This is a genomic window from Paenibacillus sp. FSL E2-0178, assembly GCF_038593005.1.
Lineage (GTDB): Bacteria > Bacillota > Bacilli > Paenibacillales > Paenibacillaceae > Paenibacillus_AQ > Paenibacillus_AQ phytohabitans.
This window is the reverse complement of the sequence record NZ_CP151953.1, coordinates 4,263,580-4,321,250: the sequence shown is the minus strand read 5'-3', so window position 1 is coordinate 4,321,250 and position 57,671 is coordinate 4,263,580. Positions and strand designations below refer to the sequence as shown.

Below are 57,671 nucleotides of genomic sequence, written 5' to 3'. Positions count from 1 at the left end.
GGAACAATATTTAAAAATGTTACTATAAATAAACTCAATATACCAATCAGGAGTGAAAGCTATGTACTTCGCGGGTGTAGACGGCGGCGGAAGCAAAACCATTGCCATTATAGCTGATCATTACGGCAACGTGCTGGGATCCGCAGTGACAGGCTGCGGCAACCATCAAATCATTGGAGTCCAGGCGGCTGTGCTCAATATTCGCGGAGCGCTGTTTGGCGCGCTTGCGCAGGCAGGAATTGCCATGGATCAGCTGGATTTTGTACAGTTCGGTCTTGCGGGTGCTGATCGCAGTATTGATATGGACAGGCTTTCTCCGGAAATCAGCAGGCAATTGGACTTGCGGAGCTGGAATATGGTCTGCGATACGCTGGAGGGACTCCGTGTCGGGAGCCGGGATAACACGGGAGTGGTGCTTGTCTGTGGAAGCAATACGAACGCGGCGGGCCGCAACCGGCTCGGGCAAACGGTGCAGGTAGGCGGATTTGATACTTTGTTCGGTGACCGGGCCGGCGGCTTTTATCTCGCTGCACAGGCACTCGGCAGGGCGGTGCGTTGCTGGGAAGGCAGGGAACCCTACAGTGATCTGGTCGAGCGGATACCTCTGAGGCTTGGGTTTACAAGCTTCGGGGAGATGCTGAACCGGTATCTCGATGACGAGATCACTGCGGCGCCGCTGGAGCTGTCGCTGATTGTTCACGAATCGGCAGACTCGGGCGACTGGCTCTCCCGCCAGCTGCTTGCAGATATGGGCAGAGAGCTGGGGATTTCTGCATCGGCTGTGATCCGCAAACTGGGCGGCTTTGAAGAGGAAGCGGTGCCGGTCATCCTTACCGGGAGTATCCTTCAATCCGGCAGAAACCCGTTGCTGCTGGATGCGCTGCTTCAAGAGGTGAAGGCGGAGCATCCCCTTTGCACACTTGTAATCCCGGAGCTGCCGCCTGTATTCGGTGCGGTGATGCTTGCCATGGACCGGCTTGGCCTGCCCGTAACCACAGCAATAATAGAGAATTTCAAGAGAGACGGAGGGAATCGCAAATGAAGAAGAACCACTTGAAAATCGCAGTAATCGGAGGAGGTTCCTCCTATACACCGGAGCTTGTAGAGGGCCTGATCCGGTATTATGATGAATTCCCGGTTGCTGAGCTGTATCTGGCAGATATCGAGGCCGGAGCGGACAAGCTGAGAATCATAGGCGAACTGGCACAGCGTATGATTGATGCAAGCGGCAAACCTATCAAGCTTCATACGACGCTGGACCGGCGCGAAGCGATTCGCGGTGCGGATTTTGTCGCTACGCAGATCCGTGTGGGCATGCTTGATGCCCGCTCAAGAGATGAGAAGATACCGCTGGCCCATCATTTAATCGGCCAGGAGACAACAGGAGCGGGCGGATTCGCCAAGGCACTTCGCACCATTCCGGTAATTCTGGACATTTGCCGGGATATTGAGGAACTGGCCCCGGGCGCGTTCATGATCAACTTCACCAACCCGGCCGGTATTATTACGGAAGCCGTCTCGAAGCATTCCCGTGTCAAATCTGTCGGGCTGTGCAATCTCCCGATAAGCACGAAGATGCAGATCGCTGAGCTCTACGGGGTTCCGCAATCGGATATGTTCATTGAGATTGTCGGAATCAATCACCTCAACTGGACGACCCGGGTGCTGATTGAAGGAGAGGACGTGACGGAGGATTTCCTGAACAAGCTGTCCGGAGCCAAAGGGCCTTCGATGGCCAATATACCCGATCTGGAGTGGGATTCCGAATTCATTCAGTCCGTGGGAGCACTTCCTTGCCCCTACCACCGTTATTATTATATGAAGGAAGAGATGTACCGGGAGATCTCCGGGCATTATCAAGAGACCGGAAAGACCCGTGCCGATGAGGTAAAAGAAGTAGAAGCCGAGCTGTTCGAGATCTATAAGCAGCCCGAAGTGAACAGTAAGCCGGCTCAGTTGGAGAAACGCGGCGGTGCCTACTATTCGGAAGCGGCTGTTCAATTGATGAAGTCCATCTATAATGATACCGGCGACATTCAGACGGTCAATGTGCGTAATCAGGGGATCATCCCTGATCTTCCGGGCGATGTCTCCATTGAGATCAACTGTGTTATCAAATCCGACGGGCCGCATGCGCTTGCCCCGAGCAAGCCGCTCCCTCCCCAGATCAGAGGTCTGCTGCAGGTGGTGAAGGCTTATGAAGAGCTGACGATTGAAGCGGCGGTGAAAGGGGATTATGCCTCTGCGCTGCAGGCGCTGACGATCCACCCGCTGGTAGGAGACGAGCGGATCGCCAAGGAGGTTCTGGCCGATATTCTTGAGCAGAATGCCGATTATCTGCCCCAATTCCAGGTGCGGGCAAGATAAACCCGGGAATAACAACATCAGCCCCATTCAGCGCCGGTTAGCTGCCGAATGGGGCTGATGGTTGTGTACAGGAGGCCGTGCGTCCGTTATACAGGGACTTCCCGGGTGCTCTTTTGCATGGCGGATTTGCAGAGCGGACAGGGCTTCGAGGCAAGGTGATCCTCAGCTCCGCCCGCCTTCATCCGGGTCCAGCCCGGGCAGGACTTGCCGGTACAGCTCCAGACGGGAACTGTATGCATTCTGGCTGCGGAGGACCCGGACGAATAGCTGCTGCGCACTATAGTGCTTCTGTTTCCGGCGGCCGGTGCAGTTGCCTGAGGCGGTGCAGCAGTGCGGAAGGCGGAGAGCATGAAGCGCGAGACCTCTGCCTTCTTGCCCCGGTGCCTTGCGGGCGAGCTGATGAACAGCTCCTCGCGGGCCCGGGTAACAGCTACATAGGCGAGTCTGCGTTCCTCTTCGAGTGCAGCTATTCCTGCCTCAGCTGCGGCTCTGGCGGCGGCACTGCTGACCACAGTAACGCTTGCCTTCGCCGGCTTGCGGTCCTTCAGCCGGCCCTCCTCCAATGCGGAGCTATGCGGCAGAATGCCCTCGGAAGCCCCGATAAGGAAGACAACGGGGAACTCCAGTCCTTTGGATTTATGGATAGTCATCAGGGCAATCCGGTTGCCTTGCTCTTTAAGCCCCGGCTGGCGGCTCTGCTCGTTGCGCTTGGTTACATTATCTATGAATTCGAGGAACAGCGGAATCGTGCCGAACCGCTCTGCGGATGCCTCCAGCTCATCAAGCATTTCCTTAAGTGTCTCCCGGTGCAGGGTAGCCTGATGCCGCTCATTGGCTTCGATGAAATAGTCATAGAAAACAGTGCGGATCTGGCGGATGGCCTGAACCGGTGTCAGCCCGCTCAGCCCGCGGATCAGATCCAGCCGCTCGCGCAGCTTGGTACCTTTGAAATCCTCCATGCCCGGCATGGACAGGAGGTGAATCAGCGGGCCCTGCTTCGCCTGCACGGCCTCCATGCGGCGGATATGCTCCATCCCTTTTTCCCGGCTCATGTAGAGGGTCGGCAGAATATTCTCCATCGCGGCGAAGTTCCGGCGGTTAACAGACAGGCGCAGATGATCCAGCACAGGGGAGATCAGCCAATGCTCGTAGAGCAGCTGGCCTTCGCCGTAGTCTACATAAGGGATATCGCGCATCAGCAGCAGCTCCAGGATTGCCCGGTTACTGCTGGTGGCGCGGTATAACAGCGCATAATCGCGGTATTCTCTTGCTCCGCTGCCGATCTCACGCTCGATATGCTCTACAATTTGCTCGGCTTCTTCATCCGCCGTCTGCGGACGCAGATAGCGGGGCGGATTGCCGCTGCTTTTGGCAGCTTGCAGCGTCTTGGCCCGGCGGCGTGAATTATGGCGGATAATCCCGTTGCCCAGCCCGATAATGGCCGGGCCTGAGCGGTAATTGATATCGAGGGTGATCACCTTGGCATTGGGATACAGCTTCTCGAACTCCAGGATGAACTCGCTGCGCGCCCCGTTGAAGGAATAGATGGTCTGATCATCGTCTCCGACCACCATCAGATTGTCCTGTGGATGGGCGATCATTTTGACCAGCTCATATTGCAGCGCATTCGTATCCTGGAATTCATCGACCATTACATATTGGTATTTCTGCTGCAGCTCCAGCAGCAGCGCCGGCTGCTCCCGGAGCATCCGGTAGGCGATCAGCAGCACGTCGTCGAAATCGATTTTGAAATTATCGGTCTTCCACTGCTCGTACAGGGCGAGAATGGCCTTCATTTCCTTCTCCGCTTCCGTCGTTTCCGGCATATCCTGAGGCAAGCCCATATTCATCTTGCAGGAGGAGAGCAGGGTGAGCAGATTCTCTGGGGGATAAGCATCCTTCGGCAGCCCGAGCTGACGCATGATCTGCTTCAGCAGAATGTGCTGGCGCCGGGTTTCATGGAATATATCCTGCCGCAGTCCCTGCCGGCGCAGGAAATAAAGGAAGAACGAGTGGAACGTGCGTGCCTGGAGGCGGGCGGCATCGCCCGCATCCACACCCGGCAGCAGTGCAATCCGCTCGCGCATCTCTGCCGCTGCCTTGCTGGAGAACGTGAGCAGCAGCAGCCGGCCCGGGGCGATGCCGCGCACAGACAGCAGATACCCGGTTCTGCAGATCAGCACCGAGGTTTTGCCGGAGCCTGCTCCCGCCAGCGTCAGCAGCGGCCCGAGATGATGCCGCACCGCTGAGATTTGCGGAGGATTGAGCAGAATGCCGCCTTCCTCCAGCCGGCGGAAGTAAGCCGCGTCGCTGTCTCCGGGCTTCACGGTCTCCCTGCTCGTCCGGGCGGAGGCAACCTTCGCCTGGGGGATTTTCTCGCCGGTAGCGCCCAGCGGTATATTATGAAATAAAAGCTTGTTCATTATATTCACCTTCGTTTGTTCTATATAAGCTTATCTGCAAGTTATGCTGCGGGTTTACCGGTGGGGGAACTTTCAGGCGTAGATTATCACTTCACCAGCTCTAAGTCCTGCACGAAATACAACATTCCCCTCCTAAAAATTCGCCTAATCCCAAAATTGTTGTAGGAAATGCAGGATTCCACCTCATTTAAGCGGATAATCCAGACAATTGCTGTATTTCATGCAACAATTCTTCGAATTTCCTGGTATCTATAAATCTAAGTTGCAATATGTACAACATTTTGACCAGTATACAATATACCATTTTGCCCGTTCCCCTGCATGGAAGTCTAGTGAATAAGAGGAGCGGGATAATAGGCAGAACGAGCCCATCAAGGGCTTAAGGGACTGGAACCAAGACATGTGATTCCGGATATTCTTCAGGAGGGTCCGGCAATAGCTTTGGGCATTCTGCTTAGCGGGGCTGCGAAGTATGGATAGATTAGTTACTTCAGTTTAGCGAGAATGTAATTAGCCTTGCGCTCAAACAGCCGGGGATCGTCTTCCTTAATTTCCTCCAGCAGAAAAGCCAGGCATCTCTTGACCTTCACCGGCATGAGAGCGGCGATCTCTGCGTAATCTTTGCGGTAATTATCGTCATTCAGGATTCTTGTATTCAGCACAATGGCCCAGTTGCGTGCATGCTCCATCATGTCCGGCAGTGACTCGAGCAGCTGGGTCAGGTACATCTCCATTTGAACGCTCTCCACGAAATGGACGAGGCTGAACATGACCTCCTCCTGTTCCGTATCATCATCGAATACCTTGAAGATCTGATGAATCACGGCATCCTCCGTATCACCAGCCAGGCCTTCCAGCGCAAGATCAAATTGCTCACATTCCAGCTCGGTACGCAGCAGCCGGTTCTCATATAGCCGGGCAATTCCCGGGTACAGGTTCATCTGAGATTCCTCCTAATTCACCTTGCAGCTGAAGCTGCCGGGTGTTCATGCCGGGCAGAGTGCAGCTTGAGGCGGGTTATGTAAGAATAGTTCACGCCATTTATCTTAAGGTCCAATTTTTGACAGCTGAGATTAATATATTGAACAAAGGAGGAAGTGTCATGCAGACCAATGATCGTACATTTTTGCTGCAGGTAGAGAAAGCCAGACAGAAGTTGTACCAGACGCAGCAGAGATACGGTATTTTGACACATCCCAAAGTAGTTGAACAATCGGTTGCCCTGGATCATTTGCTTAATCAGTATAGCTATCCGCAAAGGATTAGCTGATTGGATAGATTCACAAATAAAAGGTGAGAATTGGAGGGATGTCGTGTTTATTCCCGTTCTGTTGGCTTTGACTACCGCCCAGCGGTTAACTGTCATCATATTTCTCGCATTAAACCTGGGTGCAATATCTGTCTGCTGTCTTCATCGCTCTGGAGCCGGCCGCCGCTGAAGAAGAACAGCCTTCCTGTGAGGGCTGTTTTTTCTTTGCTATGAAGACGGAGTTACTGCTTATCCAAAAGATGCCGCAGACCCGCAGCAACACCATGCTCCGAGTTGCTTAGCGTAATGAAATCGGCGGTTTCTTTGAGGATGGGTGCGGCATTCTCCATTGCAATCCGGTAGCCGGCGATCTCGAACATCGGCAGATCATTATAGCTGTCACCCATAACTGCGATTTGCGCTGCCGGGATGCCGTAATGCTCCGCCATCAGCTTCACGCCGTTGCCTTTATTAGCATCTTTATGATTAATTTCAATATTGTTGACATGCGATGCCGTAATAATCAGCCCGGGAATCGCAGCGAACCGTGTAGAGGCTTCCTTCAGCAGTTCGCGGTTCAGCGAGAAGGCGAGTGTCTTGTAGATCAGATTCTCCTCTTTGCTCCAGATGTCCTCCATACTCTCCACATAGGTTACAGCCGCCTGCTGAAACTGCTGGTCGATCATCGCCTTAAGCAGCCAGCCCACCTCTTCGGGAACCTCATCTTCCTTCAGTGCCGACAGCTTCTCCAGACGTACCCGCTTATCAAGCTCTACATATACGTTATCCTCTGTGTATACCTCGTAGTACAATTCAGGAATCTCGTTCATCCAGCGCAGCGCGGGGATGATATCCTCCTTGTTCAGCGGTGTACTCGCGGCCAGCGTTCCGTCAGGCAATGTGACAACAGCGCCGTTCAGACTCACTACAGGACACTCCAGATCTGCCAGCCGCAGCTGACGCTCCGCATCCATGTAAGAACGTCCGGTGGCTATGATCACGGTATGCCCCAGGCGCTGTGCGTGCAGTATGGCTTCCTTGTTCTCCCTGCTAATCTCACCATCCTCGTTCAGCAGTGTTCCGTCCATATCCAGTGCAATTAGCATGTTGCAGTTCTCCTATTCCATCTATAGTTGTAAGTGCCCCTTCAAAGGCTCTGAATTTCACGCGATAACTTATCTTTCTGTATCTTATCATTATTTCTCTGAAATATAAAAATCACATTTTCATCCATATATAGTCCGGGGTACGTATATTTAAGCTGCGTTTCTTGCCGGATTTTCAGAAAAGAGTCTTCTCGTGGTACAATTGAATGTAGACCTGCAATCTTGTAACGGGAATGTCTGCTGTTGTCTGCAAAGCAATTTTCTCGGGCAAAAGATGGCTTGGGGTCGTTATGTAAGGGGGATAATAAACACATGAAATCCAGAAATTTAGCTACCATATCTCTTGCCATCATGGCATGCGGTTTCCTGTTCACCTTATTTCTGCCGGAGAACCTGGCTGTTATTCTGCTGAGAGGGGGCTTCGAGGCCGGTCTTGTCGGAGGGATTGCCGACTGGTTTGCAGTGACCGCGTTGTTCCGCCATCCTCTGGGGCTTAGAATTCCGCATACTTCGCTGCTGCTGAAGAACCGGGATAAGCTTATACAGTCTCTAATCTCCGCGATGGAGAATGAACTGCTGAACAAGGAGAGCATTGAGAACAAGCTGCGCAAAATCAACATCATCTCTCTGGGCGCCGGCATGCTGACACGGTTCTTCTCCAGAAAGAAAGCAAGAACGGAAATGCTGGAGCAGATTAAAGAATTCGTACTGCGGCTTCCGGTAGAGCAGGCGGTTCCGTATCTTCAATCTGCAGCAGCAGGCTATCTGCGTGAAGCTGAGCTTGGCGTTGCCGCCGATAAAATCGCTACAAGCCTGATGAATGACGGCAAGGATATTGCCGCTCTTGATTATGCGCTGGAAGGGATCTCCTCCTGGAGCGGGCGTCCGGAAACCCGTGCGATGCTGGGTAAGATCGCCAGCGAGAAGCTGGCTGAGGTGAAGCTAGGCGGGCTGAAGGGGATGGCTTTTCAGGCTTTTGTCGGATTCGTTGATGCCGATATGCTGGGTGAAATGCTGCAGGGCATGGTGCAGTCCACTATCCGTGATTTCAAGGAAGAGGACAGCCCGTACCGTGAGGAAGTCATCCGTGAGATCCGTGTCGCTCTGTTCCAGCTGTTGAGCAATGAGGAGCGGATCTCCTCGCTGAAGGATTGGGCGCTGAATGAGCTGCAAGGGGAGGCTGCTACGGCTTTCGTGCAGCAGCAGCTGGAAGGACTGCGCGTTAAGGCGGTTGCGCTGCTTGAGGAAGACCGGGTACGCGGCGGCCGCAAGCTGTTCTGGCTGTATGCTATGCTGGTCCGGCGGATCGGCAAGGAGCAGGAATGGATTCAGGCTTCCGAGGAGCGGATCCGCGGCACGCTGATCGCCTTCGTGGAATCTAATCATTACCGGATCGGCCAGCTGGTCAAGGAGAACCTTGATCAAATGGATGACGCCTCGCTCGTGAACATGCTGGAGGAGAAGGTGGGCAAGGATCTGCAGTGGATTCGCGTCAATGGAGCTGTGTGCGGTTTTGTTGTAGGGCTGGTGCTTACGGTTATCCAGATGATCTGACAGTAGCATGAGCAAGAACAGGCAGAGGCAGCAAGGCATTCCCCGGACGTCCGTGAAGACGGAGACCGGCGGAACGTTTTGCTGCCTCTTTCATATGCGCTACAGGAAGGCGGATCATAAGGAAGACCGGGAAGTTTACAGCTGGTTTTTACCGTTGCTGATGGTGAAGACCTCCTGTACGGGCAGGACAAAAATTTTGCCGTCGCCGAATGAGCCATGCTCACCGGTTCTTGCTGTGCGCATAATAATGCTGATGACGTCATCCTTCTCATCATCCTGGATTACGATCATCAGAAGCTTCTTAGAAATTTGATTGTAATGGTTGGTTCCGACCTGGATTCCCTTTTGCTTACCGCGTCCGAGCAGGTCCATTTTGCTGATGGAGGGGAAGCCGGCAAGCAGTAATTCAGCCATGACCTCATCCGCTTTCTCCGGCCGTACTATAGCTTTGATCATTAACATAACGATGCACCCTTTCTACAGCGAATATTGTGTTGTAGGGGGTTGCCAATGTCTTGTTGGCTTACTGTGCAGTGCATTTGCTTAATGGCAACGCTTACAATATGAGTATAATATTAACTGCAGCCGTATCCTGCGAGAAGGATCACAAAATTCGTATGACACAATGTCGCATTGCCGGGGAGCGTCAAAGGGGCTGCTGTATCGCATCCCGGAGGAGGTGCACGGACCCGTCTCCTCCGGTTATTGCGGTACCAGCTTCAGGTAGAAATTCTCCAGCAGCTCTACAGTGTGCTGCCATTCGAACATCTGCAGTGCATCGCTACGCCCCTGCATCCCGATCCTTGCCGCGAGCACAGGATTGCGGCCGATCATCAGCATTCGCTTGGCGAAAGGAGCAGGGTCCCGGTATCTCCCCACCAGATAGCCGTTATGGCCGGAATCAATAATCTCCCGGATTCCGCCGTTTCGCGAGGCGATCACCGGAAGTCCCGTGGCCATGGCCTCCACATTCACGAGGCCGAAGGATTCATGCCGCTGGGAAGGGCAGATGAAGCAGTCTGCGGCCTGATACAGGCTGTGAATATCCTCATGCGGGATATTCCCCAGGAAAGACACGCGCACACCCAGCCGGCGCGCGAGTACCTTAAGCTGCCGGAGATAAGCCGGCTTGCCGTCTCCGGCGATTACTAGCCGGGCGGGCATATGCCTGTTCAGCCGGTGCATGGCCCGGATCAGCACAGGCACTCCCTTGCGCGGGATTACCCGGCCGACGAACAAGACGGTGAAGCCGGGAGCCAGGCCGTACAGCGCGCGCAGGCGTGCCTTCTCCTGCGCCGGCACGGGGACGAAGCGGGACAGGTCCGCCCCCAGCGGAACAACGCGGAGCTTGCCCGGGATACCGGGGAACCGCCGCGCGAGCCGCTGCTGCAGGGAGCGGCTGTTAGCCGCGACAGCGTCCGCCAGGGCGAGGCTGCGGGCGATTCTGGATTCCGGCGGCACGAAGGTCAGGGAATGCAGGAACAGCAGCACCGTAGTGCCGGGGTGCCGCCGTTTGACAGCGGCCAGCAGCAGCGGCCGGTTATCGATCTGAATCAGTTCAAAGGGTTCCGCCGCTTCCAGATATCCGAGAACCGAGCTGCGGTACCGGGCAGGGGTGCCGGATGGAAGGCGGATGAACCTGACCTGCTCTATTTCGTCCGTGTCCGGGAGTCCCGGCGATCTCCGGCTCACTATAGTTACCTTGTGCCTTCGGGCAAGCCGCCGGGCAATATTCCAGATGCAGATCTCTACAGAGCCATCCCCTGGAACCGGGAACTGTTCGGGTGCAATGATGCAGATACGCATAGTGAATGCCTCCTCCCGCCGCATGATGATGGTCTTCTTTAACTACCATATGCGCCCTTACGGTTGGAAGATACAGGACAGATAGAGGTTCAAGTGCCGATTTGCTTATGGGTAGCGGTAATAATGGCTGCGATCTTCTGCTCCAGCTCAATAATCTTCAGCTTGCTGGCTGCAATTTGCCGGTAGCCGGAGACCATTGAGGATAGGGATTGGCCGGCCAGGACGGAGTTCTGCTTGCGGACCGCAGCTTTGAAATCGCTCCAGTCTGCGGTAAGCCGTTTGTTCAATGCGGAGGCTGCACTCTTCTGGGATTTCATTGAAATTTGCGCGTTGTCCATTCCGGCCAGAATCTTGCGGGCAGCGGCAACCCGCTTGGTGCGTGTATCCTTGGCAGCCTTGAGCAGGGCTTCCTTGTCGCGTATCTCCTGTCGGGCCAGCTGTACAAGGAGCTTCATGGCCTCGGACTGGGCTTTCAGTACGGAATTCAGCGTCTTGTCCTTCAGCCCTTTGAGCAGAGAAATCCGTTTGTTGAGCGCACTGTATTGATCGAACAGCGGCTGGTAGCGTTCCTTGGCGCTGCTGACAGCTGCGGTAAGCCGGGCTACGGAAGCCTGGTCTATATTCTTGATGGCCTCGCGGACAACAATCAGCGACTCTGCATTCTGATCATGAAGCGCTCTAATCTGTACCTCCCGGCTGTCATATTGGGCTGACAGGAGGGATAGTTCGCTGTACTGGCTCTTCAGCCGGACGCGGACAGTACTCTCTGCCGCTGCCGCAGTAAGATCAAAAGACGCCCGAACCGATGCGGTTATTACAGTCGGAGATGCAGAAGCAGACCCGGCCAGAGTGGCCAGGGCAATCAGCAGGGAGAGCAGCGTTATGGCAGCGCTCCTGCACAGATTCATCATTAATATTCCTCCTCTTGTTTCCGTTTCCCGGTAATACACGCAAAAAAAGCACCCGCAGTAAAGGCCAATAGGCCTCTATTACGGGTGCTTCCAGCGTAATGAGTCACGGTTATATAATTACCTTTTAATATAGGACGCATTTCTGGAATAGTCAATATTTACAATTTAAATTTTCCTGATCCAATGGGGGCTGCACGTTTCATTCGCTGCTGCTCTTATCGTATACTGTGAGATATAGAAGGACAAGCGAAGACAACAGAGAGTCTGCAGAAGCGCCGGCTCGAGATGAAGGAGGCCTTGTTTAATGGATAACTTGGCAGAGAATAGTACCATTCTGGATCAAGCATTCCTGATGTCTCCAGTGGGGATGGCTGTGCTGTCTTCTGAAGGAGACCGCTGGGTCATGGTTAACCCTGCTTTTTGCACGATGCTTGGCTGCGGTGAACCGGAGTTTCTCGCGGGCGCTTTATCCGGGACAGGCCGGGTCCGGCCGGAAGAGCAGCGGGGATTCTCTTTACCCGAAATCATGAAGGAGCTGTCGCAGACCAACGGGCAGCCCCTTGTGAAAGAGCTGCGTTTCCCGGGCAGCGGCGGGCGGCCGTTCTGGCTCTCCCTTACGTTTGTTCCGGCAGAAGCAGGCCGGATGGACCGGAATATTATTGTATATGCACAGGATGTTACGGACCGCAAGATTGCTGACCAGCTGACAGTAGACAGCCGCGATCTGTACAACTTATTTATAAAAGATGATCAGAGCATGATTTCCTTCTCGCTTCCGGACGGGACGTTAAGCTTTATTTCCCCCTCCTCCTTCCCGCAAATTGGATATCTGCCGGAGGAGATGGTTGGAAGAAACCGGGCAGAATTCTATCATCCGGATGATTTTGACGGGATCAGCAGCTCCAACGGCCTGTTGAAGAATGATACTTACAGCCGCCGGCTGCGTCACAAGGAAGGGCATTATTTATGGTTTGAGATGTCTTTTCATGAAATCCGGGACGAGAACGGCGAAATTACGCGAATTATGGGAATCGGGCGTAATGTGACCCGGCGTAAGCAGAGCGAGGAAGCGCTCGCCATCGCCCAGAGGGTAGCCAGAATTGGCTCGTGGGGCTGGGATTTGACCAAGGGGAAGCTGTCATTCTCGGAAGAGGTGCGGCGTATTCTGCAGAATGCTGTCGGGAATGACAATGTGGATTACGAAGCTTTCATGGCTCTGGTTCATCCGGAGGATTTCTCTCTCCTGCAGGCTGCTGTAGAGCGTGCTGTAATCAAGGGCGAGTCCGGGGACACGTCTTACCGGCTGATTCTGCCGAATGGAGATATCCTGGCTGTACACATCCAGTGGGATGTAACCTTCGGACCGGGCGGCCAGCCGGTTCAGCTGATCGGCATGATGCAGGATATTACCGAGCGGATGCAGATGGAGCGGCTGCTGCGGGAGAGCGAACGCAATTACCGCCTGATGTCGGAGAATTCGCTCGATCTGATTTCCCGCCACGCCATCAAGGACAGCATCTTCCTGTACTGCTCACCGGCCAGCCAATCATTACTAGGTTATGAGCCTGAAGAGATGATCGGTACCAGCGCTTATCATTATTTGCATCCGGATGATCTGGAGATGATGAGAGCGATTATGGCTGAAAGCGAAATCTCCGGGTTTATCCGGCCGGTTTCCTACCGCTATCGTCATAAGAACGGCAGCTACATCTGGTTTGAGACGAACAGCCGTTATATTTTTGATGATCAGGGTCAAGCGGTGGAGATTATTGCCGTCGGACGGAATATTACAGAACGCAAAGAGTTCGACTCGAAGCTGCAGGAGAGCGAGCAGCGCTATAAATCGTTGTTCGAATATAATCCTTCCGCGGTATATTCCATGAATCTGCAGGGTGAATATCTCACGGCCAATCCCTATCTGGAGGAGCTTAGCGGATACTCGCTGGACGAATTGCTGGGTAATTACTTCGGACCGCTCGTGGCGGACAAGGACATCGGGAAGACGATGCATCATTTCACTCTGGCTACTCAAGGCATTCCCCAGAGCTATGACCTTACGCTGATTCATAAGGATGGCCGTCTGGTGGAGATTAACACGATCAATATTCCTATTATTGTGGACAAGCAGGTTGTGGGTGTATATGGAATATCGCGCGACATTACGGACCGTATCCGTTACACCGAGCAGATTGAGAAGCTGGGCAATGACTACACTCTGATCCTGAATGCGGTCTCCGAAGGAATATTCGGTCTGGATACCGAGGGGAAAGTAACCTTTATTAATCCCGCCGGGGCACAGATGCTGGGCTTTGAATATGGAGAGATCACGGGCCATCCTTACCTGGATCACCTTCAACAGACGGCGCTGGACGGCATTCATTACCGGCCGGAGGAATCTCCGCTGATGCGGGCGGTGCGGGCAGGGGAAGCTCATCAGAGCAAGGATGCGGTGCTGTGGCGCAAGGACGGCTCCAGCTTTCTGGCCGAATATCAGGTTACCCCTCTGTTTGACAAGGGCGAGCGCAAGGGAGCGGTCGTTGTCTTCCGTGACATTACCGATGAGAAGGAGATTATTAGAGCGAAGGAGCTGGCAGAGAAAGCAGACCAGGCCAAATCGGAGTTCCTCGCCATCATGAGCCATGAACTGCGGACACCGATGAATGGAATTATGGGAATGACAGATCTGCTCACAGAGACGGAGCTTGATGAGGAGCAGCGCGGTTATGCTGAGATCATTAGCGACAGCAGCGCGTCCCTGTTATATATTCTTAATGAAATTCTGGATTTCAGCAAAATAGAAGCCGGTAAAATGACGCTTACTCATGAGCCGGTCAGCCTGGAAGGACTGCTTGAAAGCGTAACGGAGCTGTTCGCGCCCAAAGCCCGGGAGAAGGGCATTGAACTCTCCTGCCATAAGGCTCCTGATGTGCCGGAGCTGATTATGGGCGATGCCGCCCGCCTGCGCCAGGTACTGGTGAACCTCGTCAGCAATGCGGTCAAATTCACGGAGAAGGGCCAAGTCTCTATCCATCTCGGTACGGAATACTGCCGGGACCGCAGGAAGCTGATATTGAAATTCAGTGTGCTGGATACAGGAATCGGAATTCCGCCGGAGAAACAGCCGCTGTTGTTCCAGTCCTTCTCCCAGCTTCATCCGTCCATCAACCGCAAATACGGGGGAACCGGACTGGGGCTCGCGATCTGCAAACGGCTGGTTGAGCTGATGGGCGGAGCGATCACCGTGGAGAGCGTTGAAGGAGAAGGCTCGGATTTCTACTTCACACTGCCTATAGATATTGATATCGATCCCGATGGAGGGTGGGCGGAATCAGCCGATTCTGCTGACTCCGATCAGCATGTATCTGTACCGGTTCCCCCGGCGGATCAAGGGGGATCAGCCGGAAGCGGCCTTGAGCATGAGGCTGACGGCAGGGAACTGCTTCCTGCGCAAGGGGGGCTAACTGCTGCCAAATTCGGACCTATGCGCATTCTGATCGCGGAGGATCATCCGGTCAATCAGAAGCTGCTGCTGACCATGCTCCGCACAAGAGGATATACTGCTGACCTCGTAGACAACGGCAGCGGGGCACTGCAGGCTGTGCTCCGCAAGCCGTATGATCTTGTATTTATGGATGTGCAAATGCCGGTGATGAGCGGCCTGACGGCAACGGCCAGAATCCGCCAGCAGGCTCCTCCGGATCATCAGCCTTATATCACGGCAGTGACAGCCTATGCCAGGGATGAGGACAGGGAACGCTGCTTCTCGGTCGGTATGGATGACTTTGTCAGCAAGCCGTACCTGACCACAGATATTGAACGCGTATTGCAGCATTGCCGGAATAGGGTATCCCTATGAGCGGACAGCCGTCCAGCCGGCAGTTGAAGGCGGAACCGTATACGCAGTGGGAAGCGGGAGTAGCCTCTCCCGCCTCAGCCTGCGGTCCGGCAACTATGGCCGCGCTTATGGAATATTGGCACACGCGTATGGGCAGGCTGTTTATTCCGGGGGCCAGTCATTTTGATTCCAAGGCAGCACATATCAATTACATATACACTCATCATGGCGGAACACCTTGGGGAATGAGTGTGCGCAGCTTCGCCAAAGGTCTCCGGGCCTACATCAGCCATGCTGCTCCGCGCGGGAAGGATAGCTCCAGACTGCTTACGGTATCCGTATTTAATGATATCTCAAGATACAAAGCCGAGATCGATGCCTCGCGGCCTGTGGCGCTTAAATTTGATAAATGGTTCAGCCTCCGCTGGCGGGGGAGTTATGTCTATGATTATCATTGGGTGCTTGGAATCGGTTATGAGGATAACGCTGATGGCACATGTACCCTGGTTGTCCATGATAATGGGGTGCGGCATCCGGGCCGCGGGTATATTCCCGGCCGGGAGCGGCGCATTTCATATCCAGCGAATCAGGCCATCCTTACAATGGTGGCACTTAACATAGTGGAATCCTCAGAGGCACCTTAACCACTATAAGGAAGGGCTAACCTGCCGGCTGGAGTGCATGACGGGACAGCAGAGAGGTCCGGCCTTCCGGTACTGCATAATACAAACGTTTGCACAAAACGTAAGACTAGGATAAAATTCCATTTATGAAGAATGGATTTAGTGTAACTCCCAGTATAAGCAGACGTATATTTTAATAAAGGGTAAAGGAGGCGGGGGCCTTGTCCGTGCAAAAGGAAATGAAGGAGCCGATCTATTATGGTGATCCGGCGGCTACCAGCGGTATATCCGTGTTTGACCGGGAATTTGATGAACTGTTCAGCTACGACGGAAGCGATCTTGGCTTGAGCTATTCAGTGACCGGCTCGGCGTTCTGTTTATGGGCGCCTACCGCCCAGGAGGCAGAGCTTGTGCTCTATGAATCATGGCAGGAGGCAGCCGGACAGCATATTCCTATGATCCGGGATGTCCGGGGAACCTGGAGAATCACCGTTCCCGGTGATCTGAACGGGAAATTCTACACCTACCGTGTGCGGCTGGGCGATTTGTGGAATGAAGCAGCAGATCCCTACGCCCGTGCTGTCGGTGTGAATGGTGACAGAGGTGCAATTCTTGATATGCGTAAGACAGATCCTGAGCATTGGACGCAGGAGCAGCCGCCTCTGGATGATCCGGTTGATGCGGTGATCTATGAGCTTCATCTGCGCGACCTGTCAATGCATCCCGCCAGCGGGATTACGCATAAAGGACAATATTTAGGCCTGGCAGAAGCTGGTACTCGCGGCCCTGAAGGGATTCCGACTGGCCTTGACCATATTGCCGCCCTTGGGGTGACTCATGTGCAGCTGCTCCCTGTCTACGATTATGCTACGGAGAGCGTGGATGAGACCCGGCTGGATCAGCCGCATTATAACTGGGGATATGATCCCAAGAACTATAATGTGCCTGAAGGCTCCTATGCTACAGACCCCTATGTGCCGGGCCTGCGCATCAAGGAGCTGAAGACTATGATACAGGCGCTGCATGACCGCGGCCTGCGTGTCATTATGGATGTTGTCTACAATCATGTCTATGACGGGTTCCGCGTGAATTTTACCAAGCTGGTTCCCGGCTATTATCTGCGCTATAAAGAGGACGGCCGGCTGTCCAACGGCTCCGGCTGCGGTAACGACACCGCTTCAGAACGGAAGATGATGTCACGTTTCATCGTGGAGTCGGTAGTCTACTGGGCGGAGGAATATCATATCGACGGCTTCCGCTTCGATCTGATGGGCTTGCTTGATATTGGCACCATGACAGAAATCCGCCGCCGGCTCGATGAGCTTGATCCTTCCCTGATGACTATAGGGGAGGGCTGGGTGATGGATACGGAGCTGGCAGAGGATCTCCGCGCCAACCAGCGCCATGCGAATGAGCTGCCGGGCATCGGACATTTCAATGACGGTTACCGCGATGCGGTCAAAGGCAATATTTTTCTGCATGACCAGAAAGGCTTCATTAGCGGCGGTAGCGGCTTTGAACGGAATGTGAAGGCCGGGATTGCCGGAGGGATCTACTACGGGCCGGGACTCGGGCAATACGCCCAGGAGCCCCAGCAAAGTGTTAACTATGTGGAGTGCCATGACAACCACACGTTATGGGATAAGCTTCTGCTGTCCACCGTAGGGATAACGGATGAACAGCGCCGCGCCATGCACCACTTGGCCTCAGCGATGATCCTGACCAGCCAGGGGATTCCCTTCATCCATGCCGGGCAGGAGTTCATGCGGACCAAGGACGGGATCGAGAACAGCTATAAATCGCCAGTGGAGTATAACTGGCTGGACTGGGAACGCTGCGCCGCCCATGCGGAATCTGTAGATTACATGAAGCGGCTGATTGCGCTGCGTGCGGCACGTCCCGCCTTCCGGCTGCGGACTGCCGATGAAATCCGTGACCATCTGGTCTTCGAGGAGTCTCCGGCGCATTCGGTTGCCTTCTCGCTAAGAGATCATGCCGGGGGAGATTCCGCACAGCATCTCTACGTCCTGTACAATGCCAATCCGGATGGAGCCGTTCTTGAGCTGCCCATGCTGGGGGAATGGACGGTTCTGTTCGGCGGGGAGCATGCGGGACAGCTGGACAACGGAATTTTAGCGACCAGAGGCATTGGAATGGTTGTACTGGCCGTGCTGTAATATACCTGAAAGACAGAACAGGCTGCCATTGCAGCCTGTTTTTTTTGCCTGTTATAAATAAACCTTTTCCCGGGATAAAAACTACTTCATCTGTCGTAGTAATTATGCTACAATGAACTTAATTACTACGACAGATGAAGTATAGGAGGCAGGCAATTGATCAGCAGTGACGTTATCCGGGGATACAACGATACGATGATCCTCTACATGCTTCTGGACGGGGAGTCTTATGGCTATGAGATTTCCAAGAATATACGGAAGCTTTCGGAAGAGAAATACATTATGAAGGAAACCACGCTCTATTCCGCATTCACCCGGCTGGAGAAGAACGGATATATCGATTCATTTTATCTGGATGAGACTTTTGGGAAAAGACGTACTTATTACCGTATCACCCCGCAGGGCCTGGCCTATTACCGCGCCAAATGCGAGGAATGGCAAGTCACGCAAGAAGTCATCAACAAATTCATAAAGGAGCTGTGATGAACTTGGATACAATCGTAGGTTATCTGAACAATATGTTCGCTTCTCTGCCCAGAACGGAACAGATGTATAAGCTGAAGCAGGAGCTGCTTGGCAACATGGAGGAGAAGTATCACGAGCTGAAGGATGACGGGAAGTCGGAGAATGAGGCGGTAGGTATCGTCATTTCCGAATTCGGCAATATTGATGAGCTGATCAGCGAGCTGGGCATCGGGGAGGTCCGTAAGGAAGAGCTGGTTCCGATGCTTACTGAAATGGAGACGGAGGAGTTCATCGCTGCCAAAAGGAGATCAGGGCTGCTTATAGGTCTTGGCACAGGGCTGATTATGGTGGGCGCCGGTCTGCTCATTCTGATTGCGAGTCTTGGGGAGAACGGGTTCATGAGAGCTGTCTTTTCGGAGGATGCGATGAGCATGATCGGGGTAGGCTTTCTGTTAGTTCTGCTGGTTCCGGCTATTGCGATGTTTATTTACAGCGGCATGCGAATGGAAAAGTATAAATATTTGGAGTCCGGGTTTCATCTGCCTTACCATCTGGAAGCGGATATTCAGCAGAGGCAGTCCGGTTTTGCCGCAACCTATATGCTGTCGCTTATCATGGGAGTCAGCTTGTGCGTATTGTCGCCGGTTGCTATTTTTGTAGGTTCGGCTTTTGGGGACGCAGGCTCCTCTTACGGAGTTGTGGTTCTGCTGGCTATTGTAGCTGTAGCTGTATTCCTCTTTGTCTATTACGGGAACATCAGGGGAGCGTATCAGATGCTGCTGAAGACCGGGGATTTCAGTAAAGAAAAGAAGGAAGAGGACCGGGTCATCGGTGCAGTAGCCTCCATCGTCTGGCCACTCGTTACCTGCGTCTTTCTGGTCAGCGGGTTTGTGTACGATCAGTGGCACATCAACTGGATCGTGTTTCCTGTAACAGGGATTCTGTTCGGGGTATTCAGCTCTGCCTACAATATTCTTAAGAGGAAAGACGCAGCCTGAGTTCCGGTGCCGAACCGTTTGCTGTAAAAGGTGACATTGCTCATGTTCGCGCGTAGCGGATAGATGTTAATATGAAGGCATTTATTCCCCTTATTACAACCGTGCAAGAGCCTGTACCGGGGTGATTCCATACCCCTGTGCAGCCTCTTGCTTCGCTGCTTTACAGTGACAGAATGACGGCCGGCGACAGAAGAGTAGGTTTCTTTTTGGAGCCAAATGTGGGCATGAATGCCGCTTTTTATAGTTTCGGCGGCCAATCAGAGAGACTCGGAGGAGACAGGAATGGGTAAAGCAACCGGATTTTTAGAATATCAGCGGCGTACGCCTGCGGAGTGCGAGCCTTTGGAACGGATTAAGAATTGGAATGAGTTTTCGGTGCCGCTGGAGGAAGACCAGCTGCGGGAGCAAGGTGCCCGCTGCATGGATTGCGGAACACCGTTCTGTCATGTAGGACGTCTGCTGAGCGGAATGGCCAGCGGCTGCCCGCTGCATAACCTGATTCCGGAATGGAATGACATGGTATACCGCGGTAATTGGCAGGTTGCGCTGAAACGGCTGCATAAGACTAATAATTTCCCTGAATTTACAGGACGCGTCTGCCCTTCGCCTTGTGAAGGGGCTTGTACCGTCGGGAAGAACGGCGATCCGGTAACGATTAAATCCATTGAGAAGTCGATTGTAGATAGAGGTTTTGCCGAAGGCTGGATTGTACCTGAGCCGCCGCTTACCCGTACGGGCAAGAAGGTTGCGGTCATTGGTTCCGGACCAGCGGGGCTTGCGTGTGCAGCGCAGCTTAATAAGGCGGGACACACGGTGACGGTATATGAGCGGGCTGACCGGATTGGCGGTCTGTTGACCTACGGCATTCCGAACATGAAGCTGGATAAGAAGAAGGTTCAGCGCCGGGTGGATCTGCTGACAGCGGAAGGGATTACCTTCGTAACCCGGACCGAGATCGGCAGGGATATCCCCGCAGCCCAGCTGCAGGAGGAGTATGATGCCGTAGTTCTCTGCGGCGGATCTACCAAGGCGCGGGAGCTTCCGCTGGAAGGCCGGGAGCTGCGGGGCATCCATCAGGCGATGGAGTTCCTGACCCTGAATACTAAGAGCCTGCTGGATTCCGGGCTGGCTGACGGCGAATACCTGTCGGCGGCGGGCAAGGATGTTGTTGTTATCGGCGGAGGCGATACAGGTACAGACTGTGTAGCTACCTCTATCCGCCATGGTTGTCGAAGCGTTATCCAGCTCGAGATTATGCCGCAGTCACCGCTAACCCGCCAGCCGGGCAATCCTTGGCCGGAGTGGCCGAAGGTGCTGAAGGTGGACTACGGGCAGCAGGAGGCCGCTTCCCTATATGAAGAAGATCCGCGCCGCTATCTTGTGAACACTAAGCGCTTCGCCGGCGACGAGAACGGACATGTGCAGGAGCTGCACACCGTGCACATTGAATGGAAGCGTACGGAGGACGGCCGTATGATGCCGGTTGAAGTGCCGGGCAGTGAAGAGGTTATCCAGGCGCAGCTGGTGCTGCTGGCGCTGGGCTTCACCGGACCGGAGGAAACGGTACTTGGACAGCTCGGCGTAGAGCGCGACGAGCGTTCCAACGTTAAGGCTGAATTCGGCACACAGGCAACAAGTGTTGCGGGTGTCTTCACGGCCGGCGACATGCGGCGCGGCCAGAGTCTTGTGGTCTGGGCCATTAACGAGGGCCGTCAGGCCGCCCGTGAAGTGGACCGCTTCCTGATGGGCTCGTCCAACCTGCCATGAGGAGCTTTTAGATATACGAGTAAGCGGAGTTAACAGCAGGGCGCCCCGCCGGGGCGTCTTGCTTTGCGTTAACCGGGCGGGGGCGTTTACAATGGATGCATGGAATTACCCCATTCCTCCTGTTTGATTCGTTGCTGGCAGAACCAGAACCGGAGATTCTTAAGTTCATATTGCATAGGCATAATTGTTGTACGTATTGCAACTTTAATTGGGCGATACCGGGGTGTTTGGGTGGATTGTTGTATGAAATACAGCAATTGTCCCGCAAACCCGCCTGGAGAAGGAGAGTTGCTGTATTTAGTACAACAATTTCCGATTACGCCCGATATTGTGAGGAGAATGTTGTATTTCGTGTAGGAATCCACCACTAACAGTGGGTTGTCCAAAATTCCTGTGGCAGCAGAGGCTGGGATTTCAAAAAAATTACCCGGACATCATTAAGCTAAAGCTATATAACGGAGAGGAAGAACAAAGATGAAACTGATGTTTATTTCCGATATTCACGGGTCGCTGCACTGGCTGGAGCAGGCATTGGCCAAGGCGGAGGAGGAGCAGCCGCACACGCTGGTTATTCTGGGAGACTTCCTGTATCACGGGCCGAGAAATCCGCTGCCGGAGGGTTATAATCCCCAGGGCGTTGCTGACAGGCTGAATGCTTATGGTAAATCGCTGGTTGCCGTAAGAGGTAACTGTGATGCTGAAGTAGACCAGATGCTGCTGCAGTTCCCGATGATGGGCGACTACGTAATGATTCTCCATGAGGGCCGGAAGATTTACGCTACGCACGGGCATGGATTCAGCATCGATAACTTGCCGGCGCTGTCCCCGCAGGATGTGTTCATCCAGGGACATACGCATCTGCCGGTGGCGGATGTGAAGGAGGGTATTGTTGTGCTTAACCCCGGATCGATCTCCCTGCCCAAAGAGAACAATCCCAATTCTTACGGAATCCTGGACAATGGTGAATTCAGCATCAAGGATTTCGCGGGCAATGTCATTAAGCATATTACGCTGTAAAATAGCAGCATAACGCTAATCCCTCTGGATATTTCCAGGGGGATTATTGCGGTCCGGCAATTGAGCACACAGGCATATTATTGTATGATGGGTGAGGAGCTTGCGGCTAACAGGGCAGCTTCAAATATAAACGGCAGAGGTAACTAAATGACGTATCCCAAAGATTTAAACTATACAATGCCGGCGGAATGGGCCCAGCATGAACGGACCTTCATCTCCTGGCCGGTGCAGGACTCTATGGTATATCCGGACAACCATGCGGCGGTAAGTGCGGGTTATGCCGAGATTATCAGAGCCATTGCCGAGTTCGAGCCAGTAACAGTGATTGTGAACCCTGATGATATGGAGACGGTAGAACAGCTCGGACTTGGAGCTAATGTGACGCTGCTGCCTATCAAGCACAATGATGCCTGGCTGCGCGATAACGGACCGACCTTTGTGGTGAATGCTGAAGGCAAGCTTGCCGGTGTGAACTGGAAGTTCAATGCCTGGGGCGGCAAATATTCGCCATGGGATCTTGACGATAAGGTAGCTCCGCAAATTCTGGAGCAGCTGGAGATCAGCAGCTATGATGCACCGCTTGTCATGGAGGGCGGGTCAATTCATACCGACGGCGAAGGCACACTGCTGACTACCGAAGAATGCCTGCTGAACACGAACCGCAATCCTGAGCTGGACCGGGAAGAGATTGCCGGCTTAGTGAAGCGATATACGGGAACTGAGTCGATCATCTGGCTGAAGCGCGGCCTCAGCGGAGACGAGACGGACGGTCATGTCGATAACATCGCCTGCTTCGCTGCGCCGGGCAAGGTCATCATCCAGGTCTGCGGGGACCCGCAGGATGAGAACTATGCCATTTCGGAGGAGAACCTGCGTATTCTGGAGCAGGCTACCGATGCCAAGGGACGGAAGCTGGAGATCATCCGCATTCAGCAGCCGCCCCGTGTAGATTATGAAGGCAGCCGGTTGACCCTGAGCTATCTGAATTTCTATTTCGTGAACGGCGGGATTATCCTGCCGGTATTCGGCGGTACGGCGGCAGAGACAGACAGGCTTGCTGAAGAGACGCTTGCCGGACTGTTCCCGGAACGCAGAATCCGCACAGTGAACGGAATGGCCGTAATTGGTGAAGGCGGAAACGTGCACTGCACCACGCAGCAAATGCCTGCTGTGAACTAAGCTGTAACTTGAAGTTGAACTTACTAACAACATAAAGGGCAAAAGTAACGGAGGGGAATTTTGGGACTGGAAGGAGCGAAAGCGGCCGGAAGTCCAAATATTCACCGCAGTTACACTTCGCCCGGATGGGGATTTAAAGTTCATAATGGGAGGAACAACCGTGAGAAAAGTAAAAGTAGCCGCAACACAAATGAGCTGTTCCGGCGACATTGATGAGAATATCCGCAAGGCCGAGACGCTGGTCAGAGAAGCGGCAGCCCAGGGCGCGCAGATTATTCTGCTGCAGGAGCTGTTTGAGACACCGTATTTCTGCCAGAAGGAGAAATCCGATTATTACGCCTATGCCACCGAGCTTGAGCACAACAAGGCTGTGAACCATTTCAAGGCGATAGCCAAAGAACTCGAAGTGGTGCTGCCGATCAGTTTTTATGAGAAAAAGAACTACGCGCGTTATAACTCGCTGGCCGTGATTGATGCCGATGGAACGGTGATGGGCAAATACCGCAAGAGTCATATTCCTGACGGCCCCGGCTATGAAGAGAAGTTCTACTTCAACCCGGGCGATACCGGCTTCAAGGTGTGGAATACCCGTTATGCCAAAATCGGCGTCGGCGTCTGCTGGGATCAATGGTATCCGGAAGCAGCGCGGGTAATGAGTCTGATGGGGGCGGAAATTCTGTTCTACCCTACAGCTATCGGCTCGGAGCCGCAGGACGGCTCGATCGATTCCAAGGATCACTGGCAGACCTGCATGCTGGGTCATGCAGCCGCTAACCTGATTCCTGTCGTCGCCTCCAACCGGATCGGTGAGGAGATTGACGAGGATTCCAGCATTAACTTCTACGGCTCTTCGTTCATTGCCGGCCCGCAGGGCAACAAGATTGCCGAAGCCGGACGCGATGAGCAGGGTGTATTGGTCAGTGAATTTGATCTTGATGCGCTTGAGGTTGGCCGGATCGAATGGGGAATCTTCCGCGACCGCCGTCCGGAGCTGTACCGGCTGATTGCTTCATATGACGGGGACCTGACGTTCTAATTGGAAATGAATGAATTGAATAACAGTTATGATAGCAAGCAGCCAGGACGCAGCCGGGGATATCACTCTCCGGACAGCCTCCTGGCTGCTTTTTATATGAAGATAGACCTGAATTCTAAGATTAGGTGACTGTAAATGTTACAATACATCGATATTATGTCATGTTATATAACATTTGGAGGAAAAGTTAATTGTCATCATCGCTTTAATCTGATAAAATCTCTTTAAGTTATTTTATAAATAAGTAGGGGGATTGGAGCATGGGAATCAGAAAAAAATGGGCAATGTCAGGTATGGTGGCATTCCTGGTCCTGGCAATGGTCGGCTGTGGTTCGGATAATAACGCAGGCAGCGGCAATGCAGCCGGAGAGAGCATCAAGTTCGCCAGCGATGCCAGTTATGCACCTATGGAGTATATGGATACAGACACTATCAAGGGTTTTGACATTGATTTCATTAAGGCGGTTATGGAGGAAGCGGGTATTGATTACACCGTGACCAACACAGGCTGGGATACGATGCTGACCAGTGTTCAGCAAGGCACTGAATATCAGGCGGGGCTATCTTCGGTATCCATTACAGATGAGCGCAAGGAAACCTATGATTACTCCATTCCTTATTTCGAATCCACGAACATGATCATGGTTAAGGAAGGCAGCGATATCAAGTCTGCTCTTGATTTGAAGGACAAGAAAGTGGCCGTACAGGCAGCAACAACTGCGGATGATCTCATGAGCGGCATTATGGGGATCGACAACGGCAACCTGAAGCGTTATGACAGCAATGCGGTCGCCCTGATGGAGCTGAACGGCGGCGGAGCGGATGCGGTGGTTGCGGATATCGCCATCGTGAACGAATACATCAAGAACAATCCGAATGAGAAGCTGACCGGTATCATCGACAAGGAGAACTTCGGTTCCGAATATTACGGTATCCTCTATCCTAAGGGCAGTGAGTGGAAAGCCAAGCTGGACCCGGCGATCAAGAAGATCATCGAGAACGGCAAATATGCGGAAATCTACAAAGAATGGTTCGGCGATGAGCCGGATACGGCCACACTTTTGAGCGCAGAGTAAGCGGAGTAACAATTAAGCATGCGTAATGATTGCTATTGCGCATGCTTCTTTTTTTGAAACACAAGAGAAACATAGAGAAAGCTATAAGCAGAAGAGAAGGGAAGAGTTCTATGGATTTCAGATTTGACATCATCGTTCATTATTTACCGGTTTTACTTAAGGGGACCCTGTTCACCATAGGGGTATCGCTGGTTTCGATCCTGTGCGGGTCCATTCTGGGACTGGTTATCGGGTTCGGCAAAATGGCGCCCAGATGGTATTTCCGCTGGCCGTTTCATGCCTATATCAACATCTTCCGCGGAACACCGCTGTACGTCCAGATTCTGATCGTCCATTTCGGACTCATTCCGTTGTTCTATGGTAAAACCTATGCGCTGATGAGCGCATTTGTGGCGCTCTCGCTCAATTCCGCGGCGTATTCCGCTGAAATTTTCCGTGCCGGCATCCAGTCAATTGACCCCGGACAACGGGAAGCTGCCCTGTCACTCGGGATGACCAAACTCCAGGCGATGCGCTTCATTATTCTGCCTCAGGCCATCAAACGGATGGTTCCGGCGTTCGGGAATGAATTCATCGTCCTCGTCAAGGATTCCTCGCTGCTGGCGCTTATTGCCGCACCGGAGATTATGTACTGGAGCAACACCATGAAAGGCCAATATCTGCGGATCTGGGAGCCTTATCTGACCGCTGCACTGATCTATTTCATTCTGACCTACTCCCTCAGCAAGCTGCTTAATTATATCGAACGGAAGGTGTAACCCTATATGGAGCCTATTATCTCAGTTAAGCATCTGCATAAATCCTTCGGTGCCCATAAGGTACTGACCGATATCAGCGTCGACATTCACAGCCGGGAGGTTGTGGTAGTCATCGGACCTTCGGGTTCGGGCAAATCGACCTTTCTGCGCTGCCTCAATCTGCTGGAGCAGCCGCAGGAAGGCGATATTATAATTGAAGGCACTTCCTTGATGGCCAAAAGCACAAGGATTAACGATATCCGTACCGAAGTAGGCATGGTCTTTCAGCAGTTCAATCTGTTCCCGCACAAAAAAGTGATCGAGAACATTATGCTGGCCCCGATGCAGGTCCGCAAATGGCCGGCTGACAAAGCCCGCCAAAAAGCGCTGGAGCTGCTGCAAAAGGTGGGACTGAGCGAGAAGGCGGAGATGTATCCTTCCTCGCTCTCGGGCGGTCAAGCCCAGCGTGTGGCGATTGCGCGCGCGCTGGCGATGGAGCCGAAGATCATGCTGTTTGATGAACCGACTTCTGCACTGGACCCCGAAATGGTGGGCGAGGTGCTGGCGGTCATGAAGGATTTGGCCAGTGAAGGAATGACTATGGTCGTGGTAACGCATGAGATGGGCTTTGCCCGTGAAGTGGGAGACCGTGTCCTTTTCATGGAACAGGGCATTGTAGTGGAGCAGGGGGTACCCGAGCAGTTGTTCGGAAATCCGTCACATGAGCGCACCCGGGAATTCCTGTCCAAGGTACTGTGAGAATCTGTCAAAGTAGAATATTGTTATTTAATCGGTTATATTAGAAGAGTAAGAATTAGGCAATGGGACCATCGGTTGAATATCTGCCCGGAATGGCGGGGAGGAGGCTCGGGGATATCTTTTTTTAAAGTATAAGGATTTATGGGCTACGCATAATAATTTATCCTTATATTTCCGGCAGAAGCGGATATGGTGCTTATAGTACGGCACAGCCCTTTCTACTGGTCATAATTCAGAATGATAGAAGGAGAATACGATGAGCACATTTAAAAATTGGCTAAATACGACAAAAACCGGACTGACAGAACAAGTTAAGAAGTTTAAAAATAAAGACTTTATGAACGCGGTAGTTGCAGGCTGCGCACTGGTTGCTGCGGCTGACGGCAAGATTGAGGAATCCGAGAAGAACAAAATGGCCGGATATATGAACCTCAGCAATGAATTGAAGGTATTTGACATGAGAGATGTCATCAACCAGTTCAACTTCTATGTGAGCAACTTCGAGTTCTCGCCGGAAATCGGCAAGCAGGAAGCGCTCAAATCGATCGCGAAATTCAGCGGCAAACCGGAGATCGGACGTGTCATTGTGGGCGTATGCTCCGCGATCGGTGCGGCTGACGGCGACTTCGATGAGCATGAGAAAGCGGTTGTACGGAATATCTGCAGTGTGCTCGGACTGAGCCCAAGCGAATTCAGCCTGTAATACAGGCCGGAGGGCATCCGCAATTGGATGAAACTTAGGCGTTTCTCCATCGTATCACTGATATAACACCCGCAAGAAGGACTTACAGGCAGTGATTACTACTGGAAACGGAGGTACGTAAAGTTGGCTGGAATCAATCTGGTAAAAGGTCAGAAGATCGATTTAACTAAAGGGAATGCCGGACTGTCTAACGTTATCGTAGGACTGGGCTGGGACCCTGCCGAACCGGCAAGAGGCTTCTTTGGTGTCAAGAAACAGGCGAATGTGGACTGCGATGCTTCCGCTCTGCTGCTGAATGAGAATGGCAAGCTGACCAATAAGCTGAACCTCGTCTGCTTTCACAACAAACAGAATACGAACAACTCTGTAGTTCACTCGGGAGATAACCTGACGGGTGAAGGAGACGGCGACGACGAGCAGATCATGGTGAATCTGAAGTCGATTCCTGCCGATGTCCATAAGGTTCTGGTTGTGGTTAACATCTACGATGCGGTGAACCGCAAGCAGGATTTCGGAATGATCAAATCGGCGTATATCCGGATTATCAACGCGGCCGGGAACGGCGAGCTGATCAAGTTTAATCTGACGGACAATTACACAGGCTTCACGGCACTGATCTGCGGCGAGCTGTACCGCCATGGCGAAGAGTGGAAATTCGCAGCTATCGGTGAGGGCGCGCACGCAGCACATATCAATCAACTGGCTGAACGTTATATCTAATTCCAATTTGAGAAAAGAGGGTTCTATTCATGGCTATTAACTTATCCAAGGGACAAAAAATCGATTTGACCAAAACTAATCCGGGCTTGTCCAAAATTACAGTCGGCCTCGGATGGGATACGAATAAATACGATGGCGGTAAGGACTTCGACCTCGACGTGTCTGTGTTCCTGACCAATGCTAACGGCAAAGTGGATAAAGAAACAAACTTCATCTTCTTCAACAATAAGCAGAACGAGAACGCTTCCGTTGTTCACACCGGCGACAACCGCACAGGTGAAGGCGACGGAGACGATGAGCAGGTTCAAGTTGATTTGCTCAATGTTCCTGCGGATGTTGATAAAATTGCGTTCACCATTACAATCTACGAAGCGGAAGCCAGAAGCCAGAACTTTGGACAAGTCTCCCGTTCTTATGTGCGTATCGTGAATGATGCGAACAGTGAAGAATTGATCCGTTTTGACCTGGGCGAAGATTTCTCCGTTGAAACCGGCGTTGTTGTCGGCGAATTGTACCGCAATGGTGCAGAGTGGAAATTCAATGCCATCGGCAGCGGCTACAAAGACGGCCTCTCCGGACTGACCCGTGATTACGGTCTGCAATAAGACCCTGATGACTCCGGGAATTAAATCTTTGAGGAAAGAAGGTTTTTGCCAGTGACGATCAGTCTTTCCAAAGGACAGCGGATTGATCTTACCAAGACCAATCCGGGCCTGACGAAGGTAGTTGTAGGACTTGGCTGGGATACAAACAAGTATAGCGGCGGCAAGGATTTCGACCTGGATGCTTCAGCATTTCTGCTGCATGAGGACGGCAAAGCCAAAGGTGAAGACGACTTTGTATTCTATAACAACCCAAGCGGCGGGACAGGCTCTGTAACCCATACAGGCGATAACCGTACAGGTGAAGGCGACGGGGACGATGAGCAGATTCTTGTAGATTTCAGCCTGGTGCCGGCGAATATTCAGCGCATTGGGATTACAGTGACGATCTATGATTATGAGACACGGGTGCAGAACTTCGGACAGGTATCGAACGCATTTGTTCGTGTTGTAGATGCTTCCAGCGACCGCGAAATTCTGCGGTTTGACCTGGGTGAGGATTTCTCCACCGAGACAGCCGTTGTCTTCTGCGAATTCTACCGCCATGGGGCGGATTGGAAGTTCCAGGCGATCGGCAGCGGGTTTGCCGGCGGGCTCAGCGCTCTATGCAAGAATTATGGACTGGATGCACAATAAAGCTTCAAAGGCGGGATCATCATCGATCCTGCCCTTTTTATAGACAAAAGTGTATAAGTTGCACTCTTATCCATTTATAAAGGTGGCGTAAGAATGAGTACTGAAGTAGTTAAAGGGCAGAAAGCAGACCTGACCAAAGGAAACCCGGGAATCCGCAATATCATTGTAGAGATCGGGTGGAAAGCTCCATCTTCCATGGATATTGACGCCTCTGCGTTCCTGCTCGGGGCGCAAGGCAAAGTAAATAGTGACGATGATCTGATCTTTTATAATAACCCGTCTACGCCTTATATCAGATATAAGGATGTGCCGGGTGCAGCTTCGGGAGGACTTAAGCAGTTCGAGGTGGGACTGGACAAGATTCCTGCAGGTATCGCGAAGATAGCCTTTACCCTTACCCTGTATGATGGCGAGAACCGCAAGCAAATGTTCGGACAGATGAGCGAGGCCCAGTGCCGGATCCTGGATCAGGCGACAGGGGCGGAAATTCTGCGGTGTAACCTGGGAAATCATTTCTCTGTGGAAACAGCTGTTGTGGTAGGAGAATTATATAGATACGGCGAAGAATGGAAATTCAGTGCGATCGTTGCAGGCTTCTCCGGCGGACTCAAAGCGCTGTGCGGCAACTATGGCATAGAAGTGGAGGATGAGCCTGCTCCGGCGGCGGCACCACAGCCTGTGAAGACGGCGGCACCGCCGGAACGCACGCCGCTTCAAGTGCCACCACCGAAGGTGGAACAAGCCAGACCTGCTATAGTAATTCCTCCTCCGCCTGCGCCTGCGCCGAAGCAGGAGGAAGCTCCCGCACCGCCGCTGAATCTCAATCTGAAGAAGATTGAGCTGAAGAAGAAGGGCGATTCCATCAACCTGAAGAAATCAGCCTCCGGTCTCGGTGAACTCGTAATCAACCTGAACTGGAATCAGAAGCAGGGGGGTGGACTGTTCAGCCGTAACAAGGGCGGCGTGGATCTCGATCTTGCCTGCCTGTATGAACTGAAGAACGGCAGCAAGGGAGTTGTGCAGGCATTGGGTAATGCGTTCGGCAACCTGCAGCAGCCGCCGTACATCATGCTGGATGGGGATGACCGGACAGGCTCCGTAACATCCGGCGAGAATCTGCGTATAAACGGAAGTAAGGTTGCACAAATCGAAAGAATTTTAGTGTTTTCTTTTATTTACAAAGGAGTTACCAATTGGTCTGAGGCGGATGGGGTGGTTACCCTGAAGCAGGATGGAGGACCGGATATTGTCGTTAATCTGGACGAGCATAACAACCGTAAGGGCATGTGCGCCATCGCGCTGATCCGGAATGTAGGCAACGAGACCTTCAGTATTGAACGGCTTGTGCAATATTTCAGCGGTCATAAGGAGATGGATGAGGCTTATGGCTGGGGGCTTCGCTGGGTAGCAGGCAGCAAATAATTTTATTTTACCGGAGGCGCAAGTGGAATGGACTGGTTCAGTGATTTTTTTAGGAGTATCAGTGAGAATTATGGGCATTTCTTCTCCTGGAGTGATGTTGTAGCGACGCTCTCCGATCCTGTCAGCTGGGGGATTATCGGGAGTCTGGTTCTGCTGGAGGGCCTGCTCTCCGCAGATAACGCGCTCGTGCTGGCGGTAATGGTTAAGCATTTACCGAAAGAGCAGCAGCGTAAGGCACTGTTTTACGGGATACTCGGCGCTTATTTATTCAGATTCCTGGCGATTGGTCTGGGTACCTTCCTGATTGGATTCTGGGAGGTTAAGGCTCTTGGTGCTCTGTACCTCTTCTACATTGCCTATAAAGGTCTGTTTAAGGGTGGCGGAGAAGAAGGGGAGACGAAGAACAAAGGCACCTCTTTCTGGAGGACGGTGCTCCTGGTTGAATTAATGGATATTGCCTTCAGTATTGACAGTGTAGTTGCTGCATTCGGTCTTAGTAATCAAGTCTGGGTGCTATTCCTGGGGGGTATCCTCGGTGTGCTGATGATGCGCGGCGTGGCACAGGTATTCCTCAAGCTGATTGCTAAATACCCTGAACTGGAACAGTCAGCATTCCTGCTCATTGCACTTATTGCCGGTAAAATGCTTGCTGGTGCGTTCGGGTATGAGATGCCGCATGTGATCTTCTTCACGGTTCTGATTGCAGTGTTTGTGGGTACCATTGTGTACAGCGCCAGTAAACGCAAAAAAGAGGCGAACCGCAAAGCCTGATTCCCCTGATGGATAGCTTTAGATTCATAGCTGTACAGGAAGCCGGGGAGTTCACGGGAAGGGTGGACTCCGGCGTGCTTCCGGGTAATCGTTATATGTTATAGCATGGCCTTTGCTTGTATTTGAGAAAGCCGGATGCCGTCCCCGAGAGGACGGCATAGCCGGTTCTGCTTGTCTCTATATGGAGAGGCTATTCGTTTTGTGCTTGGCACAACATTAAGGGGGAAAGGCCTTGAGATATTTCGATTACCTTACGCAAGAACAGGAAACTTCATTATTTCATGTTCCGCCGGTTTCATTTGATCATACAACCAGCAAGGATTTATTGGCTTACGCCGTCGGAGCTGCCCTTTATATGCCTGCTACAAGGTCCAGTGTTGCCGAAGATATTATTAAGCTGAGAGCCTCGGGGCTCGTTACGGTAATTATAGATCTGGAGGATGCCATAGGGGATGGTGAGGTGGATTATGCTGAAGAATCCGTTGTACGGCATCTCGCCTTCCTGTCCGCTTACGCCGAGAATGATCCGGAGCCCAGAGGCAGTCTGCCGCTGCTGTTCATCCGTGTACGCAATCCGGAGCAGCTGAGGGATCTGATTTTCCGGCTGGGTTCATTAATAACGATGCTGACCGGCTTTGTATTTCCCAAGTTTTCTGTCCTGAACGGTGTGGAGTTTTTTGAGGCCATTGCCGACTACAATAATACGCGTACTTATTCAGCCCCTGTGCTGTACGGAATGCCGATTCTGGAGAATGCTCCAATCATCTACCGGGAGAGCCGGCTGGACAGCCTGCTGGCCATCCGTGATCTGCTGGGGCAATACCGCGAATATGTGCTCAATGTCAGAATTGGAGCAACGGATTTCTCCAGCCTGTTCGGACTGCGGCGCAGTCCCGATATCAGCATCTATGATCTGACGCCGATCCGCGACTGCATGTCGGATATTATTAATATATTTGGCCGTGTGGAAGAAGGGTATGTCATCTCAGGACCCGTATGGGAATACTTCGCGAGCAAAGGACACCGGGTTCTGCGTCCTCAGCTTCGCGAGACTCCTTTTGAAGATACCTATGGCAAGCATGGCCGCGAGATGCGGAATAAGTACATTTCCAGCTCGATGGATGGCCTGATTCGTGAAGTGATTTTGGACAAGGAAAACGGTATTGTGGGCAAAACGATCATTCATCCTTCCCATCTCAGACCCGTGCAGGCGATGTATACAGTAATGCATGAAGAATATGTGGACGCCTTAAGTATTGTGGAGAGCAATGATGGCAGCCGCGGAGTGTTCAAGAGCGAATATTACAACAAGATGAATGAAATTAAGCCGCATTTGAACTGGGCTAGACGTATTTTACTACGATCTCAAATATACGGGGTGTTACATGAACAACAGCATTTTGTCGGATTACTACCCGAGAACGAATATACACACGTTTAATATCGTCGAGAATCTGCAGGTTACGGTAACGGAAACCTCCAACCCCTTTCATATGCCCGTGGAAGCCTTGTTCTCCATGGCCGCGCGTATCAACAAGAAACGCTCTTTTCTATTCGTCAGCAAAGTGCTTGGCAAACATATTCCTGTAGGTCCCTATACCCCTCTGCTTAGCGGAGCGGCACTTGCTCTCCTCCTGTACTTAGAGATGAGTGCGGATAGCGCTGAACGGGAGATTATGGACAAGCTGATGAGCCAGGCGGTTCATGGCTTGATTCATCCTGAATTCGCGGAAGAGGCCTATCATGATCTGCTTGCTGCACGTCTGGTGCTGCCTCAGCCTGCCTTATTTATCGGCTTTGCCGAAACCGCTACCGCCCTGGGCCACAGCATGTACAACATGTTTGCCGGCGGAGCCTCATATATTCATACGACCCGTGAGAATATTCCTGAACTGGAATCCGTAGTCACCTTCGAAGAGGAGCATTCCCATGCTGTAGATCATCTCTGTTATGCCCTGAATCCTAAGCTGTTATCGGGAACAGAGCCGATTGTGCTGGTGGATGATGAGATTACGACCGGCAATACGGCGATCAATACCATTCGTGATATCCAGTCCAAATTCCCGCGCCACGAGTATGTAGTGGCTTCACTTCTGGATTGGCGGAGCACCGCGAATATTCAGGCTTACCGTGATCTGGAGCAGGAGCTGGGAATTAGAATCACCGCCTTATCTTTGCTGCAGGGCAGCATTGAGGTGACTGGAACCCCTCTGCTGAAGCCGCAAGCCGGAAGCGGAGAACCATCCGCAGCAGTTGCAGAGCTAGTGACCACGTATATACAGGACGGGTTAGAGCGGCTGCAGGTGTCCTCTGCGGATGCGCAGGGTGTTGTGAATCTCTCCCCCTATTTGAAATACAGCGGCCGTTTTGGTCTGGAATCTGCAGATAACCGGCGGATTGACGAAGGCGTCAGCCGGGTGGCCTGGAAGCTCCGTGACTTACGGGAAGGCTCCCGCACTTTGGTGATGGGCGTAGGCGAGTTCATGTATCTGCCAATGCGGATTGCCGCGGAGATGGGTGAGGGCGTATCCTATCAATCCTCTACCCGCAGTCCGATCCATCCGCAGCGCCGTGCGGATTACGGTGTGCATAGTGCAGCAGCGTATCCGTCCGCAGGCGACACAGAGATCACCAACTTTATCTATAATGTGGATCCCGGCCAGTATGATGATATCTTTGTGCTGCTTGAGCGGGATGTGCCGCGGCAGCGGATTGAACCGATGACGGATATTTTGCAGAGGCTGGCTGGCAATAAGGTGCATCTTATTATACTGGCCTCTGAACCTGAAACTGGAGGCTCGCGGATATGAAGGGAATCGAAATGGAAGAGATAATGAACAGAAGAATATCCCCTCCGGTTCCGCTGGGCAGCTACCCTGCTTCAGATGTTACTTTTCTGCTCAAGGACCTCAGCGATGTATCCCTGGAGCGGGGAACAGCCGAACGGGAGGAAGCTATCCAGTCGGGCGTGCATTACTCAGAGATGCTCCCTGTAGAATACCAGCCGACGGAGCAGTATATCGAATTGTTCCATGAGACATTGCAGCATACCGCGAGGAAGGTGGCGCTTGCTGTAGCTGCCGTATCTGAGATGATTGTGGCTCAGCGGGGAACGGCGAATACGGTGCTGGTCTCACTGGCAAGAGCAGGTACCCCGATAGGCGTGCTTATCAAAAGGTATATTCTGGAGCGCTATGAAGCGGATCTGCCGCATTACAGTATTTCGATTATCCGGGGTAAAGGTATCGATGAGAACGCTGTGCTATATATGCTGCAGCAGCACGGAAGCGATGCAGAGCTGCAGTTCATTGACGGCTGGACCGGCAAAGGGGCTATCCGCCAGGTGCTGATCGAGGCCTGCGAGAGCATGTACAGCAAATATGGGATTACCCTGAATGATGATCTGGCGGTGCTTGCCGATCCCGGATACTGTTCGGGAACCTTCGGCACAAGGGAGGATTACCTGATCCCAAGCGCTTGCCTGAATTCTACGGTATCCGGATTGATGAGCCGTACCGTGCTCCGCGACGATCTGATCGGACCGGAGGAGTTCCACGGGGCCAAGTTCTACAAGGAATGGCTGGATAGTGATCTGTCTAATGTATTCGTGGAAGCTGTGACTCCTTATTTCCGTGAGGTGGCTGCGGAGGGGCTGAAGCTTGCTGAAGAGATGCAGGCGGATCCTCCGGAGATTACCTGGCAGGGGCTGGCTGATATCCGCAGTATTCAGGAGACCTTCGGCATTGATAATATCAATCTGGTGAAGCCGGGGGTTGGCGAGACCACGCGTGTGCTGCTGCGCAGAGTGCCCTGGAGAATCCTCGTTGATCGGCTGGACAATCCCAACCTGCGGCATATTCTGCTGCTGGCCGAAGACCGCGGTGTACCAGTAGAGGTATTCCCCGGACTTACGTATTCCTGCTGCGGGATCATTAAGCCGCTGAAAGGGGAGAGTGAATGATCTACGCTAGTGATCTGGACCGTACGCTGATCTACTCTCTGAATGCCATCGGAGTTCCCGGGGATGCCCCCGGGCTGGTGCCGGCCGAAGTGATTGACGGCAGAACGGTCTCGTATATTTCCAAGCAGGCTCTGGATATGCTTAAAGAGCTTGCGGCGAAGATCGTCTTCATGCCGGTCACTACGCGCACTATCGCACAGTACCGGCGGATTAACCTGTTCCAGGAGACCATTATTCCGGATTATGCCGTTACCAGTAATGGAGGCAACATTCTCGTGAACGGGGTAGTGGATCAGGAATGGCGGGCGGCTGTCGGGCGGCTGGTGGAACGCGGGTCCGTGTCGGCTGAGGAAGCCGGCAGGATTGTCCGCTCTGTAGTACGGGCAGAATGGATTACCAGCGAGCGGTATTGTGACGAGCTGTTCTACACCTTTGTTGTACACCGTGATTCTCTGCCGCTGGATGAGATTACCCGTATGGCTGAGCGGCTGGATGGACTGGGCTGGAAGGTATCGCTGCAGGGGCGCAAGCTCTACATTGTGCCGGAGGCCGTGAACAAAAGTGATGCGATCCTTCATGTCCGCCGTACCGTCCGCTCAGAGCCGATGGTCGCTTCAGGCGATTCCCTGCTGGACAAGAGCCTGCTGGCGGCTGCGGACTATGCCATTGCCCCCTGTCACGGAGAAATATTTGCCGAGCAGCAGGCGGGTCTAGTAAACTTAGAGTATCCTTTCACGAAGCAATCGGGTGTATTTGCCGGGGATGAGATTATGCAGTATGTTCAAACGATTTATAATAATTTGACAGCATTGGGAGTTGGGCCACAATGAAAAAGGTAAATATTTATTTCAATCGCTGGTTTTCCGTGGCTTTTCATTACATGAATCTCATCCGGAACAATGAAGACGGCATCCCGGTTCAAATATTCGCCACCCACCCGGATATCCGCCATATGTCGCTGCAGGGCGCTGATGTTGCGGGGGCCGAGCCTGAGCTTACGGGAATCGAATACGTGCAGTTCTGCGTTGATTTCTGCCGCCGCAATGAGATTGATATTTTCATTCCGCGGCTGCATATGCTGGATATCGCCCGGCATGTGTCCTTGTTCGATGCCATCGGGACGAAGGTGCTGGTCTGCCGCGATCAGGATCTGCTGGAAATGATTATGGATAAAGGCAAGTTCTACGAAAGTGTGAAGTCTAACGGAATCATGACGATTCCAGATTATCATGTCGTAAGTAATGCAGAGCAGTTCAAGGAAGCCTATGAAGAACTCGTATCCAAGGGACATAAGGTCTGCTTCAAGCCGACCGAAACAGAGGGCGGTCTCGGATTCCGGATTATAGATAATAACCGCAGCCCGCTGGAAGAGCTGTTTGGACATGTAACGCCGTTGATTTCCTTCGAGGATGCTTATCGCATTCTTTCCGGAGCGGAGAGTTTTCCTAATCTGATGGTTATGGAGCTGCTGGAGGGATATGAATATAGTATTGATTGTCTGGCAGATGCGCATGGCAATCTGCTTGCCGCTGTCCCGCGCCGTAAGGCGGGCGGACGGCTGCGGCTGATGGAGCATATTCCGGAGCTGGAAGAGGTTGCCCGCAGGGTGGCCGAGACCTACCGGATTCCTTATAATTTCAATGTCCAGATGAAATACAGCGGCGATGTACCCAAGCTGCTTGAGATTAATCCGCGGATGTCCGGGGGCCTGCATATCTCGTGTCTGTCTGGGATTAACTTCCCTTATCTGGCAGTCAAAAGCGCTCTGGGCGGCGAAGTTCAGCCTGTAGAATTCGCGCACAATGTCTTGGCAAGCCATGTTGAACAGCCGCTGATCATGAAAATAAACGGAGAATCCGTGGTTACGGATTCCGTGAATTGAGTGTGGAGCATTCACGCTCATAAGAGGTGAGAAGGAATGCAAGCTAAATTCAAAGTACTGGTATACGCCGGGGCCGGCTATGTTGTGGCTGTATTGACCAGCGGGTTCCTGCCCGAGCTGATCTCGCTGCTGCTTCCGGTTGCCGGGGCCGCCCTTGCGGTGCCGGGCTTCAGGCGCACAAGAGTTAATCTCCCGGTGGAGGTAATTCCCGCCGGCCAAGAGCCGGCAGCGGTCCCTGTAGCTTCAGCAGGGGCGCTTCAGTCCCCGGCTGGCAGCGCCCCGGCCGCAGGCCCACTCCCGGCAGCGGGACAGGCTTCTGCGGTCAAAGCGGGAGCTGAGACCAGAGGGGAGATTACCATCGGAGCGGAATTCGCTCCGGTAGTGGAGTATCTTAGCATTCTGGAGGATATGATTATATCTGAAGGGCAGAAGGATACGCTGGATAATGAGATCGTTGAGAAGTCACTGGCGCTGTTCGCCAGACTGCAGCGTGTGGTTCCTCTGCTGCAGGAACTCGGCAACGGCGAGATCAACCACACCGTCCGCAGACTGGTGCTGAAGGATCTCAACGGTGTGATCAATCCGTTCCTGAGGCTGGGCGGCGAAGCCAAGACGAGAAACCGGAGAATGCTGCTGAACGGTCTGCGTGATGTCGATACCAAAATATCCGATATTGCGTCTACGATCGAACATAAAGACCTGATGGAACTTCAGACCAAGGCGGAACTGATTCATCAGCGTTACAGCAGTTCCGAACTATAGGAGGAGGAAAACCATGTCCACGCAGTTGATCGAGCTGAGAAAAGAAGATGAACAGAAGGTAGTGGAGGAAGCTTCCCAGTTAATTGAGAAGGTGTCCAAGACCGATACTGTAGCCCTGGATTCCCTGATGGATGATATCGGCAAGCTTGGCGTGAAGACGCAGGAAAAAGCGGGACAAACCCTTAAGCTGCTGGATCGTCCGGTCAATGACCTGATGAGCGGCAAACGGGTGGAAGTGCCGAATATGATTATGAAGCTGCGTAATGAGTGCGAGACGCTGCAGCAGAGCAAGAATGTCAGCTTTTTCGGCAAAATGCTGCGCAAGAGTCCGCTCAAAAATTATGTCTACAAATATCAGTCCGTCCGCACCAATATTGATGCCATCATTACCGGTCTGCGCGACGGCCGCGATACGCTGGAAGAGAGCATCGTCAACATGCGCCAGCTGAAGCGCACCTCGATGGAGGAGATTTATAACCTGCAGACCAAAATTGCGTTCGGCAACAAGCTGAAGGAGCTGTTCGAGGTAGAAATCGCCAAGCCGGAGAACGAGTTCCGCAAGGCGTATCTGGAACGGGGACTGCGCAAGGTAATGGTACGGATTCAGTCCATGACCGAAATGATTCTGCTCTACAATCAGGCGATTGCGGCAACGGATATCATCAATGACAATAATGATAAGCTGATCGATTCTGTAAACAACGCGATTGATAAGACTTCTAACCTGATCACCGTGTCGGCGATGATTGCCATGTCCCTGGCCGATCAGGAGAATGTCATTAACGCTGTGGAAGCCACCAACAAGACGATCGAGGATCAGTTCAAGGAGAACGCACGGTTGCTGCGTACAACTACCGAGAAGACCACGGAACTGCTCTCCAAGCCGTCCATGTCACTCGAAGCTGTGAATCAGGCAATAGGCGATCTGCTCAGTGCCCTGGATACCTCGGAGCAGTCCAACCGGCGGATTATCGAGAGCTGCCAGGATTATACGTCCAAAATGACGACCATCAACACCCAGCTGAACAACCGGCTCGGGCTTAATGAGGGCTCGCAGCCGCAGGCTTTGAAGCAGGCGGAGAATGGGCTGAGCAGCTTTTTGAACTGATGATTTGATCTGCGGCCTGTAAGCACATCGATACGAAGGAATGCAATAAGCCTGCTGATGGGGATCAGCGGGCTTTTTTTGTCATGATAATCAGCATTCATAATACCTCCCTCTCCCACATAAGTTGTCACTAAGGCGACCTGTGGAGAAAGAGGGGATAAGCGGATGATTCTGGGATGTTTGATAGTTGTGCTTATCGTCGTAGCCAGCAGTGAGAAAGCGGAAGCTATTGCCAGGCTGAATGACCCGGATGATAGAGGCCTGTAAGGCAGGTTCGGATAGTGTGCAGGCTCCATAAATATTGACGCTCTGTGGTTCAAGCAATTTCCAGCGGTTTATTGGGTATAATAACCCGGAGGCTGTACAGCAGCCTCTACAATCACTGAAAATACGAAGCTAAGACGGAGGTCAAATGGAGAACGAGGCACTGCTGCAGGTTGAGAAGCTGGCACTGAAGAAACAGAAGATCTTCCGGCAAAGCATATTGCGGTATATTGCCAGAGCCATGCTCGCCAGCATGTTTATCGGATTCGGCGTTATCGTAGCGTTTAAGACCGGCAACTTCTTCTATATGGAACAATCGCCGATGACCTATCCGATGGCTGCGATTACGTTCGGCGCAGCCATCATCCTCATTTCTTACGGCGGGGGAGATTTATTTACCGGAGATACCTTCTATTACACCTACGCGGCCTTGAGACGCAAGATGGCATGGACTGAGGTAGTGCGGATGTGGGTAGTGAGCTACATCGGTAATATTCTTGGGGCTACGGCGTTCGCCCTGCTGATTTTTCTGACCGGATTATTCTATGATTCCTCTGTGAACGGGTTTCTGCTGAATGTGGTGGCTCACAAGATGGAAGCCCCGGCGCTGCAGCTGTTCTTCCGGGCTATTCTCTGTAACTGGCTCGTCTGTCTGGCCTTCTTCGTCCCGATGTCGATGAAAAGCGACGGAGCCAAAATGTTCGCCATGGTTCTATTCGTCTTCTGTTTCTTCATCTCCGGCTATGAGCACAGTATTGCCAACATGTGTACCTTCGCAATTGCCCTCGTGCTGGATCACCCCGGCACCATATCATGGGGAGGCGTTGTGCATAATCTTGTCCCGGTTACGCTCGGGAATCTCATTGGCGGCGGGGTGCTGATGGGCGTGATGTATTACTATGTGAATAAGCCGTTTCTGGATGAGGAGTCTCATTAAAGCGGCTGCAAAATAAACTGAAAAGCGTTTCTCCGGTTTTGGAGGAACGCTTTTCTGCTTTTTGTTGAGATAAATATACACACAAGCTGTTTGTTCCTGCTGGAATTCATAGTAAATTTCATAGCTGTTTTAACCTCCCGATTACATTTCCTTTTAGAATGCCGGAATTACAACTAACCCTGCTTCGTCGGCTACTTATAAGGGACACAGGTTATTTGGCAGTAGCGGGTAAGAGAGGCGATTTGGAAAAACGTGAATAATTATATATTATAATGAATTAATTTCCAAATACTTTTCTTCAAATTTTACATAAAATTCATCCTGGCTTTACCAAGCATGCATTGAACAGTTCGCCCGGTAAACGTATCATTTCCAAATGATCATAACTTTCATTTGGGGGGAAAAGAAGTGAAGAAGAGGTTTAAGCTGCTAAGCCGAATGCTTGCAGCTGCATTGCTGACGGCTTCATTGTTCACCGCTGGTTATGTGCCGTTACTACCGGCCAGTGCAGAGCCTGCAGACACAGGTGCTAATCCGGCTGAGGGAACGGATAACTCAGGATCAGCATCTGCTGCAGAGCCTGCCGCCAGCGGTGCAGACGGAGAAATATCTCTTGTTGCCGGTGAGGATGCTCCCATGTCAGCTGCTGCTGCAGAGGGAACATTGATCGCCAAGGACAGTGGATGGGTGTATCTGGATGACGGTTCTGATCAGGCTACGGTCTGGCAGGATGTCTATTTCGATGACAGCAGCTGGAAGCAGGGACAAGCCCCGCTCGGCTATGCCGGCAGCGGCAAAGGGCTGGATCTGAACACCTGGATCGGTTACGGCACGGATTCAAGCCAAAAATATACAACATCGTATTACCGCAAGGAATTTCAGATTGACGACCCGGCAGCTATCCTTAAGCTCGCGGCTACGCTGGTCCGGGATGACGGCGCAGTTGTGTATCTGAACGGTCAGGAAGTCTACCGCACGAACCTGCCGACGGGTACGATTCTCTATAATACTTATGCTTCTTCGGCCATCGGCGACGAGCGGCTCGATAATAACTTCAATATCGATCCGGCTCTGTTACTGAAGGGCACAAATGTAATTGCCGCCGAGGTACATCAGGACAGGGGCGGCAGCTCCGATACGTTTTTCTCCCTCGAACTCAACGCTTCTGCAGGGGTATCCGCCTCGAAAGACCACGGATTACTTGGTCAATATTACACCGGTACCGAGACCTTTGAGTTCGGTGATTATAAGTCCACACGAATTGATTCCCAGATTAACTTCAGCAATCTGGACCCCGTTCTCCAGACATGGACCGGACGTTCGGATGATGCAAATATCCGCTGGACAGGCCAGATCATGGCGCCGGAGTCCGGCGACTATACCTTCTATATGACCGGGGACAACGGCTTCCGGGTATGGATTGATGACCAGCTTGTGATCGACCACTGGACTAACGACTGGGATGTGGAACAGACCAGCACTCCGATTACACTGCAAGGCGGAGTGAAGCACAACTTTAAAGTAGAATATTTCGAGGATTTCGGCGGATCGAACCTGTATCTGCGCTGGTCGGGTCCGGGGATAACGAAGCAGATTGTACCTGCCTCTGCCCTTTACCTTCCGGTTGATTACAATGGCCCTGTCTACGGCAGCGTAGATTCTGGCGGTACCAGTGTAGCACTGCAGCTCACGGGTGATCTGCAGCCGGTTTCGTCCGAGTTGGCCAGCCATCTCACAGTCAAGACGGACACAGCTGTGATTCCGCTCCTGAATGCGGTTCAAGGCAGTGCTCCTGATCAGCTTACACTGACACTTGGCTCCATCGTGAAGCCTGGGCAGATTGTGAACATCTCCTATGACGGGCAGGCAGGACTGAAGTTTACAGACGGTACATCTGCGGGCAGTTTCGTTTATAGTCCTGATAATATGTCAGAGGCCGTGGATTACTCACCGATTGCGATTGCAATGTCCTTCCAGAATGAAGCGAAGACCAACCGGTCCTTCGCCTGGTATACAAGCTATGAAAGACCCGACAGCGCACCAGCGGGGATTATGGACAGCATTGTAGAGATCGTGCCGGCAGACCAGGACTTTGACTCCCCAGTGAAGCAGCGCTTTGTTGGAGATCCTGCTGACACCAGGGCGCTTAATCTGAATATCACTAGCTCGACAAAAGGTGCTTTTATCAGCCATAAAGCGATTGCTACCGGACTTGTTCCCGGAACTGCTTATAAATACCGTGTGGGCAGTGACGGAAACTGGAGCGCCGCAGGCAGCTTCACGACTGAGGGGGAGAACGAAAAGGCATACAACTTCCTCTATATGACTGACTCCCAAGGTGCAAATACCAACGACTATGAGGTATGGGCCAAAACACTGAAGAACGGGCTGGATGATTATCCGGATGCTAAGTTCCTGGTAATGACCGGGGATCAGGTCGATGCCGGATCGCTGGAGTCACAGTGGCTGGACTACTTCGGCAAGCCGCAGAACATGCTGATGAAGCTTCCGCTGATGGCGGCTGTCGGCAATCATGAAGGGCCGTATAACGATAACTATTATTATCATTTCAACTATCCGAATGATTCAATCGATGATCCGCTTCCTCCAGGCAGTGTCTATTCCTACGACTACGGCGATGCCCATATCATGGTGCTGAACACGATGGACATGGGCTGGGACGAGCGGCAGCGTAATTCCTTCGAACAGCAGGTTGATTGGCTGAAGCGTGAGGTAGCTGTAACGGACAAGAAATGGAAAGTAGTTGCTTTCCACAAGGCGGTCTATTCGCTCGGGAACCATGCACTGGACAGTGATATTCTGGCGCTGAGAGAGAAGATGGTTCCGGTGTTCGATGAGCTGGGTATCGATGTGGTACTGCAGGGTCATGACCATACCTTCATGCGCTCGTACCAGATGTATGAGGACAAAGCGGTAACGGATATTCAAAAAAACGGCGACGGCAATCCGCTGAACCCTGACGGTACGCTGTACATGATCAATAATTCCGCCGGTACGAAATATTACGATATCCAAAAGGGTGTAAATCCGTATTATGCCAATGTATATCAGCAGCCTAAAGTACCGATCTACTCCGGCATCACGATGACGGAAGACAGCTTCACTATCAATTCGTACAAATCGGGCGATGCAGCTCCATTCGATACGTACACAATTGTCCGCGATGACAGCAAGCCCGAACCGGTGAAGGAGCTGGCAGCTGGCAGGACAGAGGACAAGGCGGCCGTACTTACCTGGGTAAGACCAGCCGACAAGAGTGACGCTGATGCCGTCAGAGGCTTCCGGATTTATGAGAAGAACGGTAAACTCGGGACGAACTGGAGTGTTTATGTACCCGTGGAAGAAGCGCGGAGCCAGTATGAATATAAGGTAACGGGAACTAATCCGGCTGTGGATTATGAGTTTGTAGTCAAAGCCGTAGACAAGCGGGACAATTCCTCGGAAGCTACCGTGTTCTCCGGCGGTGAGCATCCGGCGGCACCGACCGCTCCGGTCATTGACGATGCCCGCAACACCTTCGGCTGGACACTCGTACCTGGCTACCCTGAAGCAGCTGACTATGAATATAGCTTGGACGGAGGCGAAACCTGGCAGCCGGTCACGGTGAACCCGCAGCCGATTCATGACGGCAGCTACGCAGCAGGCATGGTGCAGGTGCGCATCAAAGGTGATATGGCAGCCGGTACGCCAGCAGGAACAGCACTGCTCTCGGATAAGCCGTTCACGCCAAATGATCATACCGATACGTACGAGATAAAGGGTGTGCTTAAGCGCGATAATCAGCTTCAGGTAGAGGTCTCACTGGATCGTCTCGCGGAGTATACCGGCAGCGCTTATGTTGTCTTCGAACTGATGGACGGAGATACTCCGCTGCTGATTAACGCTATCCCGCTTACGAGCAGCCATCTGACGATGTCCCAGTACTACAATGTGAAAGGTGAACACTACCGGGTCAAGGTATTTGTATTTGACCAGTTCAACAACAACCTGGAAGTGCCTGGACAGCTTGCGAAGCCGGTAGAACTTCAGTGATCAGGAAAGAGAGGAATCCGAAGGTGAAAAAAGTTGTAGCGGTCATTATGGTCTTATTGTTCCTGTATTCTCCTGCTGCAGTCTTCGCTGCAAACTCCTTCACGCTCCATTTGAGCGGAAAGGCGGCAGAGCGCGGCGGCAGCATCACGTTGTCTGGAACGACAGCTGGGCCGGGTGACCAGGTCGTAGTCAAAATCGTCAGCCCGGCCGGCACGGTGTTCTATATTGATGTCTTGAAGGCTGTAGACGGAGCATATGCACAGCGGGTATCAATTCCGGCAAGCCAGCTATTGGCTCCATCCGGAAGCTATAACGTCGTTGCCGGTTCCGGCGGAGCTGCTTTGACGCAAGAATTCACCATTCAGGGGGAGGATAATCCGGGACCCGGAACACCGACTGCAGCTCCAACAGCAACCCCAAGCGCGGTGCCGACTGCAACTCCAACACCGACACCGGCGCCGGATTCCGGAACTCCGAGTAATCCGGGTACGTCACAGCCCGTTAGAACGGGCAGCCCTGCTTCATCAGCGGCCAGCCCAATACCAGCCGGAGCAGGAGAAGCCTCTAATGCCCGGATCAAGCCAGAGCTGATTAACGGAAGTTATCTGATTGGTGCAGATACGCTGGCGCAGGCTATGCAGCAAGCTGCTGGCCAGATCACAATTGAGCTTCCGGCCACGGCAGGAGAAGCTGGAGTGGCACTGGAGCTCCCGCAGCAATCGCTTAATCTGCTTAATGCAGGGAATACAGGACTTGTACTGACGGATGGAGTAAGAACGATATCTTTTCCCGCAGGTGCAATGAAGACCTCGGATGATAATCAGACCCGGTTGCGGATAGTCCTGAATGCCAGCTGGAACAAGGAAGCCCAGTCGCTGGTTGGCGGGTCTGTCCGCAGTGATGCCGCTTATGCTTCGACTGGCGTATTACTGTCGCTGGTCATTCAGATGGTAAACGGCAGCAATGTTACTGAGATCCATCAGCTGGCTCAGCCGGCAGAGGTTAGCCTCAGGCTGACACCGGAGCAGATTACCTCGATGAAGACGGAACTAGCGGGCATTTATTACGTGGACGGCAACAGTGCTGAATATGTACCTGGCACGTTGACGGCTGGAACGGTAGCCTTCAAGGCGACCCATTTCTCTGCATATGCACTGCTTGTCTATGACAAGAATTTCGCGGATATGACCGGACACTGGGCTGAGGCAGCCGTGAAATCTCTTGCCGCCAAACATCTGGTGAACGGTGTGGACGCTGCGCATTATGAACCGGCCCGCGGCATCACCCGCGCTGAGTTCGCCGCCCTGCTGATGCGGGCTGTAGAGCGTACGGGAAGCGCACCGGCCAATGTTGCTTCAGCGCCGTTTGTCGATGTACCTTCAAGCGCTTATTATGCCAAGCAGGCAGCAGAGGCTGCGACTATGGGCATTATGAACGGCTACGAAGGAGCTTTCCGGCCAAGTGAACGCATTACCCGCGAGGAAGCGGCGGTAGCACTGGTTAACTCTTCGAAGTACTTCAAGCTTGGGGCAGACGTCCAGGCAGGTAAGGCTTATACTGATGCGCGGGAAATTGCCTCTTGGGCGGCGGCCAGTGTGGCCGAGGCGGGAGCGAGCGGGCTAATGCAGGGAGACGGCACCGCATTCCAGCCGAAGAAGCAGGTCACCCGCGCTGAGGTGGCTGTAATGGTAGGCCGTCTGGTTCAGACCGGCTCTTCACTATAAGATGAAAGCGAGGGATTGGAATCTCATGCGTAAACAACTGTTCTCCATTCTGATGTCGGTTCTGATGCTGCTTGGCTTGCTGGATTCAGTGACTGCCTTTACGGTTACAGTATCCGCCGCGGAAGCCGGTATAGAAGTAGTCCCGGCGAAGAATGTTGCACTGAATGCACAAGTTACGGCCTCAGGTCAATGCAATGTGAATGAACGGCCGCAATTTGCTGTAGACGGCAAGAACGACACGAAGTGGTGCGATAATACAACCGCCAAGATCAAATGGATGAAGCTCGACCTTGGTAAGGATTACACGATTAACCAATGGACGGTTTACAACGCCGGTATCAATGAGAGCTCGAACAGCCCGTTCTGGAATACACAGAATTTCCGGCTGCAGAAGAGCGAGGACGGACAGAGCTGGAGCGATGTGGATGTCGTGCAGGGCAATGTGCAGACGGTCGTTGACCGGTATCTGCCCCAGCCGGTGACAGCCCGCTATCTCCGGTTCTATGTAAGCAAAGCTGCAGCGAGCGGCGATACTGTCCGGCTGTATGAGCTGCAGGTATATGGGGTAGATGCCGGGAAATATCCGGCCTATCCTGCAGTAAATCTGGACCCGGTGGATTATGTTGATCCGCTTATCAACACCCTGGGAGATAACGGTCAGACGAATCCGGGACCGTCGACGCCGTTCGGACTCGTCTCCCTGGGACCTGACAGCGACGGCGGGGCGTTCAGCGGCTATTATTATCAGGATAAATACCTGAAAGGCTTCTCGCAGGTACGTTTCAGCGGTGTAGGCTGCAGTGGGGCAGGCGGCAACATCCTGATGATGCCTGAGACGCGTTCGTTCACGAAGAATGTGAATGAATATAAGCAGCTGTACGATAAAAGCAGCGAGCAGGCTTCTGCCGGGTACTACGGTGTTACGCTGGCATCAGGAATCGGCGTAGAATTGACGGCATCGGACAATGTCGGCTTCCAGCGCTATACATTCCCGGCATCCGCGAAGACGGGTTCTGTACTCGTGGATCTCTCCAATTCCTATGCCGGAATGCTTGATGCCAACCTGAAGGTGGAAGGCAGCAATGAAATTACGGGCATGATCCAATCCAAGAACGTATGCGGCAACGGGTATTATAAGCTGTATTATTCCATCCAGTTTGACCATGATTTCGATTCCTACACCTCCTGGCAGGGCGATACAACCGGAACGGAAGCAGTCCGTACCGGGGCGAACATCGGAGTCTGGGTTAATTTCGATACGAATGGCGGCAAAGTGATCCAGGCTAAGGTCGGTCTGTCGGCGGTAAGTGTGGAACAGGCCAGAGCCGAGGTGAAGCAGGATATTGCTGACTGGGATTTTGACGCCCAGCATGCCAAGATCCGCAGCACCTGGAGCGATGTTCTGGGCAAAGTGGAAATCAAGGATGAAGATGAAGAGAATAAGCAAGTATTTTATACGCAAATGTACCATACGTACCTGCATCCGAAGAACGTAACCAGCTCAGCCGGAACGTTCAAGGCGGGCAGGGATGAGAATACGGTACGCCAAGCTTCCGGGCTTGGTGAGGATTTTGAATACTATAACGGCTGGACGACCTGGGATGATTTCCGCAAATACTCCCTGTTCTCTGTGCTGGAGCCGCAGAAGTATATCAACATGGTGAAGTCGCTGGTTGACCTTTACAAGACCAGAGGGGCCTACACGCAATGGGGGGACGGTTATTGGCCAAGCCCGACGGTGCGCAATGAATTCAACGGTGCCGTTATTCTCGATGCCTATGCGAAAGGCTTCACGGACTATGACGTGTACACGGCGCTAAAAGGAATGGCAGTCGATGCGGACAACTTCTCGATCTCGGACGGCGAAATTTCCGGCAAGCTGGAGAAGGCGAAAAGTGCCTATTTTCCGATGAAGCTTGCTGCGCTGCTGGGCGATAAGAGCACATATGAGAAATATAAGAAGCTCGCACTCTCCTATCAGAGTCTGTGGAATGAGAATCAGGTCGACGAGAACGGTGTTAAGACCGGATTCTTTACCCCGAATGGTACAACGGTAGCCAAGGGGGATGTAACCGCAGTGGACAAGTATGCCTATCAGGGCAATCTTTGGACATACCGCTGGTCCGCTACACAGGACATCAATGGTCTGGCCAAGCTGATGGGCGGCAAGACAGAAATGGCGAAGCAGCTGCAGGATTTCTTTGCCCGGAATGAGTACATGGCTATCAATGAGCCGGACATCGATGTACCCTATCTTTTCAACTATCTGGGTTATCCTTATCTGACCCAATATTATGCCAGAGAATATACTACTGAGGTGGTTACTCAGAAATACCACAACCACGGGCCGTATGCTTTCCCGATCCAATCGCGGGTCTACCGTGCTGATCCTGAAGGTTATCTGCCTTCTATGGACGACGATGCCGGGGGAATGTCCTCCTGGTATGTATACAGCGCAATGGGCCTTTTTCCCGGCAATCCGGGAGACGCCAATTTCCTGATCGGCTCACCTGTTTTCTCGGAGCTGACCCTCCATCTTGATAATGGCAAGACCTTTACTATTAAAGCGGACAATGTCTCCTCCGCCAACCGGTTCATCCAATCCGCCACCCTGAACGGTCAATCGTTTGATCAGGCCTGGATCGGCTATGATGATCTGATGAACGGGGGCACGCTGGAATTTGATATGGGAGATACGCCTAATTATGCTTGGGGAGCTTCGGCCAAATCGGCACCTCCTACAGCAGATTATGATGCTGACATTGAGAACACACTCTCCCGGAATTCATTGATCAGCGAAGGTTCAGAGTGGAAATATTATGATAAGGGCAATTCCCCGGCGAGTGGCTGGACATTAGCGGGCTTCAATGACAGCAGCTGGTCCTCCGGGCAGGCACCGCTTGGCTACGACAACAAGGGATATGCCAGAACCGTGATCGGCTACGGCCCGGATGCAAGCAAGAAATATACGACGTCCTACTTCCGCACAACATTCAATGCATCTGAGCTGCAGGACATACTGGAGCTGGATGCCGGTCTGATCCGTGATGACGGCGCCATAGTCTATCTGAACGGACATGAGATTATCCGGACGAACATGCCGGACGGGGCTGCGGCTTATGATACCAATGCCAATGCTACAGTCGGCGACGAACGTGACTGGAACCGTTATGAGATCAATCCGGATTATCTGCAGGAAGGCATCAACGTGCTTGCCGCAGAAGTGCATCAGGTAAACTTCAGCAGCTCAGATATCGCATTTGATCTCAGTCTGGAGACGGTCAAGCAAATGATGAAGCCTGACGCGCCAACAGCTCCGCTGGTGGACGATACGGCCAATACCTTCGGCTGGACGGCAGTACAGGGTTTCACAAGCCCGGCCGACTATGAATACAGTACCAACGGCGGTGTGAGCTGGAAGACGGCTGCAGCGAATCCGCAGACGGTCGGACCGCAGGCTTTTGCGGCGGGTGCTGTACAAGTACGCATCCAAGCAAATGAAGACCGGAATGTCATGACAGGCGATGCCTTGGTTTCTAATATCCCGTACACCTCGGACATCCTATGGGATGTGTACGATCTGAAGGCAGACGTGAAGCGCACAGGCAATATGACCGTAGAGGTATCAGGAACTCTCAAAGGAGATTATGTAGACTCGGCGGTTGCTGTAATTCAGCTGATGGACGGCGGAGAGCAGGCACTGCTGTCCAGTGCCGTACCGGTCCAGTCCGGCGGCTTCGAGCTGACGCAGAACTTCAGTGTGAACGCCAGCAAGTATCAGGTGAATGTCTACCTGGTGGACAGCTATAACGGCAACATCTACGACTCATTGTGGCTGGCTGATCCTATTGAACCGCAGCCGGAGCCGGCACCGCAGAACCATGGTGAACCAAGTGAACCAGGCGAACCTGGAGGAGAGCAGCCGGGCGGGGAAGTTCCGTTGCCTGAACCGCTGCCGGTACCGGTGAAGCCTCCGGTTATACCTGATCCGGCGGAAGAACCGCAGCCACCGGTAGTGGATACGGGGACGGTAGAATTTGAGAACCGCACGGCCTGGTCGGATGCGGTCAATACGTTCAACAACAATAAACTGAAAACTGAAGACGGCAATAACGGTTCGGTGGTCGCCAATACCTTCACTGGCGCGTGGTTATCCTTTGCGGATATCGATTTCGGAACCAAAGGGACAAACCGGATTACGGTCGAGTATAATGCAAACTCTGACCGGACACCGGCGGATGCGGTGCTTGAGCTGCGGCTTGGGGCTGTAGACGGCGAGCTTCTCGGCAATGTGGAGCTTAAGAATACCGGTGCAGGGTGGACGCAATATAAGGCGGCGGCAGCAATCCTGAATCGTACACTGACCGGCAAGCAGAGCCTGTTCTTCGTGCTGAAGGGCAGTACAGACAGCAATCGTCCGTATATCGCCAATCTGGACAAGTTCATGTGGGACTACCAGGCGATCCGGACCGACTACACCAAGCTGGAGCTGGAGAGCTATGATGCCTGGTCCACGGATAATAATCCGGCCAACGGCGGTCCGCTGAAGACCGAGAACGGTACCAGCGGCAAGCAGGTTGCCAATACCTTTAGCGGAGCCTGGCTGGCATACAAGGGAATGAACTTCGGCAGCACGGGCGTGAATCAGTGGTCGCTGGAGTATACAGGCAATTCAACGAATACGGCCGCAGATTCATCCGTTGAAGTCCGTCTGGGCGGAGTGGACGGTGAGCTTGCAGGCACTCTGTCAGCACCGCCGACTGCAAATGCCTGGGGGACGTACAAGACTGTGTCCGGCGCGCTGAGCAAGAATCTTACCGGCATGCAGGACATCTACCTGGTGTTTAGGGGCACAACGGATTCAACCTTCAAGTATATCGGTAATTTTGACAATGCGTCCTTCTCTCTGGACGCAGCTGAACCGGATGTTCTTGTGGAATTTGAGAACAAGACCGTGTGGTCTGATGCCAAAAATACCTTCAACAGCAATCCGCTCAAAACTGAGGGCAACAACGGCGGAACTGTAGTGGCTAATACATTTACCGGAGCCTGGTTCTCCTTTGAGAATGTTGATTTCGGCGTACAGGGCAAGAACTACGTGTCCATCCAGTACGATGCGCCGACCAATCGTGCCCCGGCTGACATCACAGCTGAGATCCGGCTGAGCGGCAAAGACGGTACCGTAATCGGTACGTTCAGTCTGCCCAATACAGGCGGAGCCTGGGGGAACTACAAGACTGCAGGCGCTCTGCTCAGTCAGACACTGACCGGCAAGCAGCATCTGTATGTCTCACTGAAGGGCTCGACTACTTCGAGTCTGAACTATGTGGGCAACCTCGATAAACTAATCTTCACGAAGAAATGATGGAGTGATTGCTGCAGAAGGCCCATAGGAGACTTGTCTCCTATGGGCCTTCTTTGCTGCTGATTTTCTTAATTTCATAAAATGATAAAAAGCTGCGTCTCTCACGGAAATATCCGCTTAGGGGAAAGGCTCCGCACTATTGTGATCCGGCAGGCATGCTATAGTACAGCGGCGCTTCCTCCTGCAGGTTGCCCTCCAGTCTGCCCCCTTCCTTGCGCCAATACTCGATACCGCCCAGCATCTCCTTAACGAGGTAGCCCTGGGCAGCCAGTCTGGCTGCAGCTTTACTGGCTCCATTGCACGCGGGTCCCCAGCAATACAGAATGAGTACATCATCTGTGGGCAGCTCCGGAGAAGTGTGGTTTATCCGCCCGGAGGGCAGGGAGAGGGCTCCCGGCAGGTGAGCCTCTTCATATGAACGGGCATCGCGGACATCGACCAGCTGAAAGCCGGTGATCCCTTCACGCAGATCGTAAGCCACATCGGCCACATCGGTCTCGAATGCTGCTTTGGCCGTGAAATAGCGTACCGCATCTGCGGAGGCCGCTGCCGGAGCAGCCAGTACTTGAGATTTTGCCTGTAGTTTCATTGCGGAGTCCTCCTTTGTTAAATGGGTTGGTTTTATTATATAGGGGAACTATAATTGGAGTTATCTATAGTCTGTGATACTAGATATCGAATATATTGATAATTCAGGAGAGTTGTGTATGGAATTAACCTATTTGCGGACCTTTTGTACAGTGGCAGACCACGGAAGTTATACCCGGGCGGCAGAAGTGCTGGGATACGCACAATCGAGTGTGACGGCGCAGATCGCCAAGCTGGAGGAGCTGTACGGAGCTATTCTGCTGGAGCGTTCGGGCAGGGGGATGATTCCAACCTTCGCCGGCAGCAATCTGCTCCCGTATGCCCGGCAGATGCTGGCGCTGAGTGCGGAAGCCAAAGGGATAATCTCCGGCGGTGATCAGGGAGTGCTGAATATTGGAGCCATTGAGACGCTGGCCGCATATTATCTGCCTCACCGGCTGCACCGGTACCGGGAGCAGCATCCCGGAATGCAGTTGCGGGTACAGCCCGGCTCTGAAGAAGATATCATCGCCGCAGTCAAAGATAAAACCGCCCATTTCGGTCTGATCTTCGATGTTCCGTATGCGTCGGGGGAACTGGTCACTCTGCCGCTGCGGGAGGAGCAGCTGTATGTGATCACCCATCCGGAGCATCCCTTGGCAGCCGAAAAGGCGGTTACCCCGGAGCATCTGGAGGGGGAACCGCTGGTGCTGACAGAGAGTACCTGCACTTACCGGAAGCAGCTGCTGCATGTGCTCAGGGAATCCGGTATAACTGCGCGTGTGGATATGGAGTTTGGGAATCTCGAGGGGATCAAGCAGGCGGTGAAGCACAGCTGGGGGACGGCCTTTCTGCCGCGGTATGCGGTAGAAGAGGAGCTGCGTACCGGCGTGTTAACCGGAATTCCCCTGGCCGGGCAGCTGGAGCCGTTTTATATTCAGCTTATCTACCGCAAGGAGCAGCGGCTATCCCCTGTATTCATGGAGTTCATTGCCCATATGCAGCTGCAGGAGCCTGTATAACACATCTTACATTCTCAGCATCAGCCACCCCGGGACTTACTTATACATGTTCTTCAGAAAAATACGGCTTCAGCCATAAACACTGGCTGAAGCCGTATTAGATATGTCTATGTCGCTCCCGGCAATCCGCCGTCTACCACTTGGAGCCGCCGGAAGAGTTCCTGCCGGACTTGCCTCCGCCCCAGGAAGAGCCGCCCGACGACCGGCCTCCGCCGCCCCAGGAGGAGCCGCCGGAGGAACGTCCGCCGCCGAATCCGCCCGAGGAGGGCGGCCCGGAGGACATCCGCTTGCGGGCCTGTTCTCTGCGCTGCTGTTCCCGCATCATTGCCAGGCGGGCTGCCCGCTCTGCCTCTTCCTTCTGGCGGACAAGCCGGTTCGCTTCCTCCACGAAGCTGGAAATCTGCGATGCATAAGAACGTCCTGTACTCTCCAGTTCATCCAGATTGTATGGACGGGCGGACAGGCGCTGCTCCAGCTCGGCATACTCCGGCAGCAGGGACAGCTGGAAGCGGCTCTGTGCAGCAATACCTCTGCTATGCAGCAGATTCTGTGCCGCATCGACCCGGCTCTGCCCTTCCGCGAACAGCCTTCTCAGGCTGTCCAGACGTTCGTACAGAGAGCTCACACTGCTGTCGATACTGCTGAATTTGCCCTCAGTCTCGTCCTGCAGCGTTAGCAGCCGGTCAAGTCCGCTGCGCGCATTCTCATATTCACCGCGAGCATCGCTGGTCCAGGTCTCAATCTGCGGCACTTCGCCTGCGCCTTGCCGCAGTGCGGCGCCGGTCTCCTCAAGCGTCTGCTCCAGACTGTCCAGATGCTGGCGGACGAACTGGTTCCCCGCCTCGGTGAGCTTGCCCTGCAGCTCATTGCGCCGCTGGGTCAAGCTGCCCCACTTGCTGCGCACCGTCTCCAGATCTGCACGGTTGCTCTGCCGGATCATGGCCTGGCGCTCCGTCATGGCAACGGCTTCAGCCAGCAGCGCGTCCAGCGCCGCACCGATGCGCCGCACCTCATCCATGTCGCCGCTGCGCAGCGGCGCCTCCAGGGACCCGGCGGCAGCGGAAGCCTGCTCCAGACTGTCATAGGGCTTAACCTTCATATTGTGCAGGGAGTTCTGCTCAATCAGCCCGGCAATGCGGCTGCGGGCAGCGGCCAGAACCCCGGGGAATGCCTTCAGCTTATCGTCAAAAGCATCTACATCCTGCAGGTCCCGCTCAATCTGCTCCTGGCGCTCCTGCGCCTCTTCGGTAATATCCTGTGCGGCAATCGGGTCAAACAGCTCCAGCTGGTCAGCTTTGGCGGTTTCTGCGGCCAGCTCCTGCAGGTCCTCGGCGATTTCCTGCAGCGGATAGCCGGTCGCTTGGGCCGCCTGCTGCAATTGTCCGTCAAGCTCTGGCGCATCCTGCTTCAATTCGGTGATTCGCTGCTTGACGTTCCGGTCGGCTTCGCTGATGACAGCGATATTCTTCTCTTCCTCTTCAAGCGAGGTGCGGAAATTGCCTTCCGTCTGCTGAAGCTGTTCTGTTGCAGCTTTGAGGGCGGACAGGCGGTAGAAGGGCGGCAGGGCACCTTGCCCGGTGGTCTGCAGCGCTGAGATCTCGACCAGCTGCGAGGTCAGGCGCTTTGATATACCCTCGACCAGTTCTCCGGTCTTGCCCTGCACGATTCCCTGGAAGGGCTGAAGGGATTCGAGGGCGCGATTCGCACGTACCAGCAGGTCAGACAATTGTTCCTGCTGCCTGGCAAGCCCGCTGCGGCGGCGCATTCCTGTAATCAGCACGTACAGCAGGAGCACCAGTAAGGCGGCACCCGCAGCAATAGCGGCGAGCGATAAGAAGGAGAGTCCGCCGCTGCCGGTCTCGGCCGCCCCCGATCCGCTGCTTCCGGCTGTCCCGCCGTTGCCGCCTGATCCGCTACCCGCAGTACCACCTCCGGCAGTACCACCGGCAGCACTGCCCGGTCCGCTGCCTACGGCTTGAAGCTCCTTAATGACAGAGCTGATTCCTGAGGCGAAATCACCGTCTCTGGCATAAGGATTGAAGTAAGTCTCCAGCAGCTTAGTGATTGCCGCGCTTCCCGAAGACCCTCCAAGGTTCTGCGACCAGGCATTGAGCGAGTTCTGCAGCTCCGGATTATCGAAGTTAATCTCCGTCTGCTGGTCTCCGTAAGCGATCAGAAGCAGGATATCCCGGGTCTTCAAGTTCCAGGTATCGTATACCTCCTCTGCATAACTGGCAGGGTCCGCGCCGTCAAGAGAGTCTATTGTCAGGATATGGAGAGTATAGCGGTCCGTTGCGGCCATCCGGGTGATAGCTTCCGCTTCCTGGGCAGTAAGTAAGCCAGCTTCATCATTAACAACTCCCTGCTGTACAGGAATATCCGCAGCATAGACGCCGGGGATCTGGAGCAAGGATAATAGTAAGACCAAGGCGAGGATTTTTCTCAAGTCTGCACACTCCGATCTATGGGCTGTTATTCGTTATATTATGCTAATCATTATATCATTAAACATTCCGGAGACCTCAGATGCAGCCGTCCCGGAATTAGCCCCCGTATACCACAAAAAAAAGCCGCATTCCCGTTAAGGAAATGCGGCCGTATACATTCTTCTATAACTAACAGCAATGGCGTCCTTGCCATAGACAGGGAGGCTTAGCTGTTGTGCGCGGAATAATCTACCGGGTTTGCAGACAGAGGATATACTGCAATCTGGACTTGATCTCTTTTTGCCATTTCATATCTCCGACTTTTACAGCAAGATTGAGCAGATCCAGGTAATCGTCAACCTGTAATGCGGTCCGGGTGGTGGCTGCGTTCATGGGTGTTCAGTCTCCTTTTAACTCAGATATAGTCAAGTAATGAATACTAGATATTCAATAATGATAATCATTATCAACCGTTATTGCTATTATCCACATTTTGCTTCCAAAAAGCAATACAAATATAAAGTTTCTTATTTTAAAATATAAGAATTTATAGGTGCCACCCACTAATCCTTCCTCTATATCCCGCGAAACAGTACCGTCCTTTAAAAGGCCGGCAAAGTCGCCTCCGCATACTTCTTCGACAATAAATAAACGATTCTGCAGAATTTGCACATTTTATCAGAATTGAAGTGGAACTAGCAGGAACCTTACCATTTTTTGTCGAATACAGCTTCATAATAAATGCGTTTAGCCGATTTTTATGGGACAAAGGAGAATTGCGATGAAGCGGTGTAAACTCTTGCTTCTAATTGGCATCGTGCTCATGATTACACCCCCCGCTGCCGCTCACGCCGAAAGACAGGATATTAAATACCAGGCAGAACTGGAATATCCCCCTTACAAGTACATACAGAACGGATACCTGACAGGCTTTGATATTGATCTGACGAGTATGATTTTTGAGAAACAGGATTATCTTATTCTATACAGCACCGGGGAATGGGAGAGTACATACAGGCTGCTGACCGAGGGCAAGATCGACACGACCGGACTCATGGCCGTAACCGAGGCGAGAAAGCAGGATACCTTGTTCTCCAGACCTGTGCTGAGGAGCTATATTTCCGTCTATTCCCGCCAGGAGCTTAGTGAAGAAGTGAAGCTGAACACGTTGAGAAATTACAAAATCGGTGTAGGCAAGGGACAGTATTCGGAAACTGTTCTGCAGAATAAGGTGGGAATCTCATCCTCACAATACATAGAATATGCAACCGTACCTGAAGCAGTGGAGGCCCTACGCAAAGGCGAGATTGATCTGCTGTTCGAGAATCAGGGGGTTGTGGATTATCTGATTGTTGAACAGGGGCTGACCGGAACAATTGTCCGCAAAATGAACAATCTGTATCCTCAGGATGTCGCTTATGGCATCAGCAAGACCAAGCCGGAGCTGGTGTCTTATGTGAATGCCAGACTTGAGCGGCTGGAACGCTCCGGGGCATTCGAAGAGCTGTATCAGCAATATTTCTTCGTTCACTCGGATTATCATCAGTCCATGATCCGTAACAGAATTATATCAGGAGCGGCCATAGGGGTTATCCTGCTGGTATTCGGCGCTGTGCTGCTCCGGATCTATATCCGGCGTCTGCGCCGGACGATCCACTCCG

At 52.9% G+C, this 57,671-nt stretch carries 44 protein-coding genes (1 of these 44 running past the window's edge); 35 read left to right on the top strand and 9 right to left on the bottom strand.

Features of this window, described 5'->3' with window-relative positions:
- The first annotated feature begins 61 nt into the window (after positions 1–61).
- Positions 62–1,042 carry a BadF/BadG/BcrA/BcrD ATPase family protein gene (locus tag MHI42_RS18690; protein ID WP_342420313.1) on the top strand — a complete coding sequence of 327 codons (981 nt, stop codon included), beginning with the start codon at positions 62–64 and terminating at the stop codon, positions 1,040–1,042.
- Positions 1,039–2,367, top strand: coding sequence for a 6-phospho-beta-glucosidase (locus MHI42_RS18685; protein WP_340990215.1), 1,329 nt, complete (start codon positions 1,039–1,041; stop codon positions 2,365–2,367). The genes MHI42_RS18690 and MHI42_RS18685 overlap by 4 nt, the downstream gene beginning before the upstream one ends.
- A gap of 86 nt (positions 2,368–2,453) precedes the next feature.
- On the opposite strand, the gene MHI42_RS18680 is transcribed toward MHI42_RS18685, so the two are convergent.
- Both MHI42_RS18680 and MHI42_RS18675 read right to left on the bottom strand, forming a co-directional pair.
- Complete coding sequence (locus MHI42_RS18680) at positions 2,454–4,790, bottom strand: UvrD-helicase domain-containing protein (protein ID WP_342420312.1); 2,337 nt, start codon at positions 4,788–4,790, stop codon at positions 2,454–2,456.
- Positions 4,791–5,275: 485 nt separating this feature from the next.
- Positions 5,276–5,731: an Imm30 family immunity protein gene (locus MHI42_RS18675; RefSeq protein ID WP_342420311.1), complete on the bottom strand. Its 456-nt coding sequence runs from the start codon at positions 5,729–5,731 to the stop codon at positions 5,276–5,278.
- A 161-nt stretch (positions 5,732–5,892) separates the two neighbouring features.
- Here MHI42_RS18675 and MHI42_RS18670 point away from each other — a divergent pair, with 161 nt between their 5' ends.
- Entirely contained in the window at positions 5,893–6,060 is a 168-nt protein-coding gene (locus MHI42_RS18670) for an aspartyl-phosphate phosphatase Spo0E family protein (protein WP_076243512.1), read from the top strand.
- Between the two features lie 221 nt (positions 6,061–6,281).
- Here the strand turns inward: MHI42_RS18670 and MHI42_RS18665 are convergent, their stop codons facing one another.
- The gene (locus MHI42_RS18665) at positions 6,282–7,145 is read right to left on the bottom strand and encodes a Cof-type HAD-IIB family hydrolase (RefSeq protein ID WP_042132957.1); all 864 of its coding nucleotides are present in this window, start codon (positions 7,143–7,145) and stop codon (positions 6,282–6,284) included.
- 312 nt (positions 7,146–7,457) lie between these two features.
- Between MHI42_RS18665 and MHI42_RS18660 the strand changes: the two genes are divergently transcribed.
- Positions 7,458–8,699, top strand: coding sequence for a DUF445 domain-containing protein (locus MHI42_RS18660; protein WP_042132959.1), 1,242 nt, complete (start codon positions 7,458–7,460; stop codon positions 8,697–8,699).
- Positions 8,700–8,834: 135 nt separating this feature from the next.
- Here MHI42_RS18660 and MHI42_RS18655 read toward each other — a convergent pair whose 3' ends face one another.
- The 3 genes from MHI42_RS18655 to MHI42_RS18645 all read right to left on the bottom strand — a co-directional run bounded on the left by MHI42_RS18655 (position 8,835) and on the right by MHI42_RS18645 (position 11,416).
- Entirely contained in the window at positions 8,835–9,161 is a 327-nt protein-coding gene (locus tag MHI42_RS18655) for a P-II family nitrogen regulator (protein ID WP_039300108.1), read from the bottom strand.
- 240 nt (positions 9,162–9,401) lie between these two features.
- On the bottom strand, positions 9,402–10,505 hold the full coding sequence (locus MHI42_RS18650) for a glycosyltransferase family 4 protein (RefSeq protein ID WP_342420310.1): 1,104 nt from the start codon (positions 10,503–10,505) through the stop codon (positions 9,402–9,404).
- 89 nt (positions 10,506–10,594) lie between these two features.
- Positions 10,595–11,416: a hypothetical protein gene (locus MHI42_RS18645; RefSeq protein WP_342420309.1), complete on the bottom strand. Its 822-nt coding sequence runs from the start codon at positions 11,414–11,416 to the stop codon at positions 10,595–10,597.
- 304 nt (positions 11,417–11,720) lie between these two features.
- Here MHI42_RS18645 and MHI42_RS18640 point away from each other — a divergent pair, with 304 nt between their 5' ends.
- From MHI42_RS18640 to MHI42_RS18500, 29 genes are all read left to right on the top strand, one after another.
- Entirely contained in the window at positions 11,721–15,272 is a 3,552-nt protein-coding gene (locus tag MHI42_RS18640; protein ID WP_342420308.1) for a PAS domain S-box protein, read from the top strand.
- Positions 15,269–15,895: a C39 family peptidase gene (locus tag MHI42_RS18635; RefSeq protein WP_342420307.1), complete on the top strand. Its 627-nt coding sequence runs from the start codon at positions 15,269–15,271 to the stop codon at positions 15,893–15,895. The genes MHI42_RS18640 and MHI42_RS18635 overlap by 4 nt, the downstream gene beginning before the upstream one ends.
- 200 nt (positions 15,896–16,095) lie before the next feature.
- Positions 16,096–18,051, top strand: coding sequence for a type I pullulanase (pulA, locus tag MHI42_RS18630; protein WP_342420306.1), 1,956 nt, complete (start codon positions 16,096–16,098; stop codon positions 18,049–18,051).
- Positions 18,052–18,207: 156 nt separating this feature from the next.
- Positions 18,208–18,534 carry a PadR family transcriptional regulator gene (locus MHI42_RS18625; protein WP_042132969.1) on the top strand — a complete coding sequence of 109 codons (327 nt, stop codon included), beginning with the start codon at positions 18,208–18,210 and terminating at the stop codon, positions 18,532–18,534.
- A gap of 5 nt (positions 18,535–18,539) precedes the next feature.
- The gene (locus tag MHI42_RS18620) at positions 18,540–19,514 is read left to right on the top strand and encodes a permease prefix domain 1-containing protein (protein WP_342420305.1); all 975 of its coding nucleotides are present in this window, start codon (positions 18,540–18,542) and stop codon (positions 19,512–19,514) included.
- 282 nt (positions 19,515–19,796) lie between these two features.
- The gene (locus MHI42_RS18615) at positions 19,797–21,281 is read left to right on the top strand and encodes a glutamate synthase subunit beta (RefSeq protein WP_342420304.1); all 1,485 of its coding nucleotides are present in this window, start codon (positions 19,797–19,799) and stop codon (positions 21,279–21,281) included.
- A gap of 474 nt (positions 21,282–21,755) precedes the next feature.
- Positions 21,756–22,298 (top strand): phosphodiesterase, encoded by a 543-nt coding sequence (gene yfcE / locus MHI42_RS18610; RefSeq protein ID WP_042132974.1) that lies wholly within the window; start codon positions 21,756–21,758, stop codon positions 22,296–22,298.
- Between the two features lie 147 nt (positions 22,299–22,445).
- Positions 22,446–23,477, top strand: a complete 1,032-nt coding sequence (locus MHI42_RS18605; RefSeq protein WP_342420303.1) for an agmatine deiminase family protein — start codon at positions 22,446–22,448, stop codon at positions 23,475–23,477.
- A gap of 160 nt (positions 23,478–23,637) precedes the next feature.
- A complete protein-coding gene (aguB, locus tag MHI42_RS18600) occupies positions 23,638–24,513 on the top strand; it encodes an N-carbamoylputrescine amidase (RefSeq protein ID WP_076243521.1) in 876 nt (291 codons plus the stop codon).
- A 260-nt stretch (positions 24,514–24,773) separates the two neighbouring features.
- On the top strand, positions 24,774–25,589 hold the full coding sequence (locus tag MHI42_RS18595; protein ID WP_081969796.1) for a transporter substrate-binding domain-containing protein: 816 nt from the start codon (positions 24,774–24,776) through the stop codon (positions 25,587–25,589).
- A 110-nt stretch (positions 25,590–25,699) separates the two neighbouring features.
- Positions 25,700–26,347, top strand: coding sequence for an amino acid ABC transporter permease (locus MHI42_RS18590; protein WP_039299378.1), 648 nt, complete (start codon positions 25,700–25,702; stop codon positions 26,345–26,347).
- A 15-nt stretch (positions 26,348–26,362) separates the two neighbouring features.
- Complete coding sequence (locus MHI42_RS18585) at positions 26,363–27,085, top strand: amino acid ABC transporter ATP-binding protein (RefSeq protein ID WP_042140674.1); 723 nt, start codon at positions 26,363–26,365, stop codon at positions 27,083–27,085.
- Positions 27,086–27,341: 256 nt separating this feature from the next.
- Complete coding sequence (locus tag MHI42_RS18580; RefSeq protein ID WP_042132981.1) at positions 27,342–27,788, top strand: tellurite resistance TerB family protein; 447 nt, start codon at positions 27,342–27,344, stop codon at positions 27,786–27,788.
- Between the two features lie 123 nt (positions 27,789–27,911).
- Complete coding sequence (locus MHI42_RS18575; protein ID WP_042132983.1) at positions 27,912–28,508, top strand: TerD family protein; 597 nt, start codon at positions 27,912–27,914, stop codon at positions 28,506–28,508.
- A 29-nt stretch (positions 28,509–28,537) separates the two neighbouring features.
- Entirely contained in the window at positions 28,538–29,113 is a 576-nt protein-coding gene (locus MHI42_RS18570) for a TerD family protein (RefSeq protein ID WP_042132985.1), read from the top strand.
- A gap of 51 nt (positions 29,114–29,164) precedes the next feature.
- A complete protein-coding gene (locus tag MHI42_RS18565; protein ID WP_042132987.1) occupies positions 29,165–29,746 on the top strand; it encodes a TerD family protein in 582 nt (193 codons plus the stop codon).
- A gap of 93 nt (positions 29,747–29,839) precedes the next feature.
- Positions 29,840–31,168, top strand: coding sequence for a TerD family protein (locus tag MHI42_RS18560; RefSeq protein ID WP_342420302.1), 1,329 nt, complete (start codon positions 29,840–29,842; stop codon positions 31,166–31,168).
- Positions 31,169–31,195: 27 nt separating this feature from the next.
- Positions 31,196–31,939 (top strand): TerC family protein, encoded by a 744-nt coding sequence (locus MHI42_RS18555; RefSeq protein ID WP_171720334.1) that lies wholly within the window; start codon positions 31,196–31,198, stop codon positions 31,937–31,939.
- A 232-nt stretch (positions 31,940–32,171) separates the two neighbouring features.
- Positions 32,172–33,380 (top strand): HpcH/HpaI aldolase/citrate lyase family protein, encoded by a 1,209-nt coding sequence (locus tag MHI42_RS18550; protein WP_171720333.1) that lies wholly within the window; start codon positions 32,172–32,174, stop codon positions 33,378–33,380.
- Positions 33,381–33,456: 76 nt separating this feature from the next.
- Positions 33,457–34,749, top strand: a complete 1,293-nt coding sequence (locus MHI42_RS18545; RefSeq protein WP_342424765.1) for a phosphoribosyltransferase family protein — start codon at positions 33,457–33,459, stop codon at positions 34,747–34,749.
- A complete protein-coding gene (locus MHI42_RS18540; RefSeq protein WP_171720332.1) occupies positions 34,746–35,900 on the top strand; it encodes a cysteine protease StiP family protein in 1,155 nt (384 codons plus the stop codon). The genes MHI42_RS18545 and MHI42_RS18540 overlap by 4 nt, the downstream gene beginning before the upstream one ends.
- Positions 35,897–36,730: an HAD family hydrolase gene (locus MHI42_RS18535; protein ID WP_342420301.1), complete on the top strand. Its 834-nt coding sequence runs from the start codon at positions 35,897–35,899 to the stop codon at positions 36,728–36,730. Before MHI42_RS18540 ends, MHI42_RS18535 begins: the two co-directional genes overlap by 4 nt.
- Positions 36,727–37,782: an ATP-grasp domain-containing protein gene (locus tag MHI42_RS18530; RefSeq protein ID WP_039299399.1), complete on the top strand. Its 1,056-nt coding sequence runs from the start codon at positions 36,727–36,729 to the stop codon at positions 37,780–37,782. Before MHI42_RS18535 ends, MHI42_RS18530 begins: the two co-directional genes overlap by 4 nt.
- A gap of 36 nt (positions 37,783–37,818) precedes the next feature.
- On the top strand, positions 37,819–38,544 hold the full coding sequence (locus MHI42_RS18525) for a hypothetical protein (protein ID WP_342420300.1): 726 nt from the start codon (positions 37,819–37,821) through the stop codon (positions 38,542–38,544).
- Between the two features lie 13 nt (positions 38,545–38,557).
- The gene (locus MHI42_RS18520; protein WP_039299403.1) at positions 38,558–39,652 is read left to right on the top strand and encodes a toxic anion resistance protein; all 1,095 of its coding nucleotides are present in this window, start codon (positions 38,558–38,560) and stop codon (positions 39,650–39,652) included.
- 412 nt (positions 39,653–40,064) lie between these two features.
- Positions 40,065–40,853, top strand: coding sequence for a formate/nitrite transporter family protein (locus MHI42_RS18515; protein WP_039299406.1), 789 nt, complete (start codon positions 40,065–40,067; stop codon positions 40,851–40,853).
- A 408-nt stretch (positions 40,854–41,261) separates the two neighbouring features.
- Entirely contained in the window at positions 41,262–44,906 is a 3,645-nt protein-coding gene (locus tag MHI42_RS18510) for a PA14 domain-containing protein (RefSeq protein WP_342420299.1), read from the top strand.
- 23 nt (positions 44,907–44,929) lie between these two features.
- The gene (locus MHI42_RS18505; RefSeq protein WP_342420298.1) at positions 44,930–46,630 is read left to right on the top strand and encodes an S-layer homology domain-containing protein; all 1,701 of its coding nucleotides are present in this window, start codon (positions 44,930–44,932) and stop codon (positions 46,628–46,630) included.
- A 25-nt stretch (positions 46,631–46,655) separates the two neighbouring features.
- Positions 46,656–51,995, top strand: a complete 5,340-nt coding sequence (locus MHI42_RS18500) for a glycoside hydrolase domain-containing protein (protein WP_342420297.1) — start codon at positions 46,656–46,658, stop codon at positions 51,993–51,995.
- Positions 51,996–52,131: 136 nt separating this feature from the next.
- On the opposite strand, the gene MHI42_RS18495 is transcribed toward MHI42_RS18500, so the two are convergent.
- Complete coding sequence (locus MHI42_RS18495; protein ID WP_342420296.1) at positions 52,132–52,584, bottom strand: rhodanese-like domain-containing protein; 453 nt, start codon at positions 52,582–52,584, stop codon at positions 52,132–52,134.
- A 118-nt stretch (positions 52,585–52,702) separates the two neighbouring features.
- On the opposite strand from MHI42_RS18495, the gene MHI42_RS18490 reads away from it, so the two are divergent.
- Entirely contained in the window at positions 52,703–53,584 is an 882-nt protein-coding gene (locus MHI42_RS18490) for a LysR family transcriptional regulator (RefSeq protein ID WP_342420295.1), read from the top strand.
- Between the two features lie 133 nt (positions 53,585–53,717).
- Here the strand turns inward: MHI42_RS18490 and MHI42_RS18485 are convergent, their stop codons facing one another.
- Positions 53,718–56,030 carry a TPM domain-containing protein gene (locus tag MHI42_RS18485; protein WP_342420294.1) on the bottom strand — a complete coding sequence of 771 codons (2,313 nt, stop codon included), beginning with the start codon at positions 56,028–56,030 and terminating at the stop codon, positions 53,718–53,720.
- Positions 56,031–56,259: 229 nt separating this feature from the next.
- Positions 56,260–56,403: a hypothetical protein gene (locus MHI42_RS18480; RefSeq protein WP_171720322.1), complete on the bottom strand. Its 144-nt coding sequence runs from the start codon at positions 56,401–56,403 to the stop codon at positions 56,260–56,262.
- Between the two features lie 430 nt (positions 56,404–56,833).
- Here MHI42_RS18480 and MHI42_RS18475 point away from each other — a divergent pair, with 430 nt between their 5' ends.
- Positions 56,834–57,671, top strand: partial view of an EAL domain-containing protein gene (locus MHI42_RS18475; protein ID WP_342420293.1) — the 5' portion only. 2,261 nt of this gene lie beyond the right edge of the window; the window shows 838 of its 3,099 coding nt (coding positions 1–838); its start codon is at positions 56,834–56,836; its stop codon lies off the right edge, out of view.

What these genes read in the sequence shown, in the direction of transcription:
- MHI42_RS18650 (WP_342420310.1), bottom strand. Translation starts at nt 10,505, where the DNA reads ATGCGTATCTGCATCATTGCACCCGAACAGTTCCCGGTTCCAGGGGAT.
- MHI42_RS18645 (WP_342420309.1), bottom strand. Translation starts at nt 11,416, where the DNA reads ATGATGAATCTGTGCAGGAGCGCTGCCATAACGCTGCTCTCCCTGCTG.
- MHI42_RS18680 (WP_342420312.1), bottom strand. Translation starts at nt 4,790, where the DNA reads ATGAACAAGCTTTTATTTCATAATATACCGCTGGGCGCTACCGGCGAG.
- MHI42_RS18580 (WP_042132981.1), top strand. Translation starts at nt 27,342, where the DNA reads ATGAGCACATTTAAAAATTGGCTAAATACGACAAAAACCGGACTGACA.
- MHI42_RS18545 (WP_342424765.1), top strand. Translation starts at nt 33,457, where the DNA reads ATGGCCGCGCGTATCAACAAGAAACGCTCTTTTCTATTCGTCAGCAAA.
- MHI42_RS18480 (WP_171720322.1), bottom strand. Translation starts at nt 56,403, where the DNA reads ATGAACGCAGCCACCACCCGGACCGCATTACAGGTTGACGATTACCTG.
- MHI42_RS18595 (WP_081969796.1), top strand. Translation starts at nt 24,774, where the DNA reads ATGGGAATCAGAAAAAAATGGGCAATGTCAGGTATGGTGGCATTCCTG.
- MHI42_RS18490 (WP_342420295.1), top strand. Translation starts at nt 52,703, where the DNA reads ATGGAATTAACCTATTTGCGGACCTTTTGTACAGTGGCAGACCACGGA.
- MHI42_RS18655 (WP_039300108.1), bottom strand. Translation starts at nt 9,161, where the DNA reads ATGTTAATGATCAAAGCTATAGTACGGCCGGAGAAAGCGGATGAGGTC.
- MHI42_RS18570 (WP_042132985.1), top strand. Translation starts at nt 28,538, where the DNA reads ATGGCTATTAACTTATCCAAGGGACAAAAAATCGATTTGACCAAAACT.
- yfcE (WP_042132974.1), top strand. Translation starts at nt 21,756, where the DNA reads ATGAAACTGATGTTTATTTCCGATATTCACGGGTCGCTGCACTGGCTG.
- MHI42_RS18605 (WP_342420303.1), top strand. Translation starts at nt 22,446, where the DNA reads ATGACGTATCCCAAAGATTTAAACTATACAATGCCGGCGGAATGGGCC.
- MHI42_RS18495 (WP_342420296.1), bottom strand. Translation starts at nt 52,584, where the DNA reads ATGAAACTACAGGCAAAATCTCAAGTACTGGCTGCTCCGGCAGCGGCC.
- MHI42_RS18685 (WP_340990215.1), top strand. Translation starts at nt 1,039, where the DNA reads ATGAAGAAGAACCACTTGAAAATCGCAGTAATCGGAGGAGGTTCCTCC.
- MHI42_RS18520 (WP_039299403.1), top strand. Translation starts at nt 38,558, where the DNA reads ATGTCCACGCAGTTGATCGAGCTGAGAAAAGAAGATGAACAGAAGGTA.
- MHI42_RS18665 (WP_042132957.1), bottom strand. Translation starts at nt 7,145, where the DNA reads ATGCTAATTGCACTGGATATGGACGGAACACTGCTGAACGAGGATGGT.
- MHI42_RS18690 (WP_342420313.1), top strand. Translation starts at nt 62, where the DNA reads ATGTACTTCGCGGGTGTAGACGGCGGCGGAAGCAAAACCATTGCCATT.
- MHI42_RS18515 (WP_039299406.1), top strand. Translation starts at nt 40,065, where the DNA reads ATGGAGAACGAGGCACTGCTGCAGGTTGAGAAGCTGGCACTGAAGAAA.
- MHI42_RS18500 (WP_342420297.1), top strand. Translation starts at nt 46,656, where the DNA reads ATGCGTAAACAACTGTTCTCCATTCTGATGTCGGTTCTGATGCTGCTT.
- MHI42_RS18635 (WP_342420307.1), top strand. Translation starts at nt 15,269, where the DNA reads ATGAGCGGACAGCCGTCCAGCCGGCAGTTGAAGGCGGAACCGTATACG.
- MHI42_RS18640 (WP_342420308.1), top strand. Translation starts at nt 11,721, where the DNA reads ATGGATAACTTGGCAGAGAATAGTACCATTCTGGATCAAGCATTCCTG.
- MHI42_RS18615 (WP_342420304.1), top strand. Translation starts at nt 19,797, where the DNA reads ATGGGTAAAGCAACCGGATTTTTAGAATATCAGCGGCGTACGCCTGCG.
- MHI42_RS18535 (WP_342420301.1), top strand. Translation starts at nt 35,897, where the DNA reads ATGATCTACGCTAGTGATCTGGACCGTACGCTGATCTACTCTCTGAAT.
- MHI42_RS18555 (WP_171720334.1), top strand. Translation starts at nt 31,196, where the DNA reads ATGGACTGGTTCAGTGATTTTTTTAGGAGTATCAGTGAGAATTATGGG.
- MHI42_RS18675 (WP_342420311.1), bottom strand. Translation starts at nt 5,731, where the DNA reads ATGAACCTGTACCCGGGAATTGCCCGGCTATATGAGAACCGGCTGCTG.
- MHI42_RS18560 (WP_342420302.1), top strand. Translation starts at nt 29,840, where the DNA reads ATGAGTACTGAAGTAGTTAAAGGGCAGAAAGCAGACCTGACCAAAGGA.
- MHI42_RS18540 (WP_171720332.1), top strand. Translation starts at nt 34,746, where the DNA reads ATGAAGGGAATCGAAATGGAAGAGATAATGAACAGAAGAATATCCCCT.
- MHI42_RS18670 (WP_076243512.1), top strand. Translation starts at nt 5,893, where the DNA reads ATGCAGACCAATGATCGTACATTTTTGCTGCAGGTAGAGAAAGCCAGA.
- MHI42_RS18530 (WP_039299399.1), top strand. Translation starts at nt 36,727, where the DNA reads ATGAAAAAGGTAAATATTTATTTCAATCGCTGGTTTTCCGTGGCTTTT.
- MHI42_RS18660 (WP_042132959.1), top strand. Translation starts at nt 7,458, where the DNA reads ATGAAATCCAGAAATTTAGCTACCATATCTCTTGCCATCATGGCATGC.
- MHI42_RS18590 (WP_039299378.1), top strand. Translation starts at nt 25,700, where the DNA reads ATGGATTTCAGATTTGACATCATCGTTCATTATTTACCGGTTTTACTT.
- MHI42_RS18525 (WP_342420300.1), top strand. Translation starts at nt 37,819, where the DNA reads ATGCAAGCTAAATTCAAAGTACTGGTATACGCCGGGGCCGGCTATGTT.